At 69.5% G+C, this 57671-nt stretch carries 48 protein-coding genes (2 of these 48 only partly in view); 17 read left to right on the top strand and 31 right to left on the bottom strand.

From position 1 onward, the window contains the following. Window positions 1–40, top strand: the 3' portion of a protein-coding gene (pobA, locus tag FHT37_RS22945) for a 4-hydroxybenzoate 3-monooxygenase (protein WP_183485723.1). It extends 1133 nt beyond the left edge of the window; only the last 40 of its 1173 coding nucleotides appear in the window; its start codon lies off the left edge, out of view; its stop codon occupies window positions 38–40. A gap of 33 nt (window positions 41–73) precedes the next feature. Here pobA and FHT37_RS22940 read toward each other — a convergent pair whose 3' ends face one another. From FHT37_RS22940 to FHT37_RS22925, 4 genes are read right to left on the bottom strand one after another with little or no spacing between them, the layout of a single operon-like run. Beyond that, on the bottom strand, window positions 74–1099 hold the full coding sequence (locus FHT37_RS22940) for an NUDIX domain-containing protein (RefSeq protein WP_147240757.1): 1026 nt from the start codon (window positions 1097–1099) through the stop codon (window positions 74–76). 56 nt (window positions 1100–1155) lie between these two features. Then, window positions 1156–2862, bottom strand: a complete 1707-nt coding sequence (locus FHT37_RS22935; protein ID WP_183484972.1) for an NAD+ synthase — start codon at window positions 2860–2862, stop codon at window positions 1156–1158. An 11-nt stretch (window positions 2863–2873) separates the two neighbouring features. Next, window positions 2874–4106, bottom strand: coding sequence for a nicotinate phosphoribosyltransferase (gene pncB / locus FHT37_RS22930; protein WP_183484969.1), 1233 nt, complete (start codon window positions 4104–4106; stop codon window positions 2874–2876). A 13-nt stretch (window positions 4107–4119) separates the two neighbouring features. Next, window positions 4120–4953: an isochorismatase family protein gene (locus tag FHT37_RS22925; RefSeq protein ID WP_183484966.1), complete on the bottom strand. Its 834-nt coding sequence runs from the start codon at window positions 4951–4953 to the stop codon at window positions 4120–4122. Window positions 4954–5152: 199 nt separating this feature from the next. Between FHT37_RS22925 and FHT37_RS22920 the strand changes: the two genes are divergently transcribed. After that, complete coding sequence (locus FHT37_RS22920) at window positions 5153–5827, top strand: NrtR DNA-binding winged helix domain-containing protein (RefSeq protein ID WP_183484963.1); 675 nt, start codon at window positions 5153–5155, stop codon at window positions 5825–5827. Window positions 5828–5878: 51 nt separating this feature from the next. Here the strand turns inward: FHT37_RS22920 and FHT37_RS22915 are convergent, their stop codons facing one another. Both FHT37_RS22915 and FHT37_RS22910 read right to left on the bottom strand, forming a co-directional pair. Continuing rightward, the gene (locus FHT37_RS22915; RefSeq protein WP_183484960.1) at window positions 5879–6877 is read right to left on the bottom strand and encodes an alpha/beta fold hydrolase; all 999 of its coding nucleotides are present in this window, start codon (window positions 6875–6877) and stop codon (window positions 5879–5881) included. 73 nt (window positions 6878–6950) lie between these two features. Next, window positions 6951–7748, bottom strand: coding sequence for an isocitrate lyase/phosphoenolpyruvate mutase family protein (locus FHT37_RS22910; protein ID WP_183484958.1), 798 nt, complete (start codon window positions 7746–7748; stop codon window positions 6951–6953). A 371-nt stretch (window positions 7749–8119) separates the two neighbouring features. Here FHT37_RS22910 and FHT37_RS22905 point away from each other — a divergent pair, with 371 nt between their 5' ends. The 3 genes from FHT37_RS22905 to FHT37_RS22895 all read left to right on the top strand — a co-directional run bounded on the left by FHT37_RS22905 (window position 8120) and on the right by FHT37_RS22895 (window position 12721). Continuing rightward, complete coding sequence (locus FHT37_RS22905; RefSeq protein WP_183484955.1) at window positions 8120–10297, top strand: TonB-dependent siderophore receptor; 2178 nt, start codon at window positions 8120–8122, stop codon at window positions 10295–10297. Window positions 10298–10322: 25 nt separating this feature from the next. Beyond that, window positions 10323–11444, top strand: coding sequence for a PepSY domain-containing protein (locus tag FHT37_RS22900; RefSeq protein WP_183484952.1), 1122 nt, complete (start codon window positions 10323–10325; stop codon window positions 11442–11444). A 194-nt stretch (window positions 11445–11638) separates the two neighbouring features. Beyond that, complete coding sequence (locus FHT37_RS22895) at window positions 11639–12721, top strand: hypothetical protein (protein WP_183484949.1); 1083 nt, start codon at window positions 11639–11641, stop codon at window positions 12719–12721. Here FHT37_RS22895 and FHT37_RS22890 read toward each other — a convergent pair. Then, the gene (locus tag FHT37_RS22890) at window positions 12673–13656 is read right to left on the bottom strand and encodes a LysR substrate-binding domain-containing protein (protein WP_091721011.1); all 984 of its coding nucleotides are present in this window, start codon (window positions 13654–13656) and stop codon (window positions 12673–12675) included. The genes FHT37_RS22895 and FHT37_RS22890 overlap by 49 nt on opposite strands. Before the next feature lie 154 nt (window positions 13657–13810). Here FHT37_RS22890 and FHT37_RS22885 point away from each other — a divergent pair, with 154 nt between their 5' ends. The 5 genes from FHT37_RS22885 (at window position 13811) to FHT37_RS22865 (ending at window position 19900) form a co-directional block, all read left to right on the top strand. Further along, window positions 13811–14809, top strand: coding sequence for a tripartite tricarboxylate transporter substrate binding protein (locus FHT37_RS22885; RefSeq protein WP_255489926.1), 999 nt, complete (start codon window positions 13811–13813; stop codon window positions 14807–14809). Window positions 14810–14811: 2 nt separating this feature from the next. Next, window positions 14812–16380: a UxaA family hydrolase gene (locus tag FHT37_RS22880; RefSeq protein WP_183484946.1), complete on the top strand. Its 1569-nt coding sequence runs from the start codon at window positions 14812–14814 to the stop codon at window positions 16378–16380. 92 nt (window positions 16381–16472) lie between these two features. Then, window positions 16473–17924, top strand: coding sequence for an NAD-dependent succinate-semialdehyde dehydrogenase (locus tag FHT37_RS22875; RefSeq protein WP_183484944.1), 1452 nt, complete (start codon window positions 16473–16475; stop codon window positions 17922–17924). A 5-nt stretch (window positions 17925–17929) separates the two neighbouring features. Then, window positions 17930–18730 carry a 4-hydroxy-2-oxoheptanedioate aldolase gene (gene hpaI, locus FHT37_RS22870; protein WP_183485718.1) on the top strand — a complete coding sequence of 267 codons (801 nt, stop codon included), beginning with the start codon at window positions 17930–17932 and terminating at the stop codon, window positions 18728–18730. A 105-nt stretch (window positions 18731–18835) separates the two neighbouring features. After that, a complete protein-coding gene (locus tag FHT37_RS22865) occupies window positions 18836–19900 on the top strand; it encodes a tartrate dehydrogenase (RefSeq protein WP_183484942.1) in 1065 nt (354 codons plus the stop codon). 8 nt (window positions 19901–19908) lie between these two features. Here the strand turns inward: FHT37_RS22865 and corA are convergent, their stop codons facing one another. From corA to FHT37_RS22835, 6 genes are all read right to left on the bottom strand, one after another. After that, window positions 19909–20877: a magnesium/cobalt transporter CorA gene (gene corA, locus FHT37_RS22860; RefSeq protein WP_147240510.1), complete on the bottom strand. Its 969-nt coding sequence runs from the start codon at window positions 20875–20877 to the stop codon at window positions 19909–19911. A gap of 115 nt (window positions 20878–20992) precedes the next feature. Beyond that, the gene (locus FHT37_RS22855) at window positions 20993–22150 is read right to left on the bottom strand and encodes a Fic family protein (RefSeq protein WP_183484939.1); all 1158 of its coding nucleotides are present in this window, start codon (window positions 22148–22150) and stop codon (window positions 20993–20995) included. A gap of 69 nt (window positions 22151–22219) precedes the next feature. Continuing rightward, complete coding sequence (locus FHT37_RS22850) at window positions 22220–22906, bottom strand: ABC transporter ATP-binding protein (protein WP_183484937.1); 687 nt, start codon at window positions 22904–22906, stop codon at window positions 22220–22222. Continuing rightward, on the bottom strand, window positions 22903–24585 hold the full coding sequence (locus FHT37_RS22845) for an iron ABC transporter permease (protein WP_310739784.1): 1683 nt from the start codon (window positions 24583–24585) through the stop codon (window positions 22903–22905). Before FHT37_RS22845 ends, FHT37_RS22850 begins: the two co-directional genes overlap by 4 nt. A gap of 13 nt (window positions 24586–24598) precedes the next feature. Continuing rightward, complete coding sequence (locus FHT37_RS22840) at window positions 24599–25594, bottom strand: extracellular solute-binding protein (protein ID WP_091724915.1); 996 nt, start codon at window positions 25592–25594, stop codon at window positions 24599–24601. 316 nt (window positions 25595–25910) lie between these two features. After that, entirely contained in the window at window positions 25911–26921 is a 1011-nt protein-coding gene (locus FHT37_RS22835; RefSeq protein WP_183484931.1) for a LysR family transcriptional regulator, read from the bottom strand. A gap of 155 nt (window positions 26922–27076) precedes the next feature. On the opposite strand from FHT37_RS22835, the gene FHT37_RS22830 reads away from it, so the two are divergent. The 3 genes from FHT37_RS22830 (at window position 27077) to FHT37_RS22820 (ending at window position 29381) form a co-directional block, all read left to right on the top strand. Further along, window positions 27077–27331 carry a hypothetical protein gene (locus tag FHT37_RS22830; protein ID WP_091720983.1) on the top strand — a complete coding sequence of 85 codons (255 nt, stop codon included), beginning with the start codon at window positions 27077–27079 and terminating at the stop codon, window positions 27329–27331. Between the two features lie 207 nt (window positions 27332–27538). Continuing rightward, window positions 27539–28528 (top strand): Fic family protein, encoded by a 990-nt coding sequence (locus FHT37_RS22825; protein ID WP_183484928.1) that lies wholly within the window; start codon window positions 27539–27541, stop codon window positions 28526–28528. Between the two features lie 7 nt (window positions 28529–28535). Continuing rightward, window positions 28536–29381 (top strand): phosphatase PAP2 family protein, encoded by an 846-nt coding sequence (locus FHT37_RS22820; RefSeq protein WP_183484925.1) that lies wholly within the window; start codon window positions 28536–28538, stop codon window positions 29379–29381. Here FHT37_RS22820 and FHT37_RS22815 read toward each other — a convergent pair. From FHT37_RS22815 to FHT37_RS22805, 3 genes are all read right to left on the bottom strand, one after another. Then, on the bottom strand, window positions 29351–30142 hold the full coding sequence (locus FHT37_RS22815; RefSeq protein WP_183484922.1) for a metallophosphoesterase: 792 nt from the start codon (window positions 30140–30142) through the stop codon (window positions 29351–29353). The two genes, FHT37_RS22820 and FHT37_RS22815, sit on opposite strands and share 31 nt — an antisense overlap. Continuing rightward, complete coding sequence (locus FHT37_RS22810; protein WP_183484919.1) at window positions 30139–31131, bottom strand: diacylglycerol kinase family protein; 993 nt, start codon at window positions 31129–31131, stop codon at window positions 30139–30141. Before FHT37_RS22810 ends, FHT37_RS22815 begins: the two co-directional genes overlap by 4 nt. A gap of 86 nt (window positions 31132–31217) precedes the next feature. After that, the gene (locus FHT37_RS22805) at window positions 31218–32180 is read right to left on the bottom strand and encodes a LysR family transcriptional regulator (RefSeq protein WP_183484916.1); all 963 of its coding nucleotides are present in this window, start codon (window positions 32178–32180) and stop codon (window positions 31218–31220) included. 83 nt (window positions 32181–32263) lie between these two features. Between FHT37_RS22805 and FHT37_RS22800 the strand changes: the two genes are divergently transcribed. Then, a complete protein-coding gene (locus tag FHT37_RS22800; protein WP_183484912.1) occupies window positions 32264–33010 on the top strand; it encodes a TSUP family transporter in 747 nt (248 codons plus the stop codon). Then, a complete protein-coding gene (locus FHT37_RS22795; RefSeq protein WP_147240405.1) occupies window positions 33007–33285 on the top strand; it encodes a hypothetical protein in 279 nt (92 codons plus the stop codon). Before FHT37_RS22800 ends, FHT37_RS22795 begins: the two co-directional genes overlap by 4 nt. A 24-nt stretch (window positions 33286–33309) precedes the next feature. Here FHT37_RS22795 and xopX read toward each other — a convergent pair whose 3' ends face one another. The 15 genes from xopX to FHT37_RS22720 form a co-directional block, all read right to left on the bottom strand. Further along, window positions 33310–35373: a XopX family type III secretion system effector gene (gene xopX / locus FHT37_RS22790; RefSeq protein WP_183484910.1), complete on the bottom strand. Its 2064-nt coding sequence runs from the start codon at window positions 35371–35373 to the stop codon at window positions 33310–33312. A gap of 294 nt (window positions 35374–35667) precedes the next feature. Then, window positions 35668–36189 carry a hypothetical protein gene (locus tag FHT37_RS22785; protein WP_183484907.1) on the bottom strand — a complete coding sequence of 174 codons (522 nt, stop codon included), beginning with the start codon at window positions 36187–36189 and terminating at the stop codon, window positions 35668–35670. Beyond that, the gene (locus FHT37_RS22780) at window positions 36186–36809 is read right to left on the bottom strand and encodes a hypothetical protein (protein ID WP_183484904.1); all 624 of its coding nucleotides are present in this window, start codon (window positions 36807–36809) and stop codon (window positions 36186–36188) included. Before FHT37_RS22780 ends, FHT37_RS22785 begins: the two co-directional genes overlap by 4 nt. A 76-nt stretch (window positions 36810–36885) precedes the next feature. After that, complete coding sequence (locus tag FHT37_RS22775) at window positions 36886–38535, bottom strand: GspE/PulE family protein (RefSeq protein ID WP_255489924.1); 1650 nt, start codon at window positions 38533–38535, stop codon at window positions 36886–36888. A gap of 67 nt (window positions 38536–38602) precedes the next feature. Further along, a complete protein-coding gene (locus FHT37_RS22770; protein WP_091720937.1) occupies window positions 38603–39820 on the bottom strand; it encodes a type II secretion system F family protein in 1218 nt (405 codons plus the stop codon). Between the two features lie 58 nt (window positions 39821–39878). Further along, a complete protein-coding gene (gene gspG / locus FHT37_RS22765) occupies window positions 39879–40322 on the bottom strand; it encodes a type II secretion system major pseudopilin GspG (RefSeq protein WP_183484901.1) in 444 nt (147 codons plus the stop codon). 42 nt (window positions 40323–40364) lie between these two features. Continuing rightward, window positions 40365–40850: a type II secretion system protein gene (locus FHT37_RS22760; protein ID WP_141225203.1), complete on the bottom strand. Its 486-nt coding sequence runs from the start codon at window positions 40848–40850 to the stop codon at window positions 40365–40367. Next, the gene (locus tag FHT37_RS22755; RefSeq protein ID WP_091720928.1) at window positions 40837–41238 is read right to left on the bottom strand and encodes a type II secretion system protein; all 402 of its coding nucleotides are present in this window, start codon (window positions 41236–41238) and stop codon (window positions 40837–40839) included. Before FHT37_RS22755 ends, FHT37_RS22760 begins: the two co-directional genes overlap by 14 nt. Before the next feature lie 8 nt (window positions 41239–41246). Beyond that, on the bottom strand, window positions 41247–41789 hold the full coding sequence (locus tag FHT37_RS22750; protein WP_183484899.1) for a type II secretion system protein: 543 nt from the start codon (window positions 41787–41789) through the stop codon (window positions 41247–41249). A 1-nt stretch (window position 41790) separates the two neighbouring features. Next, a complete protein-coding gene (locus FHT37_RS22745) occupies window positions 41791–44130 on the bottom strand; it encodes a secretin N-terminal domain-containing protein (protein WP_183484896.1) in 2340 nt (779 codons plus the stop codon). Between the two features lie 13 nt (window positions 44131–44143). Next, entirely contained in the window at window positions 44144–44755 is a 612-nt protein-coding gene (locus FHT37_RS22740; RefSeq protein WP_183484893.1) for a hypothetical protein, read from the bottom strand. 10 nt (window positions 44756–44765) lie between these two features. After that, entirely contained in the window at window positions 44766–45575 is an 810-nt protein-coding gene (locus FHT37_RS22735) for a hypothetical protein (protein WP_183484890.1), read from the bottom strand. A gap of 847 nt (window positions 45576–46422) precedes the next feature. Beyond that, on the bottom strand, window positions 46423–46809 hold the full coding sequence (locus FHT37_RS22730; protein WP_183484887.1) for a hypothetical protein: 387 nt from the start codon (window positions 46807–46809) through the stop codon (window positions 46423–46425). Window positions 46810–46908: 99 nt separating this feature from the next. Continuing rightward, entirely contained in the window at window positions 46909–47370 is a 462-nt protein-coding gene (locus tag FHT37_RS22725; RefSeq protein WP_183484884.1) for a hypothetical protein, read from the bottom strand. Next, window positions 47360–55819 (bottom strand): Ig-like domain-containing protein, encoded by an 8460-nt coding sequence (locus FHT37_RS22720; protein WP_183484881.1) that lies wholly within the window; start codon window positions 55817–55819, stop codon window positions 47360–47362. Before FHT37_RS22720 ends, FHT37_RS22725 begins: the two co-directional genes overlap by 11 nt. Before the next feature lie 362 nt (window positions 55820–56181). Between FHT37_RS22720 and FHT37_RS22715 the strand changes: the two genes are divergently transcribed. Both FHT37_RS22715 and FHT37_RS22710 read left to right on the top strand, forming a co-directional pair. Then, window positions 56182–57204 (top strand): LacI family DNA-binding transcriptional regulator, encoded by a 1023-nt coding sequence (locus FHT37_RS22715; protein WP_091720842.1) that lies wholly within the window; start codon window positions 56182–56184, stop codon window positions 57202–57204. A gap of 251 nt (window positions 57205–57455) precedes the next feature. After that, window positions 57456–57671 carry the start of an ABC transporter substrate-binding protein gene (locus tag FHT37_RS22710; protein WP_183484879.1) on the top strand. It continues 1089 nt past the right edge of the window, so the window shows 216 of its 1305 coding nt (coding positions 1–216); the start codon lies at window positions 57456–57458; its stop codon lies off the right edge, out of view.

Raw genomic sequence — 57671 nt, 5'->3', positions numbered from 1 at the left:
CCGCGTGCTGGCCGAGAACTACATCGGCCTGCCGTTCTGACCGGCGCCCCCGATAACCCCCGATCGGCCCCGATCAGTCCTCGATCAGTCCGAGGAAGTGATCGAGGATCACGAAGTGGTCCTCGAACAAGCGCGATTCCATCGCCGCCAACTCATCGCGATGGAACCAGCGCGCCTCCTTCACGTCGTCGCAGCCGACGACCTCCGGCAGCGTGCCCATGGCCGGGAACTTGAAGTGGTGGGCCATCGTGATCAGCCGGCCGCGCGCGCTGCGCAGCGGGTCCTCGAAGGTGGCGACGCCGTGCAGCGCCGCGAGGATGGAGGCCGGCAGCAAGGGGAAGCGCGTCTCCTCGATCAGCTCGCGGATCGCGCAGGCCACCAGCTTCTCGCCGCGGTCGAGGTGGCCGCCGGGCACGGCCCAGAGATCCTCGCCGAAAGGGCCCTTGCGCCGCACCAGCAGCACATGGTCGCCGACGGTCACCACCGCGTCGCCGGTCATGTACGCAACCGCGGTGTACTTCTTCCGATAACTCGCCACCGCGGCATGCTCGGCCTTGCGCCGCGCATATTCGGGCAGGCGGCTCCAGGCCTGCAGCCATGCGCGCACCGGCGCGCTGACGTAGGGCGTCATGACGGTCAGCGCCGCGTCCGGATCCTCGGCCTCGAAGAACACCTGCCGCATCGCCGTGGCGTCGACATCGGCCAGGCGGTCCACCAGCTGCTGCCGCCAGCGCGGGAAGTTGTTCAGGTAGTAGCTGGTGTGGTCCTTGCGATGGCCCACCAGCACGATGTCGGCCTCCTCGCCCGCCAGCGCTCGCACGCCCAGGGTCACGGCGGCGTTCCAGCGCCGGTCGTCGAAGTAGTCGCGCACCGGCAGCACGTGCAGCCGCTGCCGCTGCGCCTCGCTCAGGTTGGCCAGCAGCATCTGGCGGCGCTCCTCGTGCACGAAGGGATTGCGCGGATCACGCGCCTTGTACGAGGAGCCCAGCACCGCGATCACCTCGTCCGCCAGGCCGAAGGCCGCCTGGAACAGCGCCTCCTGCCCCTGGTGCACCAGCTGCCAACGGCCCACCACCACGGCGACGGTCTTGCGGGTCATGCCTTGTCCTTTCCCTGGGATTCGACGCGCGCCGATGCGGTCATCGGCGCTTCGGTTCAATAGTGCCGCGCCGCGATCGGCAACTGCCGGCCGCTGCCGAAGGCCCGGGCGCGCAGCCGCACGATCGGCGGCGCCTGGCGGCGCTTGTACTCGTTGCGCGCGATCATGCCCTTGATCCGCGCGAGCAGCGCCTGACCTTCGTCGCTTCCGCGCAGCGCGGCGACGGCCGCCTCGGCCGCGGCGCGTTCGTCGACGGCCAGCCGCTCGCCTTCGATCAGCAGCTTCAGCACCTCGTCCAGCAGCTCGTAGGGCGGCAGGCTGTCGGTGTCGCGCTGGTCCGGCGCCAGCTCGGCGCTCGGCGGCTTGTCGAGGATGGCGGCGGGAATGAGCTCCCGGCCGGCCACCTCGTTGAGATGCCGGCTCAGCGCGAAGACCTCCGTCTTGTAGAGATCGCCGATCAGGCCGAGGCCGCCGTTGGTGTCGCCGTAGAGCGTGCAGTAGCCGACGGCGATCTCGCTCTTGTTGCCGGTGGTCAGCAGCAGGTGGCCGCGCGCGTTGGACACGGTCATCAGGAGCGTGCCGCGCACCCGTGCCTGCAGGTTCTCGAGCGCCAGGCCGGATGGCCGCAGCGCCAGCGTGCTGGCGGCCAGGGTTTCGCCGACCTGGCCGACGATGTCTTCGATCGGGCAGACCTCGAGCGCGATGCCGAGCCGATCGCACAGCGCCTTCGAATCGTCGACGCTGCCGCTCGACGAGAAGCGCGATGGCATGGTGATGGCCATGACCCGGTCCGCGCCCAGCGCCTCGACGGCCAGCGCCAGCGTCAGCGCCGAGTCGATGCCACCGGACGCGCCGACGACGACGCGCTCGAAGCCGCATCGACGCGCGTAGTCCCGCAGTCCCAGCACGATCTGCCGGCGATAGAAGGCCATCGTGTCCAGCCCGGTGGCCGCTGGCGGCAGCGCGCCGCCGTCGAGCGACGCGAAGTGGCCGCGGTCGACCTCGAAGCCCAGGGTCACGACCTGCTCCTCGAAGCGCCGGGCCTCGAAGACGACGCCCGGCTCGGGCTCGATCGCGAAGGATGCGCCGTCGTAGACCAGCTGGTCGTGCCCGCCGATCTGGTTGACGAAGACCAGCGGCAGCCGATGCCGCCAGCAGGCGGCGCGGAAGACCTCGTGGCGCAGCTCGCGCTTGCCGACATGGCTGGGGCTGGCGTTGATCGACACGATCAGGTCGGGCGCCGAATCCGCCAGGCGCTGGAACGGATTGACGGTGTAGTCCTTGCCGTCGTCGTTCCAGCCGTCCTCGCAGATCATGAAGCCCACCTGCGCGCCGCCGATGCGCAGCACGCGGGCGACGTCCGGCCCGGGCTCGAAGTGCCGGCGCTCGTCGAAGACGTTGTAGGTGGGAAGCAGCTGCTTGTGATAGTCCAGTAGCAGCTCGCCGTCGCGGATCACCAGCAGCGAATTGCGGAAGGCCTTGCCGGCGCCCGGGTTGCGGGTCGGCGCGCCGACGACCCAGTGCAGCGAACTCACCTCGCGCGTGGCCGCCAGCAGCGCCGCCATCGCGCGGTCGAGGCGCTCGCGGAAGTCTTCGTCGTCGAGCAGGTCGGCCGGGTAGTAGCCGGTCAGCGACAGCTCCGGAAAGACGACCAGGTCCGCCCCGTCGTGCCGGGCGCGGCGCGCCGCGTCCAGGTGCAGCGCCAGGTTGCCTTCGAGGTAGCCAATGGTGGGATTGATTTGCGCGATGGTGATCTTGAGCATGACTTCGCTCCTCAGCTGGCCCTCACTCGAAAGACCTGCCGCAGGTAGTTGAGGAAGGTCTGGTCGTCGCACAGCGTCTTGCCGGGCGCGTCGGACAGCTTGGCCACCGGCTGGCCGTTGCAGCGCACCAGCTTCATGACGATGTTCAGCGGCTTGGGCCCGAGGTCGTTGGTGAGGTGCGTGCCGATGCCGAATCCGACCGGCACGCGCCGGGCGAAGTGCGCATGCAGGCGGAAGGCCTCGTCGGTGTCGAGCCCGTCGCTGAACACCAGCCGCTTGGTCCGTGCATCGATGCGCAGCGCCGCGTAATGCGCGAGCGCCTTCTCGCCCCATTCGACCGGATCGCCCGAGTCGTGCCGCAGGCCATCGAAGAGCTTGGCGAAGTAGAGGTCGAAGTCGGCCAGGAAGGCGTCCATGCCGATCACGTCGGTCAGTGCGATGCCGAGGTCGCCGCGGAACTCCTGCACCCAGCCCTCCAGCGCCGCCCGCTGCGACAGCCGCAGCTGCACGCCCACGGCCTGCCAGGTCTGCAGGTACTCATGGGCCATCGTGCCGATCGGCACCAGCCCGTGACGCCGCGCCAGCGCCACGTTGGAGCAGCCCTTGAAGACCTGCGGGGCCTCGCGCTTGAGCGTGGCGACGACCTCGTCGTGCCAGGCGCCGGAGAAGCGGCGGCGCAAGCCGAAGTCGAAGCACTCGAAGGGATGGGCTTCGGCGCCCAGCGTCGCGGGCACGGCCGCGGCGTAGTCGCGCAAGCGAGCCGCCTTCGCCGCGAGCCGCGCGCGGCCCTCGGCCAGCACCTCGCGCTCGCGGCCCGCGCACAGGCGGCGGAAGTAGAGCTCGTTGACGATCGCCAGCACGAAGATCTCGAAGCCCATCACGTGGACCTGCGGCCCCTTGGCGACGATGACCAGCTGTCCGGCCTCGGCGCCCTCGCCCGGCCGCGCTTCGATGAAGCGCCGCTGGAAACGGAAGATGCGCAGGAAGTCGATGAAGTCGGCCTTCATGAAGCGCAGTCCGCCCAGGTAGGCGAGTTCCTCGTCACTGAAGCCGAGCGTGCAGAGGTGGTCGAGCTCGCGGTTGACCGCCTCGCAGAGCTCGCTCAGCGGGAAGGCGGGCGTGTTGCGGCAGACGAAGCGGTACTCGGCATCGTTGGCCGGAAATGCGTGCAGCAGCGTCTGCCACATCGTGAACTTGTAGAGATCGGTCTCCAGCAGGGAGCGGATGACAGGCGTGTCGTTCATGAAGCCACCCCGCTCAGGCCGACAGCAGGCCGAGCGCCTGCGCCGCCGTCATCGTCCGCACGCCCAGCGCGCGGGCGCGCTCGACGAAAGCCGAGGCGCCGGCCTCGAAGCCGCCCACCGCGCTCATCGCATCCTCGATCAGCACGACGCGCGCGAGCCGCTCGGGCGTCATCGCCGCGAAGAGGTCTTCCGCCGTCGCCGCGACGCAGTGGCTGCTGGCCTCGCCGGCGATGAAGCTCAGGCCGGGGAAGTCGACGATGCGATCGACCAGCGCCTGATTCGTCTGCGTGCGCGGGTCGCCGTCGACCGGCACCTCGGCGCGCACGGCGCTGTATTGCTCGGTCATCGGATTCAGGCCCTTCAGCACCTTCTCCACCGTGCGCAGGCGCGCCGATTCCCAGCGGCCCAGGGCGTCGGCCAGCGCGCCATGCAAGTTGTGGCCCCAGGTGCCGACGACGCAGTGGGTCGGCCACACCATCAGCACGAACTTCCTCGGGCTGGCTTCAAGCGCGTCGAGGTAGCGCAGCACCGCGTCCCGCAGCGCCGGGTCGCGCGGGGCGTAGCGGCCCTCGCGCACGTCGGCCGCGCGGATCTGCGTGAATGGCGCGACCGGCTGCGGTGCGCCCTCCGCGCCCGGCTGTTGCCAGAAGGCCGGGCGCTCGATCGCGTAGACCGGGTGCGAGTCCAGCGTCACGACGACGTCGCCGATCGCATCGCCGGCCTGGTCCACCAGCGCGGCCAGGCGCTTCATGTCCGCGTCCGCGCCAGTCACCGGCAGCGCGGCGCCGGGGATGTCGCAGAAGTCGTTCTGCGGATCGACGATGAGCAGTTGGGCTTGGCGGTCCATGGGAACTCCGTTTCGGTCTTTTTGATGTCGTGGCGACAGCATACCGCTCTTCGTGCTCGTTTGCACTAAGTCGATATCGCAGACGGCGGATCAGAAGCCACGATTTGTATCCGCATATTTCCTGTGTTCCAGGAGACGGTTTGACGTCGGAGGATTTGACCGCTCATAATTCGTGCTCTTTCGCACTAAGCCTAGCGCCGTGGACTTCGAACGCCCCATCGTCACCGTCGACATCGTGCTGCTCACTCTGCTCGACGGCGCGTTGCACGCCGGCCTGGTACGACGCGACAAGGCGCCGGCGCTCGGCGCCTGGACGCTGCCCGGCGGCTGGGTGCACACCGACCAGGACCAGGACGCCGACGAGGCCGCGGCGCGCATCTTGCGGGACAAGGCGGGGGTGGTCTCGCCCTACCTGGAGCAGCTCAGGACCTTCTCCGGCATGCATCGCGATGCGCGCGGGTGGTCGCTGTCGGTGAGCTACTACGCGGTCGTGCCTGCGCCGGTGGGCGAGCCGTCGGGCGGGCGCTTCCGCTGGGCGCCGGTCGACGGCCTGCGCTCGCTGCCCTTCGACCATGCGCAGATCCTGCGCACCGCCGTCGAGCGCGTGCGGTCGAAGACGCTGTACTCCTCGCTGCCGGTGCACCTGATGCCGGCGCAGTTCACGCTCGGCGAGTTGCAGCGCACCTACGAGCAGGTGCTCGGCGCGGTGCTCGACAAGCGCGGATTCCGCCGCCGCATCGAGGAGCTCGATGTCATCGAGGAAGTCCCCGGCGCCTTCACCAGCGGCGGCAGCCACCGGCCAGCGCAGCTCTACCGCAAGAAGGCCCACGCCCCGGCGCTGAAGACGGCGCCCAGCAACCTGCCGGTCAGCTGAGCGGGCGCGCGCGCCGGGATGTCGGCGAGGCCTCGATCCATTTCCGGGTCTTCATCGGGCGGCGAGTCCCTTCAGCAGCGCCTCGTGGAATTCCTTCGGCGACTCGACCTGCGGCGAGTGGCCCAGCGCCGGGAACTCGACCAGCGCGGCGCCGGGAATCATCTTCGCGGTCGTGCGGCCGAGCGTCGCGTAATCGCCCAGCTGCTCGGCGATCGCCTTGGGCGCGCGGTTGGCGCCGGGCGCGGTGCGGTCCTTGCCGCCGATCATCAGCAGCGTCCGCACCTGCAGATGGGGCAGCTCGTGCACCACCGGCTGGGTGAAGATCATCTCGGAGGTCTGGGCCTGGTTCCAGGCGACGAGCTCACGTCCCGGACCGGCATACAGGCCGGCGGCCATCTCGACCCAGCGGTCGTAGGCCGGCTTCCACTGGCCGTTGTAATAGAAGCGCAACTGATAGGCCTTGATGCTGTCGGCCGTCGTCTTCAGTTCCTGCGCGTTCAGCTGGTCGATGGTCGCGTACGGCACGCCCGCCGCCTGCCAGTCCTCCAGCCCCAGCGGGTTGACGGCGACGAGCTGCTCGACCTGCGCCGGGTACTGCAGCGCGTAGCGCATCGCCAGCATGCCGCCCATCGAGTGGCCGATCACCGTCGCCTTGGCGATGCCCAGCGACTGCAGCAGCGCCTGCGTGTTGGCGGCGAGCTGGTTGAAGCTGAACTGGTAACCGACCGGCTTGGTCGAGGCGCAGAAGCCGACCTGGTCCGGCACCACGACGCGGTAGCCCGCACCGGCGAGCGCCGCGATCGTCTCCGCCCAGGTCGCGCCGCAGAAGTTCTTGCCGTGCAGCAGCACCGCGGTCCGGCCGTTGGGCGGCGCCGTCGGCGCGATGTCCATGTGGACCATCTCCAGCGCCTGGCGCTGCGAATTGAGCTTGAAGCGCTGCTGCGGGTACGGGTACTCGAAACCCTCGAGCCTGGCGCCGTAGCTGGGAGCGGCCTGCGCCGACGTGGCAAGGGACAGCGCCGCGAGCGCGGCGGCGAGAAGCATCTTCATCGGGGACTCCAGTGACGGGGAACGGGCGCGCCGAAGCGAGCAAGTGTCGTTCCCTCCGCCCCGCGCGCCGTCTTCAATGCGGATCGAGATATCCGAAGGTGCCGTGGTCGCGGATCTCCTCGGCGGCCAGGCGGGCCGCCTTCATCGCATGCCGGAACAGCGACATCGCCAGGCTCACGCGCTTGACGCCCGCCTCGCCCAGCTCGCGCACGCTGAACGAGCGTCCCGGGATGCCGGCCATGAAGTTCACCGGCCTGGACACCGACGCGCAGACCTGGCGCACCGCGTCCAGGTCGGGCAGCAGCGGCGCGAACAGCACGTCGGCGCCGGCGCGCTCGAAGGCCTGCAGGCGCCGGATCGTGTCCTCGAGGTCGTTCACGCCGTGCAGGAAATTCTCCGAGCGCGCCGTGACCAGGAAGGGGACCGGCAAGGCCCGCGCGGCCTCGACCGCGGCGGCGACGCGCTCGACGGCCAGGTCGAAGTCGAGGATGGGCGCGCCGCCCTCGCTCGACGCATCCTCGATCGATCCGCCGACCGCGCCCGCTTCCGCCGCCAGGCGGATCGTCAGCGCGCAGTCCTCGGGCCGGTGGCCGAAGCCGTTGCCGAGGTCGGCGCTCAGCGGCAGCGGCGTCGCGCCGGCCAGTTGGCGGATGTGGGCCAGGGTCTCGTCGCGGGTCAGCTGGCCGTCGCGCCGGCCGATGGCTTCGGCGGCCGCGGCGCTCGAGGTCGCCAGCGCGGGAAAGCCCGCCGCCTCCAGCATCCGCGCCGACGCGATGTCCCAGGCGTTGGCGATGACGAAGGGACCCGGGCGCTGATGCAACGCGAACAGGGCGGCAGACTTGTCGGCGGCGGTGGGGGATGCGGTGCTCATCTTGAGGGCCTCGTAAAGAGTGAGGGGGCGGTCTTCGGTGGGAAGAACGGCGCATCCTAGGCCCGGACCCCTGCCGCCGTCTGGCAGCAATCGGACGTCTTCCCGGCCCCCTCGCTCCCCGCCCCGTTCGCGACGGCCGGCCTGGAGACCCTCGAAACGGTGGCGCTCCCGCCACGATTTCGTTGCGATTCCGCCCGAGCGGGGTGCCCGCGCGCGTCCTGCGCACGAAATCCGGCGACCCGAATGTTGCGAACTATTCGCATTTGATAACGTATCGCGTTAGCTGAGCACGCACGGCCCATCGCCGCGCCGCGGGCCTCCCCGACCCACCTCCCCCGAATCCCTGATCTCCGGTCCCCCGGTCCACGTCCATGTCGTCCACCGCGTCCCGCGGCGCCTCGCCGCGCCGGTCCCTGATTTCCCTCTCCGTCCTCGCGCTGCTGGCCCCGCTGGCGGCTGCCGCGCAATCCGCAGCGCCCTCCGAAGCGCCATCCACGGCGACGGACGCGACAGCGTCCGCCCCGGCGCCGGCCAAGCTGCTGGACGAGGTCACCGTCAACGGCGTGCGCAAGAAGACCTTCGCGCCGACGACGGTGCGGGTCGGCGCCTTCCGCGACCAGGACCCGCTGGACGTGCCGCTGACCAACAGCGTGATGTCGCGCGACCTGCTCGACGCGCAGGCCGCGCAGGGCCTGTACGACGCGCTGAAGAACACCGCCGGCGTGACCCGCTCGCAGGTCAGCGGCTCGACCTACGACAACCTGTCGATCCGCGGCATCGTCGTCGAGAACCGCGGCAACTACCGCCTCAACGGCAACCTGCCCATCGTCAACCTGATCGACATCCCGCTCGAGAACAAGGAGCAGGTGGAGGTGCTGAAGGGCGCGTCGTCGATGTACTACGGCATGGTGCCGCCCTCGGGCATCGTCAACTTCGTGACCAAGCGGGCCGGCCCGACGCCGGTCACCTCGCTGACGACCACCTTCAACGACCACGGCGGCATGAAGGCCCACGTCGACATCGGCCGCCGCTTCGGCGCCGACGACAGCATGGGCCTGCGCCTGAACGCCGTCACCAGCAAGGAAGCCACCGGCATCGACCGCTACGAGGGCCACCGCGACCTGGTGGCCGTCGCCTACGACTGGCGCGCGACCTCGTGGGCCAACCTGAAGGTGGACGTCGAGCATTACCGCAAGAACGTCAGCGAGCAGGGCGCGATCACGCTGCCGGCCGCGGTCAACGGCGTGATCACGCTGCCGCGCGTGCCCGACAACACCACCAACATCGCGCCCGAATGGGCCCGCTACGACGCCGAGGCCACCAACGTCCTGGTGCGCGGCGACTTCGCGCTCAGTGACGACTGGGTGCTGAGCGTCGAGTCCGGTCGCGCCAACACCCAGCGCGATCGCAACTACACGACGCTGACCAACTACAACACGCAGACCGGCGCCGGCACCGCCAACATCTCGGTGCTCAAGGGCCAGGAGTACACCAACACCAACCACCGCGTCGAGGCGATCGGCCGCTTCGCCACGGCCGGCATCGGCCACGAGCTGACGATCGGCGCCACCTACAACCGGCGCGCCTCGGCCGGCTGGTTCAACGGGACGGCGCGCGCGGCGCAGAACCTGTACGACCCGGTCGACATCGCGCCGGTCAGCCCGACGCTGACGCAGACCGGCTTCCCGTCCGAGGTCAACGACCGCGGCCTCTACGTCTTCGACCGGATGAGCTTCGGCGAGCAGTGGCAGCTGCTGGCCGGCCTGCGCAAGACGGTGTACCGCAGCGAGGCGAGCAATCCCTCGTCGCCGGTGCCGACCTACCGCGCCGACAAGGTGACGCCCAACGTCTCGGTGATGTGGAAGCCGCTGAAGGACCTGAGCGTCTACGCCAGCGCGCTGCGCGGCCTGGAGGAGACCGGCACCGCGCCGCTGAACACCGACAACTTCGGCCAGGTGCTGCCGCCGGCGGTGAGCCGCCAGCACGAACTCGGCGTGAAGGCCCGCCTGGGCGCGGTGCTGCTGCAGACGGCGCTGTTCCAGACCGACCGCCCGCTGGCCACGACGATCAACCGCGTCTACCAGGTCGGCGGCGAGACCCGCTACCGCGGCCTGGAGTTCTCCGCCAGCGGTGAGATCGGCCGCGACTTCGCGCTGGTGGTCTCCGGGGTGGTGCTGGACGCGGAGATCACCAAGGTCGGCACCGGCAACCCGCTGGAGCTGGGCAAGACGCCGGAGAACACGCCGAAGAACACGCTGGGCGTGTTCGGCGAGTACCGGCTGCCGATGGTGCCGGGCCTGGCGCTGAACGCGGGGGTCTATCACGTCGGCAAGCGTGCGGTGAACAACAGCAACCAGGCCTGGGTCGACGGCTACCAGACGCTGTCGCTGGGCGCGCGCTACCAGACGCGGATCTTCGACAAGGCGGTCAACCTGCAGGCCAACCTCGACAACGCGACCAACAAGAACTACTGGAGCACCGCCGGCAACGGCCTGCTGGGCGTCGGCGCGCCGCGCACGCTGCGCCTCACCGCCAAGGTCGACTTCTGACCGCCGGCCCGGGAGCGAGCACGCCATGGCGCTGATGACCGCCCGCCGCGTCTGGATCTGGCTGCACCGCTGGACCGGGCTGACGCTCGGCCTGCTGCTCACCGCGGCGGCGCTGCTGGGCGCGCTGATGACGGTGCTGCGCCCGCTGGACGAGGCGATGCATCCCGAGCTCTTCCGCGCGCCGGTGGCCGCCGCGACAGCGTCCGGCGCCTCGCCCGTCGGGCCCGTCGCGCAGGCGTCGGCCACGCCGCTGGAAACGCTGCGCGGTCGCGTCGCCGATGAATTCGGCCCGAAGTCGACGATGACGATCCGGCCGCCGCGCGAGCCCGGCGAATCGCTGCGCGTAATGGTGCGCGGGCCGGCCTGGGAAGGCACGCTCTACCTGGACCCGGTCACCGTGGCCGAGCTCGGCCGGCGCGGCGAGGCCGAGGGGCTCGCGAACCTGGTGTTCGAGCTGCACAGCGCGCTGCTGCTGGGGGACACCGGCAAGGCGGTGCTCGCGTTCACCGCGCTGGCCTACCTCGCGCTGCTGGTCACCGGGCTGGTCCTGTGGTGGCCGACGACGGCCGCGCAGTGGCGCCACGCCTTCGGGCTCAAGCTCGACAAGGGCACCACCCGCGGCCTCTTCGACCTGCACCGCTTCGGCGGCGCGGTGCTGGGCCTGCTGCTCGCGGTGACCGTGGCCAGCGGTGCGTGGATGGCCTGGCGACCGATCGGCGGCTGGCTCAACGCGCTGGTCGGCGAGGCGGCGCCCAAGCCGCCCCAGGTCGGCAAGGACCACGGCGAGCGCCGCCCGCTCGACGCCATCGTGGCCGAGGCGCAGGCGGCCTGGCCGGACGGACGGGTCGGCTTCGTGCAGCTCGGCGCCGCGGACACGCGCCCGGTCCGCATCCGCTTCAAGCTGCCCGGCGACCCGCATCCCAACGGGCTGTCCTCGGTCTGGGCCCATCCGGTCGACGGCCATGTGCTGGCGCGCCAGCGCTGGGATGAGCTCGATCTCGCCGGCCGCTCCACCGCGTGGATCTATCCGCTGCACGCGGGCGAGTTGTTCGGCGTGGCCCACCGGGCGATCACCGGCGTGCTCGGGCTCGTGCTTTTCGGCATGGGGGTCACCGGGACCTGGCTGTGGTGGCGCCGGCGGCGCTGAGCGCTTCCGCCTGAACGGGACGGCCGACGCCCCGACGGCAGCTTTTTCCGATGGTGCGGCGCCTGGGCAAGACCCGCCCCCGCGTCGCCCGACAGGCGTCCCCCACGATGGCGACGGGCGTCCCCTGCCCCAGGAATCCCACCTGCCCACCAGCGCTCGCGACACCGCTTCTCCACCCCGGTGCGCCTGACCTGATGCCGCTGTACCACCTGCCGCCCTCCCCAGTCCCACCCTCGCTGGTGGGGCTCCCCGATCTTCCGGCCGGCTCCAGGGAGCCCGCCGATTCCCCCTCCCACCCCGCGCCGCCGCCGGCCGCAGCCCCCGACGCCCGCGGCCTGCGGGCCTTGGAGCGGCGCTGGGCGCAGTCGGTGGCGGCGCACGCGCTCTGGTCGCGCCAGGCGCCGATCGTGCCGCTGCTGCTGGACTGGCTGCGCGACGCCGAGCCCATCGCGCGCGCGCTCGGCCCGGCGATGTGGCGGCACTTCGCACAGCATCTGTTGCAGCACGCCAGCAGCCGCGACCTGCGCGCGATGGGGCTGGACGAGCGCGTCGAGTCCCGCGTCTGGAGCTCCTGGCCCGAATGGCGCAGCGCCGGCTTCCGCATCGCCGACGCGCCGGGGCGCCTGCACCGCGCCGTCGTCTGGTGGGAGGACGGCCGCCTGCCCGAGTTCCCGCAGGACGGCGCCGTCTTCGAAGCGCCCTATGGCGCCGCGCTGTGGCTGGACGGCCGCCTGCTGCCCTACCCGCAGGAGCTGACCTTCGGCTGCTCGATCGCGGGCTCCGGGGAATGGCTGGACGACCGCTACTTCGTGCTGGACGTCGACGGCCCGCCGGAGCATCCGGACTATGTCGAGGAACTGGCCAACGGCCGTGGGTCGGTGCTGAGCCTGCTGGTGGTGGACGCCCGCCATCGCAGCTGCCACCTGCTGAACCCGCGCGCCCACGAGCCCTGGCTGCGCCCGAGGATCACCGTGCAGGCCGACGGCCGCTGGCGCATCGACCCCGGCATCGATGCGGGCGCCGGCGACCCGCGTTATGACGAGGATGCCGACCGGCCGGTCGTGGCCTCCCGGCTGATGCTGCCCTCGGACCTGCCGCCGGCCTCGATCGAAGCGGAGATCCCGGACGACGAGGCCGAGCCGCGCTCGCTCGCGCCGGCCTGGCGCCATGTCGTCGACAGCTGGAACGCGGACCGCGACCGCCTGGTCGCGCTGCTCGGCGAGATGAACTACGAGCTGGCCCTGGACAGCTTCCGCGACGCCGCCCTGGGCGGCTGAGCCGCCGCGACCTCCCGGCAGCAGGCCATGAATTGCTCGGCCGCCGGCGTCGCGCGCCGGTTGCGCAGCGTCAGCAGGCCCACCGGCGGCAACTCGATCGGCACGTCGATGGGCAGCGCCTTCGCCAGCCCCTCGCGCGCCAGGTAACGCGCCACGTTGTCGGCGACGAAGGCGGCCGCGCCGCGCTGGCGCAGGAAGGTCAGCGTCACCAGGAAGGACGCGCTCTCGATGATGTCGCTCGGCGGATCCAGCCGCTGCGCGTAGAACAGCTGGTTCAGCTTGATCCGCGAGGAGGCCCACGGCGGCGGCATCACCCACGGCATCCGCGCGAGCTCGGCCCAGGGCGGCTCGCGCCGCCTGCGGCCGCCGACCAGCGGATGGTCCGGGCGAACGACGATGCGCATCGCCTCCTCCATCAGCGGCTCGGTCGCCAGGTCCGGCGCGGCGTAGCCGGGCTCCAGCCGCGCGACGATCACGTCCAGCTCGCCCACCCGCAGACGTGGCAGCAGCCGCGTCAGGTCGCCCTCCTCCAGATGCACCGTCGTCAGCGACGAGTGGCGCTTGAGCCGCTCCACCGCGCCGGCCACCAGGCCCGGCATCGCCACCACCATCGCGCCGACGCTGACGCGTCCCGCCGCGCCGCTGGCCACGGCGGCGATCTCGTCGCGGGTGCGGGCGTAGTCCGACAGCACCGAACGCGCGAAGCGCACCACCGCCTCGCCAAACGGCGTCGGCTCGGTGCCGCGCGTGGAGCGGGTGAACAGCGCCAGGCCGAACATGCGCTCGACCTCGGCCAGCGACTTCGACACCGCCGGCTGCGTCTGCGACAGGAACTCCGCCGCGCGGCCCAGGTGACGGAACTGGTCGAGCGCGACCAGCATCTGCAGGTGGCGCAGCTTCAGGTTGGAACGCAGGACGCGGTCGATCTGGCTCATGGGCGCGCATCTTAGGCTTCATGCCGTTTCCGGCATGAAGCCTGTCCAGTTCTTCAATTGAACCGCATGGACCGGATGCCCACAATGCGACGCAAAGAGCTCTCGCGACACGACGCGACAGGGCCTCCCTTCGATCCCGAGCCAGGAGACAACGATGACCTTCCGCATGGACCGCCGCCGCGTCCTGCTCGCCGGCGCCGCCGGCCTCGGCGCCAGCGCCCTGTCGCTGCCGCGCGTCGCGCGCGCCGCCGCCTATCCCTCAGAGCGCGCCATCACCTTCATCTGCCCCTGGCCCGCCGGCGGCACCGCCGACGTGACGATGCGCGCGCTGTGCCAGGCCGCGGCCAAGGTGCTGGGACAGACCGTCATCATCGAGAACCGGGCCGGCGCGTCCGGCATGCTCGGCACCAAGGTGCTGTCCACGGCCAAGCCAGACGGCTACACGATCGGCCAGGTGCCGATCTCGGTGACCCGCTTCGCGCAGCTGCGCACGGTGCAGCTGGATCCGCTCAAGGACCTGACCTACCTCGCCCGCGTCAACGGCCAGACCTTCGGCCTGGCGGTGCGGGCCGACTCCCCGTGGAAGACGCTGGCCGAGTTCGTCGCCGCCGCGAAGGCCAAGCCCGGCCTGATCAGCTACGGCAGCGCCGGCATCGGCGGCGCCACCCATGTCGGCATGGAGGAGTTCAACCTGCTCGCCGGCATCCAGCTCAACCACATCCCCTACAAGGGCGGCGCGCCGGCGCTGCAGGACCTGCTCGGCGGCCAGGTGGACGCGGTGGCGGACTCCAGTTCGTGGGCGCCGCATGTCAAGTCCGGCAAGCTGCGCCTGCTCGTGACCTGGGGCGAGGCCCGCACCAAGGACTTCCCGGCCGTGCCAACGCTGAAGGAATCCGGCTACGACCTGGTGGTCGACGCGCCCAACGGCATCGGCGCGCCCAAGGGCATGGACCCGGCGATCGTCGCCCGACTGCGCGACGCCTTCCGCAAAGCGACTGCGGACCCCGAGTTCATCGCCGTCTGCGATCGCATCGATGCGCCGGTGATGTACCTGGACCAACCCGACTACGAGAAGTACATCCAGGCCACCTACCGCAAGGACACGCAGCTGATCGAGCGGCTGAAGCTGCGCGAACTGCTGGCCAAGGGCTGAGCGTGAGCGACGCCTTCACCGCCCCCGCCTCCGGTGCGGCCGCGCTCGCGACGGCCTCGCCGCTGCTGCGCCTGCATGCCGACGACAACGTGCTGATCGCCCGGCAGGCGCTGACGCTGGGCCAGGTGCTGCCGGAATTCGGCCTGCGCCTGAAAGCGCAGGTGCCGGCCGGCCACAAGATCGCCGCGCGCCGCATCGCCGCGGGCGAGCCGATCCGCAAGTACAACGCGGTGATCGGCGTGGCCGCGCGCGACATCGAGGCCGGCGACTACGTCCACGCGCACAACATCGCGCTGGTCGAGTTCCACCGCGATCCCGCCTTCGGCGCGGACGTGAAGCCCGTCGACTACCTGCCCGAGGCGGAACGCGCGACCTTCCTGGGCATCGTGCGGGCCGACGGCCGCGTCGCGACGCGCAACTTCATCGGCATCCTCGCGTCGGTCAACTGCTCGTCGACGGCGATCAATCGCATCGCGGAGCACTTCACGCCGGAGCGGCTGAAGGACTATCCCAACGTCGATGGCGTCGTCGCCTTCGCGCAGACCACCGGCTGCGGCATGTCCTCGCCCAGTCCCCACTTCGACCTGCTGCGTCGCACGATCGCCGGCTACGTGCGCCACCCCAACCTCGGCGGCGCGCTGATCGTCGGCCTGGGCTGCGAGCGCAACCAGGTCGCCGGCCTGATGGAGTCGCAGCACCTGGTGGCCGGCGAGACGCTGCGCACGCTGGTGATGCAGGAGACCGGCGGCACGCGCGCCACGATCGAGGCCGGCATCCGCGCCGTCGAGGCGATGCTGCCGATCGCCAATCGCGTTGAGCGCCAGCCGGTCAGCGCCGCGCATCTGAAGATCGGGCTGGAATGCGGCGGCTCGGACGGCTTCTCCGGCATCGGCGCGAATCCGGCGCTGGGCGCGGCCATGGACCTGCTGGTGCGCCACGGCGGCACCGCGATCCTGTCGGAGACACCGGAGATCCACGGCGTCGAATACATGCTCACCCGCCGCGCGGTCAGCCCCGAGGTCGGCCAGAAGCTGCTGGACCGGCTGGCCTGGTGGGAGGACTACACCCGCGGCCACAACGGGCAGTTCAATGGCGTCGTCGGCCCCGGCAACCAGGCCGGCGGGCTGGCCAACATCTTCGAGAAGTCGCTGGGCTCCGCGATGAAGGGCGGCACCACGCCGCTGCGGCAGGTCTACGAATACGCGGAGCCGATCGACGAGCACGGCTTCGTGTTCATGGACTCGCCGGGCTACGACCCCGTCGCGGTCACCGGCCAGATCGCCAGCGGCGCCAACCTGATCTGCTTCACCACCGGCCGCGGCTCGATGTTCGGCTCCAAACCGGCGCCGACGATCAAACTGGCCAGCAACACGCCGATGTTCACGCGCCTCGAGGAGGACATGGACATCAACTGCGGCCAGGTCATCGACGGCACCTTGAGCATCGAGGAGATGGGCCGGCAGATCTTCGAGCACATCCTGCGCGCCGCCTCCGGCGAGCCGACCAAGAGCGAGCTGCTGGGCCTGGGCGACCACGAGTTCGTGCCCTGGCACCTGGGCATCGTCAGTTGATGGCCGGCCCGCCCGCTTCCCGCGCCATCGCGACCGCCGCCCACGCCGCGGCGCCGGCCGCGTCCTGACTTCGCTTCCCTCCAGGTCCCTTCATGCAGACGCAGAACCACATTGCCGGTCGCTGGTGCGACGCGGCCGCCGGCGACCGTTTCCCGGTCGTCGATCCCGCCGACGACGGCCGCATCGCCGAGGTGCCCGACAGCCGCGCCGAGGACGCGCGCGCCGCGGTCGATGCCGCGCACGCCGCCTTCGCCGGCTGGCGCGCGGTGCCGGCCAAGCAGCGCGCCGCCTTGCTCAAGCGCTGGAACGACCTCCTCCTGCGCGACCAGGAGCGCCTGGGCGCGCTGATCTCGCAGGAGCAAGGCAAGCCGCTGGCCGAAGGTCGCGCCGAGGTCGCCTACGCGGCCAGCTACGTCGAGTGGTTCGCCGAGGAAGCCACGCGCGCCAACGGCGAGGTCATTCCCGCGCCGGTCGCGGGCCGCCGGATGCTGGCGCTGCGCGAGCCGGTCGGCGTCGTCGCCGCGATCACGCCGTGGAATTTCCCGGCCGCGATGATCGCCCGCAAGATCGCGCCGGCGCTCGCTGCCGGCTGCACCGTCGTGGCCAAGCCGGCCGAGGACACGCCGCTGACCTCGCTGGCGCTGGTCGAGCTGGCCGCCGAAGCCGGCCTGCCGCCGGGCGTGCTCAACATCGTCTGCGCGTCGCGCGAGCGCACGCCGGAGGTCGTCGACGTCTGGCTCGCCGACGATCGCGTGCGCAAGATCACCTTCACCGGCTCGACGCCGGTGGGCAAGCACCTGGCGCGCGAATCGGCCGCCACGCTGAAGAAGCTCTCGCTGGAACTCGGCGGCAATGCGCCCTTCATCGTCTTCGACGATGCGGATGTCGACGCGGCCGTCGAGGGCCTGATGGCGGCCAAGTTCCGCAATGGTGGCCAGACCTGCGTGTGCCCCAACCGCGTCTTCGCGCAGACGGGCATTCATGATCGATTCGTCGAGCGGCTTGCGGCGCGGGTGAGCGCGCTCCGCGTGGGCCCGGCCAGCCGCGCCGACTCGCAGATCGGTCCGATGATCAACGCCCGCGCGGTCGAGAAGATCGAGCGCCACGTGCAGGACGCGGTGGCGCGCGGCGCGACCGCGGTCGCCGGCGGCCGCCGCCTGCGCGACGAGGTCGCCGCCGGCCCGAACTACTTCGCGCCCACCGTGCTGACCGGCGCGACGACCGACATGCTGCTGTGGCAGGAGGAGACCTTCGGGCCGGTGGTGCCGGTGTTCCGATTCGAGCGCGAGGACGAAGTCATCGCCGCCGCCAACGACACGCCCTTCGGCCTGGCCGCCTACTTCTACACGCGCGACATCGCCCGCGCCTGGCGCGTCGCCGACGCGTTGGAAAGCGGCATCGTCGGCCTGAACGAAGGCGCGATCGCCGCCGAGGCGGCGCCCTTCGGTGGCGTCAAGGAATCCGGCTACGGGCGCGAGGGCTCCACGCACGGGCTCGACGACTACCTGCACATCAAGTACGTTTGCCAGGGAGGCCTGTCATGAGCGCCATGCATTTCGCCAACACCTTCAAGCAGGCCCTGGCCGCGCGCCGGCCGCAGATCGGCCTGTGGCTGTCGATGGCGCAGGCCTACAGCGCCGAGGTCTGCGCGACGGCCGGATTCCAGTGGCTGCTGATCGACGGCGAGCACGCACCCAATGAGCTGACCAGCACGCTGCAGCAGCTGCAGGCGGTGGCGCCGTATCCGTCGCATCCGGTGGTGCGCGCAGTCAATGCGGACAAGGACGGCATCAAGAAGCTGCTGGACATCGGCGTGCAGACGCTGCTGGTGCCGATGATCGACACCGCCGAGCAGGCGGCCGCGGTGGTGGCCGCGACGCGTTATCCGCCGCACGGCGTGCGCGGCGTCGGGGCGGCGGTGGCGCGCGCGTCGCGCTGGGGCCTGCGTCGGCACTACCTCGACGAGGCCGACGGCGAGACCTGCGTGCTGGTGCAGGCCGAGACGGTCACCGCGCTGCGCAACCTCGCATCGATCTGCGCGGTGGACGGCGTCGACGGCGTGTTCATCGGGCCGGCGGACCTGGCGGCGTCCATGGGTCATCGCGGCAACCCGACGCATCCGGAGGTGCAGGCGGCCATCGACGCGGCGGTGCGCACCATCGTCGCCAGCGGCAAGGCGGCCGGCACGCTGACCGCTGACGCGGCGCTCGCGCGGCACTACCTGTCGCTGGGCGCGAGCTTCGTCGCGGTGGGCATCGACGTCACGCTGCTCGCACAGGCCACGCGGCGCCTTGCGGCAGACTTCGAGCTCTCGCCGCCGCAACCGGCGCCGACCGGCTCGCCGTACTGATCACGACGGCGGATCGCCCGCGCTGATCGGTCGCCCCTCGCGGCGGCCCGGCGCACCCGGTCCGCTCTTCCGACCTCCGTTGATTTCAAGACCGAAAGCACGACCATGAGCAAGACGTACAGGATCGCCGTCATTCCCGGCGACGGCATCGGCAAGGAAGTGATGCCCGAGGGCCTGCGCGTGCTGGAAGCGGCCGCCCGGCGCTTCGGCATCCGCTTCGAGTTCACCCCCATCGAGTGGGCCAGCTGCGACTACTACCAGCAGACCGGGCAGATGATGCCGGACGACTGGAAGGCGCAGCTGCAAGGCCAGGATGCGATCTTCTTCGGCGCGGTGGGCTGGCCGGCGACCGTGCCGGACCATGTGTCGCTGTGGGGCTCGCTGCTGAAGTTCCGCCGCGAGTTCGACCAGTACATCAACCTGCGGCCGGTGCGGCTCTTCGAGGGCGTGCCCTGCCCGCTGGCCCATCGCAAGCCGGGCGAGATCGACTACCTGGTCGTGCGCGAGAACACCGAGGGCGAGTACACCAACCTCGGCGGCGTGATGTACGCCGGCACCGACCGCGAGATCGTGATCCAGGAGTCGGTCTATTCGCGCTTCGGCGCGGACCGGGTGCTGAAGTACGCTTTCGAGCTGGCGCAGGCGCGTGCGCGCAAGCACCTGACGGTGGCGACCAAGAGCAATGGGATCGCGATCTCGATGCCGTGGTGGGACGGGCGCGCGGACGCGGTCGGTGCGGGTTATCCGTCGGTGACGGTGGACAAGCAGCACATCGACATCCTGTCGGCGCGTTTCGTGCTGCAGCCGGGGCGCTTCGACGTGGTGGTGGCATCCAACCTGTTCGGCGACATCCTGTCGGACCTCGGGCCCGCGACCACCGGCACGATCGGCCTGGCGCCGTCGGCCAACCTGAATCCGGAGCGGAACTTCCCCTCGCTGTTCGAGCCGGTGCATGGCTCGGCGCCGGACATCTACGGCAGGAACATCGCCAATCCGGTGGCAATGATCTGGTCGGGGGCGCTGATGCTGCAGTTCCTGGGCGAGCAGCAGGCGCATGACGCGATCCTCGCGGCGATCGAGCAGACGCTGGCGTCGGGGCCGCGCACGCGCGATCTCGGCGGCGAGGCCAGCACGACCGAGATGGGACAGGCGATCGCGGCGCTCGTCTGACCGCTGGCCTACAGCCACCCCGCCTTGCGGAATCGCCAGAAGAGCACGCCGCAGGTCGCGGCGATGACGCCGAGCGCCGCCGGATAACCCCAGCGCCACTTGAGCTCCGGCATGACCTCGAAGTTCATGCCCCAGATGCCGGCGAAGGCGGTTGCCGCGGCGAAGATGCCGGCCCAGGCCGCGAGGCGCTTGGTGACCTCGGACTCCTCGATCGTGGCCATCGACAGATGGACCTGGATCGCCGTCGTCGCGGTATCGCGCAGGGAGTCCAGCGCCGACTGCATGCGCTCGAGGTGGTCGTAGACATCGCGGAAATACTCGCGCGTGTCCTCGCAGATCGGCGGCACCCGGCCGCGCACCAGCTTGCCCACCGCGTCCAGCAGCGGCGACACCGCATGCTTGACGGTGGTGATGCGCTGCTTGAGCTCATACACGCGGCGGATGTTCTCGCGGGTGACGCCAGGCTCGAAGATCTGCGCCTCGATCGCGTCGAGCTCCGCCTCCAGCGCCTCGATGACGGGGAAGTAGCGGTCCACCACCGCGTCCATGATCGCGTACATCACGAAGCCGGGACCGCGCTTGAGCATGTGCGGCTCCTTCTCCGCGCGGGCCCGCACGCCCAGCAGGCTCTGCGCGACGCGGTTGCGGATCGACAGCACGAAGTTGCTGCCGGCGAAGATGGACACCTCGCCGGTGCAGAGCTCGTCGGTCGGCGTGAACTGCACCGTCTGCATGACGGCGAACAGGGTGTCGCCGTACTCCTCGACCTTGGGCCGCTGCTGCCCGTGCAGCGCGTCCTCGACGGCAAGCTCGTGCAGGTCGAACTCCTCCTTCATCGCGAGGACCTCCTCGGTGGAGGCGTCGCGCAACGCGACCCAGACGAAGCAGTCGGGCAGCTTCACGTAGTCGCTGATCTCTTCGGGCTGGATATCGGCCAGCCGGCGGCCGTCGCGGTAGGCGACACAGTTGATGAGCATGGGGCGTCTCACTCGTTCTTGCTTGCGGCGAGCGTAGCCCGGATGGCATCAAGGCGGCATCAAGAGAAACCGAGGGGGCGGCGCGCGGGATCGCGAAAGCACGACAGCTCGAAGCTCATGGGGCTTCGCGGTTCAGCAGGTCGAGGTAGGCGGTGTAGACATAGATCGGCTCGCCAGCCGTGCCGAAGACGGTGCGCAGCAGGCCCAGGCCGGTCAGCACCCGCGCGCCCCGATCGATCGCGGCCGCGTCCTGGCCGTTGAAGGCGGTGATGTCGACCCGGCGTGCCACGGGCCGGCTGAACAGCGCGTGATGCAAGCGCAGCGCGTCCTCGTCGGCCCGCGCCTCCCGGCGGATCCGCGCCCCATCCACCGTGAAGAGCCGGGTGATCGCCAGGGTCATCTCCACCGCCTGCATCGCCGCCACCTGCACCGCGGTCGCGAAGAAGGACAGCCAGGACTCCCAGTCGCCGTGCTCGCGCACCGCCTGGAGCAGGTCGTAGTAGTCGTTCCTGCACGACTTGAAGTAGAGCGACAGGTAGAGCAAGGGCTCGCGCAGCACGCCTTCGCTCACCAGGATCAGCGGGATCAGCAGCCGGCCCAGCCGGCCGTTGCCGTCCAGGTAGGGATGGATGGTCTCGAACTGCAGGTGGGCCATCGCGGCCTTGACCAGCGAGGGATGCCGCTCCGGCTGGTCGTTGATGAACCTCTCCAGGTCGGACAGGCAGTGCTCGAGCCGATGGGGCGGCGGCGGCACGAAGGAGGCCGACGCCGCGGACGCACCGCCGATCCAGTTCTGCGTGCGCCGCAGTTCTCCGGGCGCCTTGCCACGCCCCCGGCCCTGGGTCATCAGCCGCCGGTGCATGTCGTTCATCAGGCGCGTGCACAGCGGCATCCCCTGCCGCATGCGGTCCCGGCCATGCTCCAGCGCCGCGACGTAGCAGGACACCTCCCGCACGTCGTCCAGCGGCGAGCCGGGCGCGCCGTCCGCCTCGTAGATCAGCAGGTCGGCGAGGGACGACTGCGTGCCCTCGATGCGGGAGGACATCACCGCCTCCTTGCGCACGTAGCTGTAGAGCAGCACCGAGGTCTCCGGCATCAGCAGCGAGAGTCCATCCAGTCGCCCCAGGGCCAGATGAGCGGCGTTGAGCCGCTCCTGCAGGTCGGCGTCGAGGCTCAGCGCGGGCCGCGGCGGCAAGGGCAGCGGCACGAAGGCCTGGCATGTGTCGCCGCCCGCGATCGAGTATTCATAGGTGCCGGTGAGTCCGCGTCGCATCGGGTGCTCCGTGATGAGGGAGCCCGTGATGCTGCGCGACCACGCGTTTTACGCAATCGCAGCTTTGCGCTATTCCACTGCCACGGCGCGGGTCGGCCGCCATTCGACCAGGCGCCCGCCGTCCATCACGCCGATCCAGTCGCCGATCGTCTCGGCCTCGTCGGGGTCATGGGTGACCATCAACGCGGTCTGGCCGGCGGCGCGCAGGATATCGCGCACCTCGCCGGCCAGGCGGTCGCGGGTGGTCGCGTCCAGGCTGGAGAAGGGCTCGTCGAGCAGCAGCAGCCGCGGCGACGGCGCCAGCGCCCGGGCCAGCGCGATCCGCTGCTGCTGGCCGCCGGACAGCTCATGCGGCATGCGCGCGCCCAGCGACTCCAGGCCCACCATCGCCAGCAGTTCGCGCACGCGCTGGTCGCGCTCGGCGCGCGGCCGGCGCCGCAGGCCGAATCCCACGTTCGCCGCCGCGTCCAGGTGCGGAAACAGCGCGATCTCCTGGAAGAGCAGGCCGACGCCGCGCCGCTCGGGCTCGACATGCCGCCCCGGGCTGGACAAGACCTGCCCCGCCAACACGATGCGGCCCGCTTCCAGCGGCTCGAAGCCGGCGATCGCGCGCAGCGCCGTGCTCTTGCCGCAGCCCGACGGACCCAGCAGGCAGGCGATGGTCCCCAGCGGCTGGACCAGCGACAGGCCGCGCAGGACTGGCGTGGCCGCGCCGGGATACCGGACCTGGAGGTCCTCGAGGGCCAGGGTGCTCATGTCGCCTCCTTCATCGGCATGAATGCGGGGGACGCGTCGTCCGCGGGCGACGCGGGCGCGGGCTCGCGGCTCAGCAGCAGCACCGCCGGCAGCCCCACCGCCACGATCAGCAGCGCCGCGAGCGCGCCGTGCTCGTAGCTGCCGCGCGCGGCCTCGGCGTATAGCAGCGTCGGCAGCGTCTCGAAGTTGGCCGGCCGCAGCAGCAGCGAGGCCGGCAGTTCCTTCATCACGTCGATGAACACCAGCAGCGCGCTGGCGGACAGCGCCGGCCTGAGCAGCGGCAGGTGGACGCGTCGCAGCGTGCCCCAGGGCGATTCGCCGAGGCTGCGCGCGACCTGCTCCAGCGGCGCCGGCAGCCGCGCCAGGCCGGCCTCGACGCCACCGATGGGCAGCGCCAGGAAACGCAGCACGCAGGCCAGGACCAGCACCGCGCCCAGGCCCATCAGCGGCAGGCCGGGCCAACCCAGCGCGCCGGCGATCCAGCCGTCCACCGCCAGCGCCGGCGGCAGCAGCCCGATCGCCAGCACCGTGCCCGGGATGCCGTAGCCCAGCGCCGCGCTGCCTAGCCACCAGGCGCGACGACGCCCCGCCCCGCCGGTCGGACGCGAGGCCCAGGCGACGATCAATCCGGTCGCCACCGCGATCGCGGTCACGCCGAGCGCCAGGCCCGCCGAGTGCCTCGCGCCCGCCAGCACCTGGGCGGACAGGCCGTGCCCTTCGGCGGCGCGCTGCCAGGCCAGCACCGTCAGATGGCCGGCCGGCAGCACGAAGCCGATCAGCACGGGCAACGCCGCCGCCGCCGTCGCGAGTCCCGCCCGCAGGCCGCGCAGCCGGCGCCGCTGCGCGGGCCGCATCGCGTGGACCGTGCCGGCGCGACGCCGCCGCCGGCCCTGGCGTTCCAGCCAGACCAGCAGGGCCACCATCGCCAGCATCGCGCAGGCGATCTGCGCCGCCGCGCCCAGGTCCGAGCGCGTGATCCAGGTCGTGTAGACCGTGGTGGTCAGCGTGGTCACGCCGAGGAACTCCGACGCGCCCACGTCGTTCAGCACCTCCAGCAGCACCAGCCCGACGCCGACCGCCAGCGCCGGCCGCGCCATCGGCAGCGCGACGCGCCGGAACGCGCCCCACGGCCCCTCGCCGAGCAGGCGCGCCACCTCCATCAGCCGGGCGGGCTGGGTCGCGAACATGGCGCGCATGCTCAGGTAGACGTAGGGATAGAGGACGGCGGACAACACCAGCACCGCGCCCGTCATCGAGCGCGCATCGGGCAGGCGGAACTGGCGCGGCGACTCGACGCCCAGCAGCGCGCGCACTGCGCTCTGGAAGGGGCCGATCGGATGCAGCAGGTCGACATAGCTGTAGGCCGCGATGTAGGTCGGCACCGTCAGCGGCAACAGCAGCGCCCATTGCAGGACGGCGCGGCCAGGGAAGTCAGTGCGCGTCACCAGCCAGGCGCTGCCGGTGCCCACGAGCGCCGTCAGCAGCCCCACCCCGGCCAGCAGGGTCGCCGTCTGCGCCGCCGCGAGCGGCAGCACATGCGCGACGAGGTGCCCCCAGTGCGCGGTCCCGGCGCCCAGCGCCGTCCAGGCGAGCGCGGCCAGCGGCGCCAGCACCGCCAGCGCGATCGCGGTGGCCGTCGCGTGCCAGAGCGGACCGACCGTGCGCGGCCGGCCGAGCACCGTCCTCACGCCGTCACTGGTCGAAGGCGACCTTGTCGATCAGCAGGCTGGCCTGCTTGCGATGACGGGCGATCTCGGTGAGCGGCAGGGTGTCCGCCTTGACCGGGCCGATTGCCGACTGGATCAGCGGATCCAGCGCGACGCCGGCGCGCACCGGGTATTCGTAGTTGGTCTGCGCGTAGAGCTGCTGCGCCGGCTCGGACACCAGGAAGGCCAGCAGCGCCCGCGCGGCCGCGGGGTTGGGCGCATGCCTGGCGACTGCGGCGCCGCTGATGTTCACGTGCGTGCCGGCCCCCTTGGCGGCGAAGGTCGGCTTCAGCACCTGGATGCCGTCGCCCCACTTGCGGGCGTCGCTGCCCGGCTTGGACGACTTCATCTGGCCCACGTAATAGGAGTTGGCCAGGCCCACGTCGCAGATGCCGCCCAGGATGTCGCGCGCCACGTCGCGGTCGCCGCCGGTCGGCTTGCGGCCGAGGTTGGCCTTCAGGCCGCGCAGCCACTGCTCGGTCCGGGCCTCGCCGTCGTGCGCGATCATCGCCGCCACCAGCGCGGTGTTGTAGGGATGCTGGCCGGAGCGCGTGCAGACCTTGCCCTTCCACTTCGGGTCGGCCAGGTCCTCGTAGCGGATCGGGCCGGCCTTGAGCGCCTGGTCGGCATATAGCACGCGGGCGCGCATCGACAGCGCGGTCCATTGCCCGTCCGCGCCGCGCAGGTGGGCGGGCACCGCGGCCTCGACCTCGGCCGACTTCAGCGGCTGGGTCACGCCGCCTTCGACGAGGTCGACCAGGTTGCCCACGTCCACCGTCATCAGCAGGTCGGCCGGCGAGCGCGCGCCCTCGGCCTTGACCCGTTCCAGCAGGCCGTCCTTCACGAACACGGTGTTGACCTGGGTGCCGGTGCGGGCGGTGAAGGCCGACAGCAGCGGCTGGACCAGCGCGACCTCGCGCGTCGTGTAGAGCGTCAGCTCGCCACCGGGTCGCGCCTCGGCTTGCGCGACCGCCGGCACCATCGCCGCCGCGAGGGCCAGGCCGGTCAGCGCCGCGGCGGTCCCGGTCGGGCGGCGGGCGGGTCGGAAGGAGGTCGTCAGTGCGCGCATCGTGGGTCTCTTTCGCTGGCATCCCGGAGGACGGTGGAACCGGAGCCCGTCGATGAGAATTACTCTCATCTAAGGAGTGGCGCACTTTAGGCGCCACCCTCCGTCCCGGCAAGGAGACAAATTCTGGGACGGACGCAGGAATTGACGTATCCCGCACGGCGGAGGTAGGTGCCCCGCCGACGTGGCCCCGCAGCGCGGGCAGGGCCGTCGCTCAGGCCGGCTCGGCGGGCTACGCGGGCTCGGGCGGTGATGGGGCCGTCTGCGGCAGCGCCCGCGCGCCGGCGGCGATCACGTCCGAGATCTCGCCGATCACCTGCCGCAGCCAGCGCTGGGCGGGATCGGGCTCGGCGCGCACGTGCCAGACCTGGCTGATGTCGATGCCGCGCAGCGCGAACGGCAGGTGCCGGCAGGCGAGCTGCCCCGCGAAGCCCGTCGCGGGCACGAAGCTGTCGGGCAGCACCGTGATCAGGTCGGACTGCTGCACCGCCATCGTGCCGGTGAAGAAACTGTTGACCGTCATCGCCACCGTGCGCTTGCGGCCGATCATCGCCAGGGCGTCGTCGACGAAGCCGTGCGCCCGGCCCGCGAAGCTCACCCGCAGGTGCTGCGCCGCGCAGTAGGCGTCCAGCGTGAGCGCGCCCGGCGCGGCCAGCGGATGGTCGGCGCGCATGACGCAGACATAACGGCTCGCGTAGAGCGCCTCGCGGCGGAAGGCGGCGCTGTCGTCCTCGACCAGCAGCTGCTCGGTCAGGTCCGGGAAGAAACCGATCGCGAGGTCCGCCCAGCCTTGCTCCAGCAGCTCGCGCGGGTCGCGCGTGGTCAGCGGCACGACGCGCAGGCCGACATGGATCCCTTCGTCCAGGAAACGCCGCGCCAGCTGCGGCACCACCAGCGCGGCGGTGGCGTCGGCCATCGCCAGCGTGAAGCTGATCGTGTTGCCGGCGGCGCGCGGGTCGAAGACCTGCGGCTCCAGCGCCTGCTGCAGGCTGGAGAGCGCGCGCCGCACCACCGGCCACAGCGCCTGGGCATGCGGCGTGGGCTCGACGCCGGTGGAGGACGGGATGAACAGCTCCTCGTGCGTCGCCTCGCGCAGCCGGCGCAGTGCGTTGCTGACCGCCGGCTGGGTGATGGCCAGCCGGTGCGCAGCGCGGGTGACGTGGCGTTCTTCCATCACCACGTCGAAGACGCGCAGCAGGTTCAGGTCCAGCGTCCGGAAGTTGACGGGGCGGGGGGTGCTCATGCGCCGGATGCTAATTCCGTCACGGGTCATTTCCGGCCGTGATGACCCGATTCCGAAGCGCAATTGGCGTGCCCTACGTAAAAACCGCAATATCTCGGCCATGGCGCAAGGCCACCCGCCCAGCGCCCCAAACACCACCTCAGAAGGGAACCGCCATGATCACCACCACGCTGAATGTCCAAGTGATGGCTGCCGACGCAGCCCGCGTCCGCGCCGCGAGCGCGGCCGGCGAGCGCCTGGTGAGCCTGGCCCTGCGCGCCGGCCATGCGGTCGTCGAGTTCGTCAACGCCGCCGCCGAGTTGCGTCCCCGCGACGCGGTGCTGCAGGCCGCCGCCGAGCAGTCGGCCGAGCGCCCGGACCTGGCCTTCTCGCTGCGCCGCGTCGCCCGCAACGGCTGGATGATGTATTGACCGAGTCTCCTCCGGACGCCTGACCCGCGTCCGCTCCTGCAAGGATTGAGCCGGGCCGCAAGGTCCGGCTTTTTTCTTTGCGCCGGCCACCGAGTCCGGATCGGTCAAATCCTTCGTTGCTTCCGCGCCTGCGGACCGGGTTTTGGCCGGAAGGCCATCGACGGCCTCTCAACATCGCTGCCTCGTTCCTGTCGAAGGAGGCCAGCCATGCCAGTCGAAAATCTCCACGCCCGAAAACCGGGAGCCGCTCACGGCGCGCCCCCGCCCGCCATCCTGGCGCCCCAGGTCCGGCGCGAGCCGGACGCCAGCTATCTCGCCCCCCGGCCCCGACCGCCCGCCTGGTCCGAGCCGTCCCGGCAGATGTTCGACTTCATGGAGATCCCGGTCGACTACCGCGACGCCGTGCCCTACCGGCGAGCGTTCCTCGATGCCTACGAGCCCAACGTCGATTCGCTGCTGCCGCCAAGCCTCGCCGACTCGCTGTACCGCACCGCGCACTGGGAGAACGGTCCCCATCATTTCGAAGGCGCGCTGAGCATCCTGACCGACTTCATGACGGAGTTCTGCTGGTCCTCGTCGGCGCTGGAGGGTTGCCGATACACGCTGGCGGAAACCGACGCCCTGCTGCGGCTCGACCAGCGTCTCCAGGACCATTCGCTCGATCACGGCGAGGATGCCAGGCTGGTCCTGAACCACGCCCGGGCGCTGGAGCTGATGGTGTTCGACGTGCATCCGCACCGGATCACGCCCGGCCTGCTGATGCGGCTGCAAGGCTGCCTGATGCGAGGCCTCCTGCCCGCGGAACGTTGCGGCCAGGCGCGTGACATCAGCGTCTACATCCATGGATCGGCCTACCAACCGGCGGGACCTCGTGTGCTCCTGGAGGAAATGCTCCAGCAGATCGCCACCAAGGCCGCGGCCATCCGCAACCCGGTCGAAGCCGCCTTCTTCCTGTGGATCCACATCGCCTACCTGCAGGCCTTCGCCGACGGCAACAAGCGCACCGGCCGGGTCGCCGCCAACCTCCCGCTGCTCAGCGGGCACTGCGCGCCGCTGAGCTTCGCCGGTGCGGAGAAGCGGGACTACGTGGTGGCCATGCTGGGCGTCTACGAGCGCAACGACGTGTCGGTCGCCGTCGACCTCTTCGAATGGCTGTATCGGCGTTCGATGCAGCGGTACGTCTGGATGCTGGGATGATCGGCCCATGCCCGATCCGACCGTTCTCCAGGCCGTGCGCTTCGCCGGCGCCCACGCGCTGGCGATCTACGCCGCGCTCCTGCTGCTGGTGATGCTCACCGCGGGACTGGTCGCCCGCGGCCTGCTGCCCCTGCGCGGCCCGTCCGCCGCGGCGCCCGAGCCGCTCTCGCCCGTCGCCCTGCTGCTGCGCTTCGCGGCGGGCTTCGCCTGCCTGGTCGGCGGCGCGATGCTCTTCGCCACGATCGCGGAAGAGCTCCACACCGAGCCGACACTCGGCCAGCTCGACGAGGCCTTCATCGTCGCGATGATCGATCACGTGCCCGAGCTCGCGCTGCGCGCCTTCTACCTGATCACCGTCGTGGGCAACCGGGAAACGCTGATCACGCTGGGCGTGGTGGTCACCGCGGCTCTGCTGGTCCTGCGCCGCCGCGGGCTGGCCCTGGGCTGGGCGCTGGCGATGCTGGGCAACAGCGCCCTCAACCCGACGCTGAAGCAGGTCTTCGAGCGCGCCCGCCCGATCCACCCCACCCACTGGCTCACCGAGGACGGCTTCAGCTTCCCCAGCGGGCACAGCTCGGGTGCGGTGATCGCCATGGGCATGCTCGCCTACCTGGCGGTGCGGCTGCTGCCGCGGCGCTGGCACGTGCCGGCCTGGATCGCGGCCGCGGGGCTGGCCTTCTCGATCGGCGCGAGCCGCGTCTTCCTGCGCGTGCACTTCCCCAGCGACGTCCTCGCCGGCTTCGCCTCCGGCACGGCCTGGCTGACGGTCTCGATCGCCAGCATCGAGCTCGCCCGCTGGGCCAAGCGCCGGCGCAGAGCGCCTCAGGTCAGCGGCGTCGAGCTCACCCGCTGAAAGAGGCCCACGGTCTCGTCGACATCCCAGCGCTCGACAACCGCCGCCTGCCCCTGCTCGGTCCGGATCAGGTTCACCGAATTCGGGATGCCGCCCCGCACCCGCGTGCTCAGCGCGGTGCCGGCCTGGACCGCCCAGACCGGCCGCGGCAGGTCCGTTCGGCGCTCGTGCAGCGGCAGCACGTAAGGCAGATGGATGTGGCCGCCGACGATCGCGTCCACGCCCGCCTCCGCCCAACGCCGGGCGGCCTTCGCATGACCGCGCAGCAGATTGACCAGGTCCGACGCGCGCGTCACCGCCACCGGCTGGTGGACCGCCACCAGCTTCACCTGACCGGCGCGCGCCGCGGCCAGCCGCTGCGCGGTGCGCTCGATCTGGCGCTCGGACAGCTCTCCGTTCTTGTGCCGGTAGCGCCGCGTGGTGTTGAGCGCGATCAGCAGCAGATCGTCGGTCTCGAACTCGTCGTCACGGACCGGCCCGAAGGCGCGTTCATAGCGCTGGTAGGGATGCAGCAGCCGCGTGGGCATCGCGTAGAGCGGGATGTCGTGGTTGCCAGGAATGACCAGCCGCGCCGGAATGCCGAGCTTGTCGACGAAGGCCCGGGCGCGCGAGAACTCGATCGGCCGCGCCCGCTGGGTGATGTCGCCGGTGATCAGCAGCACATCGGGTCGCAGCTCGCCGCACAGCCGCTCCAGCGCCGCCAGCGCCATCGGCCGCTCGGTGCCGAAGTGCGGGTCGGACATCTGCAGCACCAGCGTCATCGCCCGGACTCCGCCTCGGCGAGGCTGGCCTGCGCCTGACGGCGTTCCTCCGCCAAGCCGGGTGGACGGATCAGCATCAGCCGATGGGGCGAGACCTCGAAATGCAGCGGCAGCCGCATCCAGAGGACTTCCCCGTCCGTGGCGACCTTCACCCGCCGTGCGCCGATGCGGCGGTCCCGCACCGTGAGCCGGCGGAAGGCGAAGTTGACGATCTGGTCCGCCTCGGCCAGGCGCCCCATGGCGCCGCGCACCAGCAGCTTCAGCAGTCCCCAGCGGCCCACCGGCTTGAGCATCACGCCGGCCAGCGCGCCCTGGTCGATGGCCTGCGCCTCGGGCAGGCCGACCTGCTCCATCTGCAGCGCGTTGTTGCCGACGAAAACCGTCGGTGTGCGGACCTTGCGCGGCGCGCCCTGCGACTCGATCGTCAGCCCGAGGCTGCGATGACCGCGCAGGATGGTCGCGAGCACCGCGCCGATGGCGATGGCGCGGCTGCGGCCGAACTGCCGCTTCCAGACCTCCCGGTCTTCGAGCGACTGCGAGTACAGCCCCAGGCTCGCGTTGACGAGGAAGACCCGGTCGTTGAGCAGGCCGACCTGGACCGGCACCGCGCGCTCCTCGAGCAGCACCCGCAGCGCGGCGTCCAATTCGGCGGGAATGCCGTGGGTGCGGGCGAAGTAGTTGAAGGTGCCCCGCGGCAGCACGCCGAAGGCGCAGCCGCTGCCGAGCACCGCCTGGGCGACGCAGTTGATGGTCCCGTCGCCGCCTGCGGCCACGACGACGCCGCCAGCCTCGCTCGCTCGCCGCACCGCCTCGAGCGCGGTCTCGACCAGGCGGCCCGGTTCCTCGACGGGCATCAGCTCGCAGACGCGGCCCGCCGCGCGGCAGGCGGCCTCGACGGCCGGACCGAGCTCATCGCGGTCGCCTCGGCCCGAGGCGCGGTTGAACACGACGAAGAGCGGTGCGGAGCGGGGCGCGAGCGGCACGGACATGGGCGTTGGGGCGCGTGGCGGGCGGGAAAGTCGGGACGATACCCGGCTTGGCAAGCGAGGCGCCCGGCCGGCGGGCGGCGCCGGGCTCAGCGTTCGGCCGGAGGGCGACGCGAATCGCCTGCCGGGGCGATCGACAGGGCGTCGATCAAGGCCCGCACGCCCGGCAGCGACGGCGCCTGCGCCGTGTGGCACAGCAGCAGCGTGCGGCGCGCCCAGGCGTCGGCGAGCGCCACCATGCGCAAGCCGGCCGTCATCTGCCGCTTCGCCGCGCTGCGCGGCATCACGGCCACGCCCGCGCCAGCCTCGACCAGGCGCGCGATGGCCTCGAAGCTGGACACCCGCACGCGATGCTTCGGCACCCGGCCGCCGCGCGCGGCCTGCGCCTGCAGGAAGCGACTCAATCCGCTCTCGGCGCCGAGGCCGACGAAGGGCTGGTCCAGCAGCTCGACGAACCGGATCGATGCCGCGCGTCGGCGCGGGCTCGCCGGCAGCAACGCGACCAGTTCGTCGTCCAGCCAGGCGTGGGCGCTCAGGCCGGCGGTGTCGACGTGGTCCGCGACCACCGCCACGTCCGCGACGCCGTCGCGCAGTGCCTGCAGCGCGGCGTCGCTGGGCATCTCCTGCAGCTCGAGGTCGATGTCGGGATGCGCGGCCAGGAAGGCCCCCAGGCGCGGCGGCAGCGCCTCGACCACCGCCGCCGTGTTGCCCAGCAGGCGCACCGTGCCGCGCAGGCCGTGCCCGAAGGCCGACATCGCGACATGCAGCGAATCGAGCTCCGCCAGCACCCGGTGGGCCTGCCGCGACAGCGCACGGCCCGCGTCGGTGGCCGCGGCGCCGGTCTTGGCGCGGTCGAGCAGCCGCACGCCGACGCGATGCTCCAGCGCCTTCAAGCGCGCGCTGGCCGCCGCGAGCGACAGGCCCATCGCCGCCGCGCCCGCGGTGATCGACCCCTGCGCCACCACCGCCTCGAAGAGCTGCAGGTCGAAGGGATCGACGCGGTAGTCGATCGGTCGGGCGGCGGCGCGGGAGCGGGTGTTGGCGGCGGTCATCAGGGCCATCCTCTTGCAGACGCGAAGGATATCCGCCGCACATCGAGATCGACAGCGCCACGGCCGGCCCTGAAGATGGCCGCATGCAGTCGATCTCCTTCGCGGCGCTCGCGCCCTGGCTCGGCATCGGGCTGGTCTTTGTCCTGGCCGGTGGCGTCAAGGGCATCACCGGCATGGGCCTGCCGACGGTCGCCATGAGCCTGCTCGGCCTGTGGATGGCGCCGGCCCAGGCCGCCGCGCTGCTCGTGATGCCCTCGCTGGTGACCAATGTCGCGCAGTGCCGGGGACCGGCGGGACGGGAGCTGGTCGCGACGCTCTGGCCGATGTGGACCGGCCTGGTGCTCACGACCGTCTGGAGTCCGGACCTCGCCACCCTCGCGCCGATCGACGCCCGGCTCCCGCTGGGCGCGATCCTGGTGGTCTACGGGCTGTGGGGCCTGCGGAAGCCCGTGCTGCCGCGCATCGCACCGAGCGCGTGGTGGATCGGCCTGGCTGCGGGACTGGCGACGGGTGTCGTCACCGCCGCCACCGCCGTCTTCGCGCTGCCGCTGGTGCCCTACCTGCAGGCCCTGCGGCTGGACAAGGACACGATGATCCAGGCGCTGGGCCTGTCCTTCACCGTCGCGACGCTGGCGCTGGCCGCGCGGCTGCAGGCCTTCGACGGCGGCGCGCTGTGGTCGCTGCCCTCCTTCGTCGCGCTGGCCGCTGCCAGCGCCGGACTCGCGCTGGGCGCGGCGCTGCGCGCGCGCATCAGCGCCGCGACCTTCCAGCGCGGGCTGTTCCTCATGTTCATCGTGCTGGGCGCGGCCAACCTGTGGCGCGGGCTGTGAACAGGGGCCGGTTCGACGACGACGACCACGCCCTGGGCGCGTTGCTCGAGCGCGCCTACCGGCTCGCGCTCTGGCTCCAGGATTCGGTGGGCGGCGCGGCGTCGAACGGCAAGCGCGTGGACAACGACCGGGTGGACAACAAGCGCTTGAACGACGAGGGCGCGGAGGACGAGCGCCCGTCGGACTTCGCGGCCCGGGTCGCCTCGGCCGAGCTGGTGGAGCTGCTTGACGATGCCCGCGCGCTGCTGGTCACCGCCAGCGGCAACCCTCGCTGACGGATGCCGTGAAGGCTCAGCTGCTCACGCCGACTCGGTGACGATCTCCTCGATAGAGACGCCTGAAGCACGCGCCGGCGAGGCGCTGGCCTGATCAATGCTCCGGCGGATGCTCTCGCCAGCGATCTGGTCGTACGCCGCCCGCTGCTCCTCCGGCAGGCTGTCCACATAGGCGCCGATCCGGGCCACCTGCGCCTGCAACTCCTCGGGCGAGCGGGGCGTCATGGTGGCCAGCGTCTGTCCGTCCGGCCCCTTGAACAGGTTGACCACCTGGGTGCCGAGGGCGGCGATCTGCCCGCCGCCCCAGTTCATCGCGAGCTCGGCGCCACGCGCGACAGGCCCCGGCATCGTCATCGCCATGGCGGTCATGACCAGGCTCGCGTAGTAGGGCGCGGAGGCGCTGGATTCGATCATGCCCTTGGGCGTGAACTGCTTGGACAGCTTGTCGGCGGTGAGCGCGATGGCCATCACCATGCTGGTCGCGGCCATGCCCTTGAAGCGCTCCATCGCGTCCTGCCGCGTGGTCTGCCGGTTCCAGGCGCTTTGCGCCATGACCGCGGTGACCACCACGCTGTCGGCCGCGAGGTCCACCGTGCCGATCGGGTCGGGCTGGATCAGGTAGACGGTGGTTCCGGTCACGCCGGCGGCGAAGAGCGTGAGCGCGAGCTTGGAGGCGAAGTCCGGGTGGGCCTGCGGCTCACGCGGGATCGAGGCCGCGTTGGACTCCTGCGCCGCGCCGAGATGGAAGGCCTGGTCCAGGCGCTTCGTGCATTGCGCGATCGATGCCAGCAGATGCGTGCATTGCGAGTTGAGCGTGCGCGTCAGCTCGTGGCCGGACTCCGGATCGGTGAAATCGCGGCGCGCCTGCTGCAGCGCCTTGCGTCCGTCCTCCAGCCCTTGCCAGAGCTGGGACAGTTCGGCGTGCACGGCCTCGCCAACCTGACCCGGCGTGAACTGGCGGCGCAGCGTGCCGGCCTGGCCGGAGAAGCCCGCCTTGTCCATGCCGGCCGCCACGGCGTTCGCGCCCAGCGCGACGGCCTTGGCCGCGCCATTCCTGATGCTGCCCCAGACGAAGGGGGCGATCAGGATGGTGCCGGCGGCGGCGGCGAAGCCGGCGTGCGCCACCTTGCTGTGGTCGACCGCCTCGGCGTGGTGGCGGACCGACTCGGAGCCGTAGCGCTTGGACATCTCGACGGACAGGAAGATCGCGTTGAGCAGGGCCGGATAGAAGTGGACCTCGTCGGACTGGCGGCCGAGCTCGCCGCCGCCCAGCGGGAACGGCAGTCCGTCGGCGGTGGGACGCAGCGTGGTGCCCGCCACGCCGACGACCGCCTTGGCCGCGGCGGCCACGGTGTAGGCGAAGGTCTTGGCCTGGTTGGCCAGCAAGGGGCTGGGCACGATCACGGGCCACAGATTGACCAGGTTCAGCAGCGCCTTGGCGGCGCGGCCCGACGCGGAGGTGCCGTGCTGCAGCGGATCGATGGCGCGCTCGATGGCCTCGATGTCCTTCATCAGGGTCTTCTTGAAACGGGGCTCGATCCCCGGCTCGCCCTGGACCACGCCGCGCAATGCGGTCAGTTGTTCGCGGCAGCGGGCGAAGGTGAAGGCCTGATCGGGCCCCGGCTCCGCGTCGCGCAGCACCGCCAGGAAGGACCGGTCGTCGCCATGGGGCTGCAGCATGGTCCGCAGGTCGCTGAGGGACCACAGGACCTCCATGGCGGAGACGACGGCTTTCTGGGTGCTCGACAAGCCTTGAAGGGCCGCGCTGCCTGCGGTGCCCAAGGCGCCGGCCACGCCGCCCACGAGGTCGGTCAGACGGGAGCCCGACGCGCCGGCCTGCGCAGAGGCCCGGCTGTCGACCACGGGCGATTGCGGCGCCGCCGAGCGCGGCGGCAAATCGACCGTGTCGTCTCGGGGCTGCGCCCCGGTGGCGTCGACGGAGCGGCGGCTGGAGATGGGCGACTCCTGTGCGACGGAGGGCGCGGAGGTGGGCGCCGGCGAGACGGGGGACGCGTGCGTCGTGTCTGGGACCGGCAACTCGACGTGGCGCGACGGCGAGGAGGAAGCGGAAGAAATGGGAGACGGCATCAGGGTGTCCTCATGCGGCCGGGAAGCGTGGCACGCCGTGGTGGCGCCGTCTTCCGGCCGTTCTGGGTTGAACGGGGAAGTGGCGCTGTTGCCCGTACTGCAATGGGCGCCAACTCGTGCGAGGGCCCCATGATGGGGAGCGGTGACTGAACACCGCGCCGCGGTGCGAAGCCGGGCGGTGCCGAGCGAAGAAAGCTTGCGTCCGCGACACAAAGCATGTTCGGCAACGTTCACGCTTCTGGGTGCTCAGCGTGGTTGCCGAGCCTGCGGCAAGACGGTGATGTGGCGGGCCCGCTACGGCCAGACCGAACGGATCGTCGCCTGTCTCCGCGCCCCTGCGGCCTCGGCCCGCACCAGCGACCAGCGAGGCACCGCCTCTCCTTCGTTCAGCAGCTCCAGGTAGGCCAACAACGCCTTGTAGTCGTCGAACTCCAGCGTCACATCGGCGCCGCCACGCGTGGCGTTGAGCTCGATCGCGGAAACGCGCACGCCCTCGACGGCCACCGTCTCGAGCGATCGCAGCACCGGCTGCAACGGAAAGGCCGCCGTGCGCGCCACCGCCAGCGCGTCACGGGCGTAGGCCGGTGGCACGGCCGCTTCCGCGGCGCGGTCGGCTCGCACGCGCAGGCTCTCGCGCAGGCGCGCGATCTCCGCCGAATCCGCGGCGGCTCGCGCCACCAGGTCCGTGCGTCGCTCCCAGGCCTGCCACGCGCCCACGCCCAGACCGATCGTCGCCACCGCACAGAGCGCGCCCCAGACCACCAACGCCGCGATCGGCCGACGCGCCGGTGCGAAGTCCACCTTCAACGGCCTCATGCCACGCCTCCCATGCGGAAGGCGAGATGCTCGTCGACCCGCTGCCCCGGCAACGCGGCCCCATCGAACTCGATGAGCGGAACGCCGTCTGCCGGCCCGTCATGCGAGACCAGCGCTCGATTGAGCACCGCCGCGGGCGCCTCCCCGTCCAGCGCATACGACTGGGCGACTCGATAGGTCTCGCCCTCGGCGATCAGCAGCACCAGCGACTCGCTGTCCGCAACGGCGAGCCCTGCGCTCCTGCCGTCGGCGCGCGTCGAACCCAGCGACTCGATCGCCAGGGCCCACCACGGCCGCACGCTGCGCAGCGATCGTCCCCCGATCGCCTCGATGCCTTGCCGCCACGCCGGATCCATCGCCACCGCCAGCCGGGGCGCCGCTTGCCCTTCATCCAACCACACCGGGCTGTCCATCGGCAGGCCCGTCGATTCCTCGACCATCGATGCCGCGATCGCCTGCCACTCCGCGTCGCTGGCGACGCCTTCGACGGCGGGCAGCAGGAAGGGCCGACAAACCGTGCCGCTCACCGTCACGTGCAGCCGAATGCCGCGCGGCAACTCGCTCACCGCCGCGGACAGCGCAGCCAAGGCCGCTTCGCGCCCTTCGACCTTCATCGCCATCTGCACCGCGCCACCAACGGCCACGCGCACCGCGCCCTCACCCGCATAGACGATCGCCGTCCGCGACGCCGACCGCTTACCAGCCCACCACACGCTTGATCTCCTCCGCGCTGCTCTCGCGCCGGCTCACCATGTCCGCGCCCAGTTGCGACAAGGTCCTCACGCCTTTGCGATACACGTGCTCGCGCAACGCCGACACCGGCGCCCCGGTGGTCACGAGATCGCGGAAACCGTCATCGATCGTGTGGACCTCCGCGATGACTCGGCGGCCCTTGTAGCCCGTGCCGCCGCAGCGCTCGCAACCGACCGGGCGTGGCACGGTCTCCGGCCTGGGCAGCCCCATGTCGACCAGCCACTGCTGCTCGCGCGCCGTTGCCGGCCGGTCGGCCACGCAGTGCGGACACAGGCAGCGCACCAGCCGCTGCACGATCACGCCGTTGAGCGCGGCCATGAACCCGAACATGTCCAGGTCGAAGTGCTTGAAGCGTCCGGTCACGTCGAACACGCTGTTCGCGTGCACCGTCGTCAGCACCTGGTGGCCGGTGAGCGCCGACTGCACCGCGATCTCGGCGGTCTCCGCATCGCGAATCTCACCCACGAGGATGCGATCCGGGTCGTGCCGAAGGATGGACCGCAGGCCCTTCGCGAAGGTCAGGCCCTTGCGCTCGTTCACCGGCACCTGCAGCACGCCGGCCAGCTCGTACTCGACCGGATCCTCGATCGTGATGATCTTCTCGATGCCGTTGTTGACCTCGGACAGCGCCGCATACACCGTGGTCGTCTTGCCGCTGCCCGTCGGTCCCGTCACGAGCAGCATGCCGTGCGGCAGCCCCGCCAACTCGCGGATCATCGCGGCGCCCGACGCGTCGAAGCCCAGCAGGTCGAGCGACACCTGGTCCGCCGGATCGCGCAGTTGAGCCTTGTCCAGCAGCCGCAGCACCGCGTCCTCGCCGAACACGCTCGGGATGATGGACACCCGCAGGTCCAGCTCTCCGCCACCGAGCGCGATCCGGAATCGTCCGTCCTGCGGCAGGCGGCGCTCGGTGATGTCCAGCTGGGCCAGCACCTTGATCCGGGAAATCGCTTCTTCCGCCTGACGCGAGCCCTCCATCCGCTCATGGGGCGTCAGCACGCCATCGCGGCGCAGCCGCACGGTGACGCCGTGCCGGTCGCATTCGAAGTGGATGTCGCTCGCGCCGACCTCATAGGCTCGCCGCAGCGCCTGGTCAACGAAGGCAACGACCGGTCCTTCCGGCAAGGCGCCGCCGGTCGAACTCCCGACCGCGCTGACGGACGAGCTGGCGTCCGACGAGGCGGAGGGCGCCGAGCCCAGCCAGCCGTCGAGTTGCGCCGCGGTCGCGGCGATCGGCGGCACACGGCGACCCATCGCCTGCGCCGCACGGCGCAGCGTCGCGTCGTCCCAGGGATCGGCCATCGCCAGGCGAAGCCGGCCAGGCTCGCCGTCCAGCCGCACCGGCACGGCGCGCAGCGATCGCGCGAGCGCCAACCCCGGCGCACCGAAGAGCGTCGGGTCAGGCACGGCGCGCTGGCCGCTGTCGCCGTCCACCATGTCCATGCCGCCGGTCTCGCGCAGCAGCGCGGGCAGCACGTCACGCCAGCTGCCACGCAGCAGTTGGTCGAGCACGGTCTCGGCGCCCGCCTGCGCGGTGTGTCGGCGTGCGGCCTGCAGGGCGGCGCGGAAGCCCGCGCGGATGTCAGCGCTCATATCGGCGCTCATATCGGCGCTCATGGGGTGAGCTCTTTCGTCACGGGTCGTGGGAGGCAGCGCGCGTTCATCGGATGCTGCTCGCGATGTCGAAGATCGGCAGGTACATCAGCACGACGATGCTGCCGACGAGCAGCGAGACCAGCAGCAGCATCAGCGGCTCGACGATCCGTGTCGCGCGGTCCATGAAGGCGGCGAAGTTGCCGGCGTGGCGTTCGGCGATGGTCTGCAGCACGCGCTCGAAGTTGCCGGAGCGCTCGCCGACGGCCAGCAGCCGCTGGGTCACGGTGTCGGTCAGGCCGGCGTCGGAGAACGCGCTGGACACCCGCACTCCGCGCGTCAACGCGGTCCGGGCGCCGCGCATCGCATCGTCCATCTGCTCGCCGAGCGCCAGGCCCTCGCAGCGCAGCAGCGTCTCGTCGAGCGTGTAGCCGCCACGGAACATCACCGTCATCGAGTGGTACAGCTTGGCGAGCCGGAACTCCCGCAGCGCGCGTTTCACCGGCGGGATCCACCCTGCCGCGCGCATCGCGGCGCGTTGGATCGCGCCTTGTCGCCAAGCCACGACGGCCAGCGCGCCAAGCGCCGCCGCACCCGCCAGAAGGCTGAGCCGATGCTCTCGCACGAACAAGCTCGACAGCGTCAGCAGGTGGGTCGACCAGCTCATCTCGCCGCGCAGGTCCGCATACATCGACGCGAAACGCGGCAGCACGACCACGATCAGGAAGCCGCTGACCAGCAGGCCCAGCCCCAACACCAGGCTGGGATAGATGGCGGCGCTGACGACCTTCTTGCGCAGCGCTTCCACCATCTCGTGATAGCGCAGGTATTCGGAGAGCGCCTCGGCCAGCGAGCTGCTGCGCTCACTGGCGCGCACGCTGGCGACCAGCACCATCGGGAAGCGGTCCAGCGCCTGCATCGCGACGGACAGGGACTTGCCCTGATGCAGCTGCGCCAGCAACGCCGCTTGCAGTTCCGCACGCGCGCCATCGGCGCCGGACTGCGCCTGCAGCGTCTCGATCGCCTCCACGACGGTCATGCCGGCGACCAGCAGCGTGCGCAGCTCCTGGCACCACCAGGCGATGTCCAGCGCACGCTCCCGGGCGCCGGTCGGCCCTTCATGCGAGGCCGCGCCCACGGCCACCGGATCGCGGACCGGCTCGGCGGTCAGCACCTTGCGGCCGTCGGGCAGACGCTGGCCGAGCGACTCGCGCGACGGCGCGTCCATCAGCTCTTCGCTGATGGTCATGCGCACGGGATCGAGCAAGCGGACGCGGAGCTTCATGCCGGTGAGGAGATCGTCAATGAGAAAGAGAAGGCAGAAGGCGCCTCAGCGGTCCTCGTCAGAGCTGGATGTCGGCATCGTCGCCACTGCCACCGGCCACCCGGTCGTGGCCGAAGCTGAACAGCTCGTAGTCCTTGCCCGGCTGCTGCGACGGAATGCGGTACTGGTAGGGCATGCCCCACGGATCGTTGGGCAGCTCGCCCTTGAGGTAGGGGCCGCGCCACCGCGGATCGTTGGCGTCGTTGCGCACCAGCGCGGCCAGGCCCTCGCCGGTGTCGGGATAACGGCCGAGGTCGATGCGATAGCCCTGCAAGGCCTTGTCGATCGCATCGAGCTGCGCCTTCGCGGTCGTGACCTCGGAGCGCGAGATCTGGCTCAGGAAACGAGGGCCGACGATGCCGGTCAGCAGGCCGATGATCAGGATGACCACCAGCAGTTCCAGCAGCGTGAAGCCGCGCGAGCGCCGGCCGACGCGGGAGTCAATGGATTCGATGTGCTTCATGTCTTGGGATCTTGGTCTTCGGGTGCTCGGGTCTGTGGACGCTCAGACGTCGGTGTCCACGACGAATTTCCAATCAGCGTAGCGGCGCGCCGGTTCCAGTCGCAGCCCGGGCCGGCGCACGGCACCGGCGATCAAGGGCTGATCCTCGCTGAGGCTGTAGACGCCGCGGATGCGCCCGTCATCGCCGCGCACCAGGCCCCACTGGCCGGTGGCGCCGACCGGGTCGGGATAGAGCCGGCGCAGGTGCCGCACGGTGCCGACGAAGCGCTGGTCCGTCAGCAGTTCGTCGAGCTCCTGGGGCAGTCGCTTGTCGGTGCCGGGCGAGCTGCGGCGGTAGCGCTCCAGCGCCTGCACGTAGAGCAGGCCGATGCGCAGCAGTTGCTGTTCCTTGTCGCGCCGCGCGGTGTCGGCCCACGACTGCGCCGCCACGGACAGCGCCATCGAGGTCAGCGCGACCAGTACCAGCACGGCCACCAGACCGTAGCCGCCGCTTCGCCCGAGCGGGCCGGAGCGCTCACCACGACGCATAGCTGCTCCCGTCGGCGGCCACCTCGCGCGCGCCGCTGCGGACGTCGGACACGCCCTCCCCATCGACGTTGCCCGCCCGGGGCGGCACGGCGACCCAGGTATCGGCGCGCTGCGTCACCGGATCCAGAGGAATGGCTCGCAGATAACGACGCTCGACGAGCTCCGCCAGCTCCTTCGGATAGCGCCCCTGGTCGCTGTAGAACTTGTCGATCGCATCGCGCATCGCGTGCAGGTTGTGGCGCAGCGCCGTGTCACGCGCGCGGTCCACGTGCTGCACATAGCGTGGCGCGGCCACGCTCAGCAACAGCGCCAGCGCGGCCAGCACCACCAGCAGCTCGATGACGGTGAAGCCTCGTGAGCGGGTGCAGCGGTGGAGCGGCCTCGACATCCCGGTCCTCACCATTGCTTCAGCGGGACGCCGTTCAGGCCGACCGCGGTGGATTTCGAATAGACGTCGTAGACCTCGGGGCCGGGCTGCGGATTGTCCGCATCGGACTGATAGCCGCGCAGGCCCCAGGTCTGCTCGGCGGGCAGGCCCGGCTCCGCGAAAGGATCGCGCGGCACCCGGCGCAGGAAGCGCATCGTCTGCCCTTGCCGATCCGCGCGCGCGTCCACGACCTCCTGTGTCAGGTCCTGCAGCGTGGCCGGATACGGCGGCCGGTCGCCGGGCCCCAAGACCGCCCCGGCTTCCCGGGCTGCACGGTACGCGTCGAGCGCGTCCCGGATCTCCCAGAGCGCCCGCTTGAGTTCGCGCTCCTTTTCGCGCTGCACGGTCATCTCGGCCATCGGCAGCGCCAGCGACGCCAGGAAGCCCAGGATGGCCAGGCACACCAGCAACTCGATCAGCGTGAAGCCGCACTCGATCGCACCGCGCGAGCGCGCGCCGACCCGGCCGCGTAGGCGGCGGTCGGCGGCTGCGATCAAGCGGCGCGGCGTCATCTCACTTCACCTCGATGACGGCCGGTGCGGGCAGCGCCGGGCGGTCGGCATTCGGTTCCAGCGACACCGGCTGCGCGGTGCCGACCCGCACCTCGGCGCGGCCGGGCGCCGTCGCCTTGAAGCGCAGCTTGAAGACGCCCCCAGCGCCCTCGGCGGCGGTGGCCTGGTTGCGCAGCACGCTGAGGTTGACCCGGCCCGCGTCCACCCGCTTGCTGAAGCTGGTCACCGCGCCGCCCTTGCGGAAGTAGTCGTCTTCGTCGGCATCGACCAGCGTGAGCTTGTCGGCGCTGAACTGCAGCTCGGTCATGAGCCCCCGCAGACGGGCATCGCGAAGGTCCAGGCGGACTTCGACGGTGTCGCCGACCTTGGCCTGCCCCGGCGCCGCGAGCGACAGGGCCGCCTGATGCGACGGCAGATTCGGCGCGACCGGTGCCGGCGGCGCGGACGGTTGGCCGGCCCCCGGCGGCGACGCGACGCCTGGTGCCGCCGGCGAGCCTGCAGCGCCTGCGGCGCCCGGCTTGCTCTCCGGCTGTGGCGTGTTGAACTGCAGGCCGCCGACCTGGCGCAGCTTCGGCGAGGCCTCCGTGCCGACCCACATCTCGGCTTCGCTCGCGTTGAGGCGCTTGACGTTGCGCAGCACGCGCGGCGTGATGGCGAGCAGCAATTCCGAGCGCTTGCCGTCGTCGAGCTGACTGGAGAACAGCCGGCCGAGCACCGGCAGGTCCCCCAGGCCCGGCACGCGGCTGGAGGTGGAGCGTTCGTCGCGGCTGATCAGGCCCGCCAGCAACTGCGTCTCGCCATCGCGCAGGCGCAGCAGCGTGTTGGCGTTGCGCGTCCCGATCTGATACGCGATCGACCCGGCGGACGTCTTGGTCGCGGTGCCGAGCGAGCTGACCTCCAGGCCGATCTTGATGGCCACCTCGTCGTCGGCGAAGACGGTGGGCTCGACATCGAGCTTCAGGCCGACGTCGAGGTAGCTGATGTTCTCCGAGACGAAGCCGCCGGTGCCGGTGGTGGTCGACACGATGGGGATCTTGTCGCCGATCAGGATCTTGGCTTTCTCCTTGTTGCGCACGCGCAGCTTGGGATTGGCCAGCGTGGACGTATCCCCGACCTCGCGGCGGAGGTTGACCAGCAGGTTGTTGGGATTGAAGCCGACGCCGATGCGGTCGCGGCCGATGCCATCGAGATTGCCCAGCGTCAGCGAGTCGCTGCCAACGGGCGGCAGCGGCGTGAGCGAGAACGAACTCGGGAACTTGACGCCGAGCTCATTGAGGCGCGAGGCCGCGACCTCGAGGACTTCGACCTCGAGCAGCACCTCGGGCTCGGCGCTGTCGAAGACCGCGAGCAGCCGTTCGGCGAGCTGGATGTTCTCGGGCGAGTCGCGCAGCGCGAGCAGGTTGCTGCGCTCGTCGACGAAAGGCTCGCGGATCTTGAGCATCGCCTTGAGGAAGGCGGCGGCCCCCTTGGGATCGCTGTTGGAGAGGTTGAACACGCGCACCAGTTGCTCCTGGTACTCGCGGTGCTTCTCGGCGGTGTTGGGGTAGATGACGATGGTGCGGGAGTCGATGACCTTCTTGGCCAGCTGGTTGCTGGAGGTGATCAGGTCCAGCGCGTCCTCGACCTTGGCCTGGCGCAGCAGCACGGTGACGCGCACGTCGGCGCGCACGTCGCGGTCGAGCACGAAGTTGATGCCGCTGTGTCGGGTGACGACGTCGAGCACGGTGCGCAGGCTCGCGTCGCGGAAGTCGAGCGAGATCGGGCGGGACTCGGTCAGCACGCCGTTGAGCGCCTGGACCTGGGCGGCGCGCTGCTCGCTGAGCAATCGGCGCTGCAGGTCCAGCAGGCCGCCGTGGCGGGGGTTGTCCTTCAGCGCCTGCTCGAGCGTGCGCAGCGCGCGGTCGGGTTGTCTGGCCTCCGCCCACTTCTGCGCGACGGCAAGGTCGGCGGCGCCCTTGCGCTCGAGCTCCATGTCGGACAGCAGCGCCTGAACGCGAGCGTTTGATGGGTCGAGTTCCAACGCCTGGCGCAGCGTGGCGGTGGCCTCGTCGTACTGGCCGGCGGCGCGCTGGGAGAGGGCCTGCGAGATCAGCCGCATCTGCGCGTCGGCGCGAGCCTGCAGCAAGGAGGTGCGCAGGGACGTGCTCTCTGGGTAGTCCCTGAGCCCGTTCTCGAGCGTCGACATCGCCTGCTGGTACTGACCGCCGGCCATGGCCTTGCGCGACTCCTCGCGGATGCGGTTCTCGGCGCAACCGGCGACGAGCAGCAGCGCCGCGATGGCGACGGCAGTGCTACTGGCCGGGCGCGCGGGGGAACGGAAGAGGCGGGTGCGGAAGAGCATCGGAACAGGCGGATCAGGGCGACGGCGCGGCCGGCGGAATGCGGATCACGGCGCGCTGCTGCAGGGAGTCGTAGATGAGGCGGACTTCGTCGTCGGTGATCGCCTCGACGCGATAGCCCTCGTCCAGGCGGGTGCCGGCTTCGACGAGCAGGTCCTTGTCGGCTCGGGCGAGGTAGACCTTGCGCTGGCCCTGCGGGTCGATGAGCTGGCCGAGGTAGCGATAGTTCAGCGGCGGCGCCTGCGGAGGTGGCGGCGGGGGCGGAGGCGGTGGGGGCGGAGGCGGTGGAGGCGCCGGCGGCTGGGGAACGGAGAACGGGTCGCGATCGGCGGCTTCGAGTGGGTGCTCGGGCAGGCGGGCGGGGAGCGCGGCCAGGGGCTGCGCCGCGAGGCCGGGACGGGTCGGCGCCGTCGAGACGGAGGTGGGCGGGCGCGGTGCGGGGGTGCTGGGGCCGCTTTGTCCGGACGGCGGGGACGTGGTGGCTGCGACCACGGGCGGGTCAGCGGGCGACAGCAGTGCCCAGGCGCTGGCCGCGGCGCTCATGCCGAGCGCCCAGCGCAAGCCGGGACGAAGACCGGACGCAGGGGCGGCCGAGGTGGCGGGCGGGGTCGAAGCGCGCTTGAACATCGAGGCGCTTTCAGCGGCGGGCCGCAGAGGCCGCATAAGCCGCAGAGGCGGCCGACGGCGCGAGCGCGGGCGCCGATGCCGGAGCGGCAGTGGCGGGACCCGACGCGCCGGACGCGGCCTGCGTGGCGGGCTTCGCCGTCGGCAGTGGCCGCGGCGCGGAGGTCGAGGCGGGCTCAGCGAGCGGGCGGCTCAGCCAGGTCGCAACGACGCGCGCTTCCAGATCGCCGCCCGAAGGCGTCGTCATGCCGGTCATCGGCCGTGCGGCGTTCATCGGGTTCATGGCGCCCATCGGGGCCATGCCCGCAGGCGATGCCGGGTTGGCGCGACGCAGCGAGAGCTGCTGCAACACGGCCTGCTGGGCGTCCCGAGTGAGGACGTCGGCCAGCACGGTCTTGATGGCGACGTAGCTGCCGCGGAGCTGGACATCGAGGCTCATGCGGCCGAGGGTGGTGCCGGTCGGCACCTGATGTGCAGTAGAGATCGCGGTGACCAGGACCGACTGCGCCTCGGCGGCTTCGCGCAGATGGGCGACCGCGCGGGCGGAGGGCTGTGACAGCGGCAGGCGAAGGGTAAAAGGCGATCGATCGGCGGGAGGTGCGGCAGCAGCTTTTGCCCGAAGGTCGGCGAGCAAGCCGCGGGGCGCTTGCTCCTGCGCGAGGGCGAGCCGTTCGAAGTGGCGTGCGGTGAAGAACAGCCCGCCAGCGAACAGCGGTGGCACAAGTGCGAGACCGGCCCAGGCGAGGGTCGGCAGGCGGGCGGCCCGTTGCTTGAGCGAGGCGACGTCCGCCAGTGCACGCCAGTCCATCAAGGTCAGGCGCATGAAGCGGACGAATCACGGGGGAAGATGGCGGAACACGAGGATCCGGCCGGAACTGCTGCCGAATGCATGAACGAAAGCGGATCAGTGCGCCGGAACGCGAAGGTCCCCACAGTGCATTGCGGTTCTTTGCGTCCCGTGCGGCAATGCGCGCGACTCGCTTCTGACAGACAACTTCATGGCGTCCTCCCGTGATCCGCGGCATCGGATTTGCCGCGTGGCCTGTGATCTGGTTTATGGCCAAGCCGGAACTCTAACCGGTCGGTTCACGCAGGCCTCAATCTGTTCCGCTTCCAAGGGGTTGGTGAAATCCCCTGTGCTGCGGAACAACAACAACGGTGCGCCCTGTCTCGAAAGGGGTATAGAGGCTGTCCCGATGGAGACGCCACGCCAGTCCTGAGGTTGTCCCATTTTCCAGAACCGACGAAGGCCGGCCCGGGCATAGCCATCTGAGCTTCGCTCGCAAGTGCCTTGTTGAGCTTCAGCGCAATCGCCGAATCCCGGGCGCTGGTCGATGGGCCCTTGCGGCAAGGAGTCAACTACTTCGCCGCGATATTAAGCGCCTCGATAAACGGGGAGACCTGCTCCGCAATGGACCGGTCTTCTTGGAAGACTCCATGGCTGGAGTAGAGCGTACGCTCCGTTTCAAGGTCAATGACTTCTGCGTCGTAGTTGCCACTTTCCCAGCACGTAATGCGAGCGACGGTGGTAGGTGCATCTATATCGAGTCGAGCCGACGGATTGTCTGAGCTAGGACCCTCCGTCACGCGTGACTCCACCCCCCTCGCACCATGGCTCGCTCCCACTTGCCTTGCCCATTCCAGAAATGAATTCAACATACGATCTCCGATCAAGGAAGTCTGGTGGCCGAGTGCACCACGTCCGTCGCAGCAGGCATCTGCGGAATCGGCAGACCTTTCCGTGCGGCAAGTCGGCCTTCAAGCGAATTCGGGCCCATGACCGTGGACCAACCTTCGTTCGTTGCCTTCAACGATGACGTGGGCACGTTGAACTCGACGTACAGACTGCCCGGCTTGGCTTGACTGATGAATGCCGCAGCGTCGGCGGGGCTGTCGACGTGCGTCGTTCCCGAGAAATATTCTTGAACTCTTCCAGTCGCCTTCATAGGCTCATATCGCGCCTGAGCAGCATCGCTTGAGAAACGATTGCTGCCTACGATGCGATAGGGGTCGCCGACATTCAGAAGGAGCGAAGATAAACCGACGATCCAAGGCACCTCGGCTTACCGATACCGTCCTTTTAGCACGTCTCGCCAAACTCGCCGCCTAGCTCAAGCTGCTTGAGGATCACAACGATCTCTACCTGCCCTTCACCACTACCAGCTCTCCAACTCAAAAACAGCTGGCCCCAAGGCTCCTTCTTCAAGGTCGAGCAGTACGCCATGGCCGGCATCCGCAGTCGCGACAAGTACGGAGTTTCCGTCGTAACCAAGCAGCTTGGGCGCACATTCACTGACTGCCTCAACGGTAGACCGATAAACCCCCTTGCGCTCCGAGTCCTGAAAAATAATGTCCAATAACTCGCCGGCAGTCCGGTGGACAAGTGTGCGGCGGACTGCTTCGGCGAACGTTGCGACATCAGCAAACCTTTGAACGGTCACTGCACCGGCTTTGCGTGCCGTAGCGTAGGCATCGAGAGCAGCTTCTCTTCTGGATTCGCCCTCGTCAAATTCGTGCAGATCGAGTAAATGCCCGCTCATGACGTCAGCCAAATCACTTTTGATCCGCTTCGATTCGATTGACCACGCAATTCGTGCGCCGACACCCTTACGGACCATAGTCCACCTTCGCTTTGTCGTTCACAACTCGGACCCGCCCCAGCGGGTCCAACCGCTCCGGCACTTTAGCCGCGCCCGCTTCCCAGTGCGGACCATGCCCCACAACGCGATCAGTCGTCTGGTCGGTCACAACCATTTTTCGCGTACCACCCCCAGCAGCAGGCACCTCATATACAAGTTGTCGGCCAGCATGTGTGGAGAGTTGACTCACAGGTTGTTGGCTTGTGGGGATGCCCGCTTCCCGCATTGCCTGCCGACGTGCAGCCCGCGATGTAAATGCGGCTTCTCCGGCTAACCCCTTTGCGGCCAGTTCACCAGCGCTCTTTAGACGCAAGCCCACTCCGAAGATCGCCACCGCCTTGGTCACTGGCAAGACGCTCTCGATGATGAACTGGTCGAAGTTCTCGAGGGCTTGCTCCTTCGTTCGGATGGATTGCTCGAGTTCAATGGCCCGCTGGCAGTCGTTACGGACGATGCTACAGCTGGATGTAAATCTATTCAGTGCTAGCCGCGGCGGCGGTCCAAGCACACTAAAGAATTGGACCGGTTCCGAAGTCGATTCAGTTTCGGTATTAATCTGAATGGAAGTACAGAACGGTCCTGAGAATGCACAGGGACTACTGAACTTGAGCTTTTTCTGTTCGTGCTCCTGCTTCTTTGAGTCGCCCGACGACGGGCTAAGTCCGGTCGGGTCAGTAAACGCGAGCGCATTGTTCAGCACATAGCTGTACCGATTGAAGGCCTGCCCATTCTGCGGGTCCGGAATCGTGGGGTCGGCGCTCGTATGCTTTCCGAGGATCGGGTCATACAGGCGCGCGTTCATGTGCACCAGGCCCAACTGGTCTAGGTGCTCATGGCCTGTATAGCCGCTGTTGTCCTGGTTGTTGGCGATCGTACCCAGGCTGCCCCAACTGTCGTCATTGCCATTGGTCTGACGGCGGCGCCCCCAGGCGTCATAGCTCATTCGCTGCAGTACGGTGCCGTCGCCATCCACCACGCCCAGCACCGAGCCAAGGTGGTCCTTCAGATGCAGGCGCACGGTGCTCGAACCTGCAGCCGCGAGGTCCACGGACGTGCCGGCCAACCGCTCCTCAAGGTAACCCAATCCCATCGGCAGCTGCGTTCGCACGATCGTGAGGTTCTGCGCCGCCTCGATCTGCTTCTCCTGCGCGCCAGCGTAGTAGATGCTTGTGCTGACACCGCCCGGCGCACCGCCAGACATCGGCTGCACCGTTTGCAAACGACGCTCCTGATCGGGGCCATACACAAATGACGTCCGCTCAACCGCCACTCCGCCCGACAGCCGCTCGATGGTCCGTGGCACATCGCCGGCCGTCCATGTGTAGGCACGGTTCAGCCCCAGCAGGAGGTTGCCGTTGTCGTCGTAGCCAAAGCTCGGGTTCTGGATACCAGCAACTGTCCCCGAGATGCTCGTGACGGCGTGCGGCCTCACGCTCCCAGCGCCTGAGACGGGGTAGGTGTAGCCACCGACATTGCTCTTGGACGACAGGTTCCCAATCTCGTCGTAACGAGTGCTGCTCACCACCCCGTTGATCGTCGCGTCCTCCAGGCGGTTGAGCGCGTCATAGGTGAAGTTCTCCTGCAGCAGTCCGCCCTGCTCGTTCATCTGCGCGCGGTAGCGCAAGTTGCCGATCACGTCGTAGAGGTAAACGTCGTTTTGATGTGTGGGATTCGGCGCACCAAGCCGCGTCGGTGTACCTGTAATCACGCTGCTCATACGCCCGGTGAATGCCGAGTACCCCGTGTGCTGAATCAGGCCACCGGCAAGAAACTCCTGCGTGTCATGGCCTTCCGCGTCGCGCGCGATGGCCTGCCACACCGTAGTGTTCAGACCCAGTGCGTTGACGCTGACGGCCGCCGCATGGCCACGTTCGTTGTAGTGGATGCCGATCGTGCTCGTCGCACCGCCGGTAGCCCCTCGCGCTGAACGTCGATACACCGAGCCCGCAGCACGGCCGAGACTGTCGTAGCGATAGGTCTCTTGATAATCCCCGTCGAGCTGGAAGAGTTGGCTTTCCGCGCGGCCCTTCGTGTCGTAAGTGAACAGACGTCGCGCATCCTTGGCCCCGTTGGTCCAGTTGTACGACTCGGCCAGCTTTCCGATCCCGTTGGCCGCTGTGTCGAACACCCAGCGGCTGTCCTGATCGGGTGCCAGGCGCCTCGTCTGACGATTCAGGTCGTCAAACTCGAACGTCGTTTCCTGTCCCTTGGCGTCCCTCTGCCAGTAGGTCCGGCCGAGCGGATCGACCGCGTATTGCCAATTGCCCAGATCAGGATCGCGCAATCCGGTCTTGCGACCCAAGCGATCGAGTGTGACGTCGATCACGTTGGCCTTGGCATCCGTTACCTGCTTCAGGTGGCCGAAGCCGTCGTAGCCATATCGCGTCGTGCGATTGAGCGCATCGGTTACGCGAAGTACCTTGCCCAGTGCGTTCGCCACACGCGTGGTCGTCTGCTGCCTGGCATCTAGCTGCGAGATCTCTAGCCCGTTGTAGGTGAAGGTCGTCGTCGCTTCGACGCCGTTGTCGTCCGGTGCGCGCAGCGCAATTACGCGTCCAATCGCATCGCGGTCGCGGTGGGTCCAGACCGGCGCCTGACCCGCGAAGTACGGACGACTCAAGGACTTCAGATATCCGTTGATGTCGTACCGGTTCTCTGTCAGCAGTTCGGCACCGGAGAAGCCCCAGGTCCGCGTCAGGACCTTGCGGCCTAACGCGTCGAATAGTTCCTCCACGGGGACGGTAGTTTGCTGAGTTCCCATCCACTGCTGCACCACGGTCGCGGAGGTCGCGCGGTTCATGCAGCCCGACACGCAGGATCGATACGCCCAGGTCGTGGCACTTCCGTCGGGCCTCGTTTCGCGCTGCTTGCGGCCCCAGGCGTCATAGACCCACTGAGTCTGCAACTGGTTCGCATCGACGTGCAGAACGGGCTGACCATGTGCCGGATCGAATTGACGTCGCTCCAGATGCCCCTTGGCATTGGTCGTCGCCTCGACGAAACGTCCCACGGCGTCGTACTCCGCCGTTTCCACGACGAGCGATCGGTCCGACGAAGCACCGGGAGCTCGCCAAGTCTCCGTCTTGGACGAAACCCCGCCGTGGACAGGGTGTCGCCCCAACTCCGTCACCTTCCGGAGCTCGGGTGCGTCGGGCTCCACCGTCTCTTTCCAGACCTCGCCTGTGGCGTTGTACTCAAGTGCTTTGGTGCGGGTCACCGCCTGCGCGCCAGGGGCCGTAGCGGTGATCGATTCGGTCCGCATCAGCCCCATCAACCAACGGTCCTCCAGCACGTCGAAGGTTCTGCTCGTCGTGGTCACGTAGCTCGCGCCGGGTTCAAGCGCGGAGGTCGCCGTCTGCGTCAGCGACGTCACATTGCCCCAAGCATCGATACCGCCAACAGGAATCTCCAGCGAGCGCGTCAGCATCGCGGCGCCGTTGAGGTCTTTCGTCGTCTGGGTGGTCGATCGCTGGAAGACATGCTTTGTCGCGCCACCAGAGGTCGTCGTCATCGACTCCCAGAGTGTGGTGCTCGAAGACATCTGCACACCGTTGGTCTGCGTCACCGTCTCCGTGAGCAATTGGCCGATGGTCGGGAAGTCCTGGCTATAGACGCTGCGCGTCTTCAGGCCTTTAAGAGGGTCCAGCCGCTCGACCGCCGCGAAGCCCAGCGCCCCGCGTCCGGTCAACTCGGTCCGCATACCTTCATAGCGATAGGTCGTGACCGAAGCGCCACCTTGTCCGTTGCCGATCTCCAGCCGCCTCACGATCGGCGCGCCAGTCTGGACGTTGCGCTTCGGGTATCCGGGTTCGGAGCCCTGTGCGTGAACGGCAGCGTCGTTCACAGCGCCATAGCTGAAGGTTGACGTCTGACCGGCGCCATTCGTGACCGAGGTCATCAAGTCCGGCACCTGGGCCGATCCCGCCAGGTAGACCGCCCAGGTCTTCGCGTCCGGGTTGTACTCCGCGAGGTCCATCCGACCGTCGCCGTTGAAATCCCCATAGACCAGGGTCGGATGCTGCAAGGTGAACGTGCGACTCTCGCAGCGCAGTTGCCCCGCGGCGATGCGACACAGGCGGCCGTTTGCGCCCACGCCCAGCAGTTCGGGCCGACCATCACCGTCGATGTCAGCCACGGTGCTGAAGGCGTGTTCGTCGGGGGTTGCGCCGTTGGTGTGATCGCGGCAGTCGACGCCACCCGCCCCGTTGCCGTAGCAAATCTTGAGCACCGTCGCGTGCTGAAGGGCGCTCAGTGCGAAGTCGGTGATGCCGTCGCCGTTGAAGTCACCCGTCATCGACGCACCTTGCCCGGCGAACCCGGTGTCTAGGCCAAGCCCGTCGAGCACCGTACGACACCCGTCGCCACTGGCGCTGCACATCTGGAAACTGTTATCTGGTGGCAGTTCCCACAGGCGTGCGCAGGCCGGGTTGTAGTAGGTCGAGATCAGCGTGTCAGTCTTGCCGTCCCCGTTGAAATCACCCATGAACGGCCGCCAGCGCGTCAGGCTGATCGTGCACGCCGTCTCTGATGAAGGCTCGAAGTAGCGATACGCGTAGCGGTCGAAGAATGCGCCCCCCGCACCGCCACCGTACCCGCAGGTGAAGGTCGCGCCATTCGACAAACACGCGCCCGTGCCTCGCGCGACGACATCGTCTCGCCCGTCGCCGTTCACATCTGCAACGACATAGTTGTAGCTGGCGCCCAACGCTGGAAGAGTCGTAGGTGCTGGCGGAACCGGGAAGACGGTGGACGCCTGGCAAGTGAAGCCGGCGCCAGTCGACAGGCAAAGGGTAGAGCCATCGCTGCCCGTCGAGGGGCGCAGCAGGTCAATACGCCCGTCACCGTTGTAGTCCCCTGGAATCACACCCGACAAAGGGCTCTCCGGACCGGTCCAGGTCGAGCAGGAGAACGCCGCTCCCGTCGAGAGGCAGACTTGCCAGGAGGTTCCTCCCAAGTGCTGGATCAGATCGCTACGACCGTCGCCGTTGACGTCGACGGCCGCCATCACCTCTAGCAGTTTCGACAAACCTCGCTGCGCCGGATTTTTGTAGAGCACCTCCGGACCGCCTTGCCAGACGCCGCCGCTGAAGACGTTGTCCGCCTCGCTGCGCTTGGAATACTGGAAGGTCGTTGCGGGCAGGCATTCCGCCGCACCGCAGTCGGTGACCGACTGGACAAGGCTCAATCCCGTGGTCGTGCTCGTCGTGTGGCCGATCGACCAGCGTCGAGCGAGCGTTCCGCCGGAGCCGTCGGCGGCAATGCCGGTCCAGGTGGACAGGCCGCTGAGCCGCTTCGTGATCACGGTGCGCGCGCCGGCCAGATAGGCGAATGAGGGATCCGGACGGTCGACCGTGTCGTACTCGAAGCGGAGCGCCGCATACGGTGCGAACGCAGATCCGTTTCCGGTGTAGCGGATCGCCTTGGGGAGGTGCTCGCCAGTCGAGCTGTCCTTGAAATAGTCGTAGGCGATGTAGTTGCCACGTCGATCCTCTTCCCGGCTCAGCGCCCAGAACAGGGCCTTGCCCGCAGAGCCCGGCGTTTCGACGAACGAATCCGCAGTTGTGCCGAAGTACTGGATGTCGCCCGACTTCAACTCTACTTTCCACGAGTCTGGCCCGCGGTCGGGATCGCTGCCAGAGGAGGTCACGCGCGCGAAGTGGTCGATCTCGGTCCGGTAGGTCGCGGTCGCGCCCTCCACCCCGCTGATCGCGATCAGACGCTCACCATCCAGGCAGTAATGTGCTTTGCTGTCAAGGCGCGCGCGGTTGCGCTCGCCGTCAGTAGCAATGGTTGCCGCGCAACGCGTGATGCGCGACTGGCCGCTCACCGTCCATCCGAGGCCGGACAGCCCTTCCTTGGCCTGGCTGTCGTAGTGCAAGGTCACGCTCGGCACCTGTCCCGCAGTACCCGGGGGCAGCGCGATGGGTAGGTCGTAGGTGGCGGATCCGTTCACCGAGACCGCGGCTTGGCCTGCCGCCGTGCCGGTGATCCCGCCGGACAGGTTCGGCGGAACGATGTTGACCGCCACCGGATCGGCGTACGACACCACGACCGCCACCGGCGCGGAGGTCGTTTGACGGCCCTCCGTGTCAGTCGCCCTGGCGGAAACGAGATAGGTCCCAGCGGGACGATCCGTCCAAGCGAACTGGTAGGGCGGCGCCGTGACCGTCGCGACGACGCCTGCGCCCGACAGGAACTCGACCGTCTGGATTCCAGCGTCATCAGTCGCGGTGGCGGCAAGCGCGATCGTGGCCGAAGGACCTTGATGGATTGCGCCAGATTTCGGAGCCGTCAATGTGACGTTCGGTGGCGCGTTGACCCGTACGGAGATTTCCCCGGATAGGGTGGATCCGCCGACGTTGTCGAAGGCCCGGACTGCCAGCCGATGCATGCCGGGCGCTGCAGAGGACCAGTCCCACACAAATGGCGGTGAATTGACACGACCGGCTACTTGTCCATCGATCAAGAACTCGACGGATGCAATGCTGCCGTCGGCGTCGCTGGCCGCGGCCGAAAGTCGCCAAGGCGTCGAGTTGTCCGCCAGTACGGCCCCCGCCGCCGGCGCCGTCAGAGCCACAGTAGGCAAAGCGTTGACGGTCACGGTGACGCTCGCGGAGTCGCGAACGCCGCCGTCGTTGTCCACCGCACGAGCCACGATCGAATGACTGCCTGCGCCAACGCCATTCCACGTCATGGCGAACGGCGCCGAACTGCTGGAGCCAACATGCACGCCATTTGCATAGAACTCCACCCGCTGCACCCCCCCGTCGCCGTCGGAGGCAGTGGCTGCCAACGGGATCGAGGCCGGCACGCCAGCGAAGGCCTGATTGCTGGACGGCGATGTCAGTGCCACGGCGGGCAAGGCATTGATGCGGAAGCTGACTAGTGCTGAATCCGCCGTGGCGCCGTCGCGATCAACGACTCGCGCGATGAACGTGTATGAACCTGCACCCAGGCCGTTCCAGACAGTGTCGTACGGCGCGGTTGAGGCACTGCCGATCAGTGTTCCCCCTGACAGGAAGTCCACCCGGGAGACGCCTGAGTCGCTATCCGAGGCGGATGCCGTGAGTCGCACGGGCCCGCTGTTCGCCGCGATGACGGCGCCATTTGCGGGCCCGGTCACCGTCGTCGACGGTAACGCATTCACCCGCACGAACACGCCGGCGGAGTCCCTATAGGCGCCATCGGTGTCCACAGCACGCGCCATCAGCATGTAGCCATTGGCTGGCTGATCGCTCAAAGTGATCGCGTAGGGAGCGGAGGTGCTTGTGCCGACATGCGCGCCATCTCGATAGAACTCGACTCGCTGGATGCCGCCGTCAGCATCGCTCGCGGCTGCAGTCAAGGAGAAGGTCGCCTTCGGTCCAGCGAACACCTGGTTGTTGGCAGGTCCCGTCAGCGACACCTGCGGCAAAGCATTGACCCGGAAGCGCACAGCGCCCGAAGTCGACACGCCGCCGTCCGTATCAACTGCGCGGGCGAGCACGTCATAGGTTCCCGGCGCCACGCCGGACCAGACGAACTCGAATGGCGCGGAGGACGCCGTTCCGATGTGCCCACCCGCAGTGGTGAAGTACTCGACGCGCGCGATGCCGGCTGAATCGCCGTCCGAAGCCGTGGCAGCAAACCGGATCGACCCGCTCGGTCCCGCCACGACAGTGCCGTTGGACGGCGACGTCATGGCTACCGTCGGTGGCGCATTCACGCGCACGGTCGTCGTCGGCGACTCCGACCACGCGCCGTCGAAATCGTAGGCCCGGGCCTTGAGTTGATGAACGCCAATGCCGACGTTGGGAATTGAGAACGCGTACGAGGACGGTGAGACCGACAAGGGCGTGGTGTTACCCACGTGCCCACCGTTCAGATAGATCTCGATACGCTGGACGCCGAAGTCGTCCGAGATCGAGCCGGCAACAGCAACTTCGACTGGCCCCTGGGCATAGACCTGGCCTTGGCCAGGTACCGAGATGCCGACGTTGGGGGCGGCGTTGATCCGGACCTGGATCGGCGACGACATCGTCGTGCGCCCGCCCGCGTCGTAAACCTTGCCTCGGAAAGTGTAGACGCCCGGCGCCAACCCGCTTTGCGCGAAGGTCGCGTCCGCGCGCTTCGTGTTGGGAGAAAACTCCTGCACGGCCACGGGCACATCATTGCGATGCAACTCGACCCGATAGATCAGTTGCAGCGTGTTCTGCGACTCCTCCAAACCAAGGACCTTGACCTGGAAGCTGCCGCCGGTGGGGACCACAGGACCGCCAGGCGTCGAGATGCTGGCGCTGGGCCAGGAGCAAATCGTCTCGCGTCCGTCCTTGTAGCAACCGGCTTGCGCTTCACCGATGGTGCCGGCGAGCATCGCTACGGCGACAAAAGCGTTCCAAAGCGCGGCCATGCAGCCGCCCGACCAGACGGCCGCCCTGATTCGAAGCATTCTTGATCTCTCCCTGCCGGCATCGTGGTGGACACGGCGCCGCCCTCGTCATGGGAGACCTCGCACGTGGGTCTCTCCGCAAAACCATACAGCTTAAAGCAGGCTCTCCCGGCGCTCGAGCGCGAAAACCATGATCTGTTGTTTTGCGGGCCAAGTACCCCCATAGGGAGGCTCTGGTGATCCGTCCGCATCGCTCACGCCATGCGCTGAGGCGCGGGGCTACCCGCAAGCCTTCGATTTGTCGATGCAGACGCCCACCAATGCCCTCGCCAAGCCGCTTATCACCGAGTTGTCACACCCTCGCCCCCGCCCGTCGCCCGTCCCTTAAACTCGCCCGCGCCCACGACAACGCCATCCCGCCCATGAAGAGCTCCAAGTCCGCCCGCCCGTCATCGAAGGTGACGCTGGGCATGGTGGCCGAAGCCAGCGGGGTCTCGCCGAGCACCGTCTCGCGCATCCTCAACGGCACCGCCGTCGTCAGCCAGGAAAAGAAGGACGCCGTCGACCGCGCCATCGCGGAACTCGGCTTCGTTCCCAATCCCATCGCGCGCGTGCTGGCCGGCGGGCGCTCGCTCAGCGTCGGCGTCGTCACGCAGGCGATCGACAGCCCCTACTACGGCGTCGCGCTGCGCGGCATCGAGGAGGTGCTCGACGCCGCCGGCTTCGTGCCGCTCTTCGCCAGCGGCCACTGGAATGCCAAGGAAGAGCAGCGCTGCATCGACACGCTGCGCTCGCGCCGCGTCGACGGGATCATCGTGCTCACCGGCCGCCTCAGCGACGAGTCGCTGCGCAAGCTGGCGAAAGAGCTGCCGGTGGTCGTGACCGGCCGCAGCCTGAAGGCGCCCAGCCTGCATGCGCTGAACTTCAATGACTTCGAGGGCGCGCGCCTGGCGACGCATCATCTGCTGTCGCTGGGCCATCGCAAGATCGCGTTCATCGCCGGCGACCCCGTCCACCCCGACGCGCAGGAGCGCCTGAGGGGCTATCGCGCCGCGCTCGAGGCGGCGGGCGTCAAGTACAAGCCGGCGCTGGTGCTGCCCGGCCTGTTCCACGAGGACAGCGGCGTGATGGCCGCCGAGCGCCTGATCGACAGCCGCGAGCCCTTCACCGCGATCTTCGCGGCCAACGACCAGATGGCCTTCGGCGCCTCGCTGGCGTTGTACCGCCGCGGGCTGCGGGTGCCGGAGGACGTCTCCATCGTCGGCTTCGACGACCTGGCAGGGGCCGCGCACTGCATCCCGCCGCTGACGACCATCCACCAGGCCGGCCTCGAGCTGGGACGCTGCGCTGCGCAGGCGCTGCTGGAGCTGCTGGCCGACAAGACGCCGACGACGCAGCTTCCGGAGCCGCGATTGATCATTCGATCGTCCACGCGGGCGGTCTGAGCGGAGCGCGGCCTCGACCCCGAGGCGCAAGCGGGCGGATGAGCGGACTGCGTGAGGACGCTGGCCCTCACCCCTGCCCTCTCCCGCAAGCGGGAGAGGGAGTCATGCTCATGCCCTTCCTACGCCCTCCCGCTTGCGGGCAGGGGCGAGGCGAAGCCGACTCACTAGCGATAACCCTGGTACTTTCCCGCTCTGACGACCGATATCATGAAAGCGCTTTCATAACGACACCAACGACGGAGACACAAAGCATGCGGCAGTGGGCCCAATGGCTATCCACGGCGACATTGACCCTGGCCCTGATCCAGGCGGGGTCAGGCGTTGCCGCGCAGCCGGCCAGCGCGACCGCCACGCCCGCGCCCGCGCCCACGACAACCACGCTCACCGTCGCCGCGTTCCCCGCCATCGACGAGATCGTCCGGTCCGCCCTGCCCGCCTGGAAGCAGCTGCATCCCGACATCGAGGTG

Origin of the sequence: Mitsuaria sp. BK037, from assembly GCF_014193045.1 — a bacterium.
In the GTDB taxonomy this organism is placed as follows: Bacteria; Pseudomonadota; Gammaproteobacteria; order Burkholderiales; family Burkholderiaceae_C; genus Roseateles.
This window is presented reverse-complemented; position numbering and strand designations above follow the sequence as displayed.

Coding starts and splice junctions, on each gene's coding strand:
- FHT37_RS22910 (WP_183484958.1), bottom strand. CDS start 7,748: ATGAGCACCGCATCCCCCACCGCCGCCGACAAGTCTGCCGCCCTGTTC.
- FHT37_RS22915 (WP_183484960.1), bottom strand. CDS start 6,877: ATGAAGATGCTTCTCGCCGCCGCGCTCGCGGCGCTGTCCCTTGCCACG.
- FHT37_RS22935 (WP_183484972.1), bottom strand. CDS start 2,862: ATGCTCAAGATCACCATCGCGCAAATCAATCCCACCATTGGCTACCTC.
- FHT37_RS22840 (WP_091724915.1), bottom strand. CDS start 25,594: ATGGTGCCGGCGGTCGCGCAAGCCGAGGCGCGACCCGGTGGCGAGCTG.
- gspG (WP_183484901.1), bottom strand. CDS start 40,322: ATGAAGCACATCGAATCCATTGACTCCCGCGTCGGCCGGCGCTCGCGC.
- FHT37_RS22905 (WP_183484955.1), top strand. CDS start 8,120: ATGTCGTCCACCGCGTCCCGCGGCGCCTCGCCGCGCCGGTCCCTGATT.
- FHT37_RS22815 (WP_183484922.1), bottom strand. CDS start 30,142: ATGACGCTGGTGCTGCAGATGTCCGACCCGCACTTCGGCACCGAGCGG.
- FHT37_RS22865 (WP_183484942.1), top strand. CDS start 18,836: ATGAGCAAGACGTACAGGATCGCCGTCATTCCCGGCGACGGCATCGGC.
- FHT37_RS22805 (WP_183484916.1), bottom strand. CDS start 32,180: ATGACCGCCGCCAACACCCGCTCCCGCGCCGCCGCCCGACCGATCGAC.
- FHT37_RS22735 (WP_183484890.1), bottom strand. CDS start 45,575: ATGCGCCTGACCTTGATGGACTGGCGTGCACTGGCGGACGTCGCCTCG.
- FHT37_RS22900 (WP_183484952.1), top strand. CDS start 10,323: ATGGCGCTGATGACCGCCCGCCGCGTCTGGATCTGGCTGCACCGCTGG.
- pncB (WP_183484969.1), bottom strand. CDS start 4,106: ATGAACGACACGCCTGTCATCCGCTCCCTGCTGGAGACCGATCTCTAC.
- corA (WP_147240510.1), bottom strand. CDS start 20,877: ATGCTCATCAACTGTGTCGCCTACCGCGACGGCCGCCGGCTGGCCGAT.
- FHT37_RS22780 (WP_183484904.1), bottom strand. CDS start 36,809: ATGGCGATGAAGGTCGAAGGGCGCGAAGCGGCCTTGGCTGCGCTGTCC.
- FHT37_RS22760 (WP_141225203.1), bottom strand. CDS start 40,850: ATGCGTCGTGGTGAGCGCTCCGGCCCGCTCGGGCGAAGCGGCGGCTAC.
- FHT37_RS22755 (WP_091720928.1), bottom strand. CDS start 41,238: ATGTCGAGGCCGCTCCACCGCTGCACCCGCTCACGAGGCTTCACCGTC.
- FHT37_RS22740 (WP_183484893.1), bottom strand. CDS start 44,755: ATGTTCAAGCGCGCTTCGACCCCGCCCGCCACCTCGGCCGCCCCTGCG.
- FHT37_RS22725 (WP_183484884.1), bottom strand. CDS start 47,370: ATGGTCCGTAAGGGTGTCGGCGCACGAATTGCGTGGTCAATCGAATCG.
- FHT37_RS22770 (WP_091720937.1), bottom strand. CDS start 39,820: ATGAAGCTCCGCGTCCGCTTGCTCGATCCCGTGCGCATGACCATCAGC.
- FHT37_RS22925 (WP_183484966.1), bottom strand. CDS start 4,953: ATGGACCGCCAAGCCCAACTGCTCATCGTCGATCCGCAGAACGACTTC.
- FHT37_RS22830 (WP_091720983.1), top strand. CDS start 27,077: ATGATCACCACCACGCTGAATGTCCAAGTGATGGCTGCCGACGCAGCC.
- FHT37_RS22890 (WP_091721011.1), bottom strand. CDS start 13,656: ATGAGCCAGATCGACCGCGTCCTGCGTTCCAACCTGAAGCTGCGCCAC.
- FHT37_RS22940 (WP_147240757.1), bottom strand. CDS start 1,099: ATGACCCGCAAGACCGTCGCCGTGGTGGTGGGCCGTTGGCAGCTGGTG.
- FHT37_RS22775 (WP_255489924.1), bottom strand. CDS start 38,535: ATGAGCGCTGACATCCGCGCGGGCTTCCGCGCCGCCCTGCAGGCCGCA.
- FHT37_RS22715 (WP_091720842.1), top strand. CDS start 56,182: ATGAAGAGCTCCAAGTCCGCCCGCCCGTCATCGAAGGTGACGCTGGGC.
- FHT37_RS22800 (WP_183484912.1), top strand. CDS start 32,264: ATGCAGTCGATCTCCTTCGCGGCGCTCGCGCCCTGGCTCGGCATCGGG.
- FHT37_RS22895 (WP_183484949.1), top strand. CDS start 11,639: ATGCCGCTGTACCACCTGCCGCCCTCCCCAGTCCCACCCTCGCTGGTG.
- xopX (WP_183484910.1), bottom strand. CDS start 35,373: ATGCCGTCTCCCATTTCTTCCGCTTCCTCCTCGCCGTCGCGCCACGTC.
- FHT37_RS22720 (WP_183484881.1), bottom strand. CDS start 55,819: ATGCTTCGAATCAGGGCGGCCGTCTGGTCGGGCGGCTGCATGGCCGCG.
- FHT37_RS22745 (WP_183484896.1), bottom strand. CDS start 44,130: ATGCTCTTCCGCACCCGCCTCTTCCGTTCCCCCGCGCGCCCGGCCAGT.
- FHT37_RS22855 (WP_183484939.1), bottom strand. CDS start 22,150: ATGCGACGCGGACTCACCGGCACCTATGAATACTCGATCGCGGGCGGC.
- FHT37_RS22750 (WP_183484899.1), bottom strand. CDS start 41,789: ATGACGCCGCGCCGCTTGATCGCAGCCGCCGACCGCCGCCTACGCGGC.
- FHT37_RS22810 (WP_183484919.1), bottom strand. CDS start 31,131: ATGTCCGTGCCGCTCGCGCCCCGCTCCGCACCGCTCTTCGTCGTGTTC.
- FHT37_RS22835 (WP_183484931.1), bottom strand. CDS start 26,921: ATGAGCACCCCCCGCCCCGTCAACTTCCGGACGCTGGACCTGAACCTG.
- FHT37_RS22885 (WP_255489926.1), top strand. CDS start 13,811: ATGACCTTCCGCATGGACCGCCGCCGCGTCCTGCTCGCCGGCGCCGCC.
- FHT37_RS22875 (WP_183484944.1), top strand. CDS start 16,473: ATGCAGACGCAGAACCACATTGCCGGTCGCTGGTGCGACGCGGCCGCC.
- FHT37_RS22785 (WP_183484907.1), bottom strand. CDS start 36,189: ATGAGGCCGTTGAAGGTGGACTTCGCACCGGCGCGTCGGCCGATCGCG.
- FHT37_RS22850 (WP_183484937.1), bottom strand. CDS start 22,906: ATGAGCACCCTGGCCCTCGAGGACCTCCAGGTCCGGTATCCCGGCGCG.
- hpaI (WP_183485718.1), top strand. CDS start 17,930: ATGCATTTCGCCAACACCTTCAAGCAGGCCCTGGCCGCGCGCCGGCCG.
- FHT37_RS22820 (WP_183484925.1), top strand. CDS start 28,536: ATGCCCGATCCGACCGTTCTCCAGGCCGTGCGCTTCGCCGGCGCCCAC.
- FHT37_RS22825 (WP_183484928.1), top strand. CDS start 27,539: ATGCCAGTCGAAAATCTCCACGCCCGAAAACCGGGAGCCGCTCACGGC.